Origin of the sequence: Arthrobacter sp. ISL-69 (genome assembly GCF_018613775.1) — a bacterium.
Lineage (GTDB): Bacteria > Actinomycetota > Actinomycetes > Actinomycetales > Micrococcaceae > Arthrobacter.
Window position 1 is genome coordinate 172457 of record NZ_JAGGPO010000007.1, and the last position, 54593, is coordinate 227049.

Here is a 54593-nt window from a genome sequence, read left to right on the forward strand (position 1 = left end):
CCGCCGAACCGGGTCCCGTGGCCGAGCCGGGTCCCGTGGCCGGAGCCGCAAGCGAGCGCCGGAACGCGTACACGTGCTCGTCGTCGGGGAGCAGCATGGTGAAGTCACCCTCCGCCACCACCGGCTCGGCATGCCGCAGGGCGATAACCTGGCGGTAGAAGCTGAACACCGAGTCCGGGTTGTCCTCCTGCTCCGCGGCGTTGATGTGGCTGGTGTTCGGGTTGACGGCGATCCACGGAGCGCCGGTGGTGAAGCCGCCATGCCTGCTGGCGTCCCACTGCACCGGCGTGCGGGCATTGTCCCGGTTCAGGGGTGCCAGCGCGGCCAGGACATCGGCGTCGGTGTGGCCCAGGTGGGTGGTGGCCTCGCGGTGGTGGTTGAGCACCTCGATGTCGCGGTAGTCGCTGATCGTCCCGAAGCTCATGTTGGTCATGCCCAGTTCCTCGCCCTGGTACACGTAGGGCGTGCCCCGGTGCAGATGCAGGATGCCGGCCAGCATCTTGGCGGAGAGCTCGCGGTACGGCCCGTCATCGCCGAAGCGGGACACAGCCCGGGCCTGGTCGTGGTTGCCCCAGTAGAGGCTGTTCCAGCCGCGCTCCGCAAGCGCCTCCTGCCACCGGCCCAGGGATTGCTTCAGGTCCGTAAGCCGCAGCTTCCTGGGCCGCCATTTGTTGCCGTCCTCCTGGTCCAGCGCCACGTGCTCGAACTGGAACACCATGTCCACTTCGCGCCGCGCGGGGTCTGTGAACAGGACGGCATCCTCCACCGTGACACCGGGCATCTCGCCCACGGTCAGCAGCGGCTTGTCCCTCCCTGCGAAGACTTCCAGGTGCATCTCGTGCAGGAACTCGTGGATCCGCGGCCCGGACATAAAATGCGGGCTGCCGTCCCCGAACAGCATCCCGTCGGCCCGGGGTCCGTCGGGCAGGCCGGTGTCCTTGGAAATGAAGTTGATGACGTCCATCCGGAAACCGTCCACTCCGCGGTCCAGCCACCAGTTCATCATCTCGTAGACGGCGGCGCGGACCTCCGGGTTTTCCCAGTTCAGGTCCGGCTGCTTCCGGGAGAACAGGTGGAGGTAGTACTCGCCGGTGACCTGGTCGAACTCCCAGGCCGGGCCGGAAAACGCGGAGCCCCAGTTGTTCGGTTCCCCGCCGGTTCCCGGTTCGGCGCCGTTTTCCGCAACCTCCCTGGGCGGCCGCCACCAGTACCAGTCACGCTTGGGATTGTCCTTGGAGGAGCGGGATTCGACGAACCACGGGTGCTCGTCCGACGTGTGGTTCACCACGAGGTCCATCACCAGCTTCATGCCCCGCGAGTGCAGCCCGTCGGTCAGCTTCTTCAGGTCGGCCAGGGTGCCGAAGATGGGGTCCACATCGCGGTAGTTGCTGATGTCGTAGCCGTTGTCATCCTGCGGTGACGTGTAGATGGGGGAGAGCCAGACGACGTCGACCCCCAGTTTCTGCAGGTAGTCCAGCTTGCTGATGATGCCGGGCAGGTCGCCTATGCCGTCGCCGTCGGAGTCCGCGAAGCTGCGCGGATAGATCTGGTAGACCACCGCCTTCCTGAACCAGCCGGGATCCGTGCTCACCTCGTCATCGGTGTCCACCTCATCTCTGACAGGGGGTTCCGTTGCGGGGTCCGCGTGCGTGGTCATGGCCTGGTCTCCTCAGTTGCTTTCGGCTGGTCTGATGATTGGGCTCGGTTCGATTATTGTTCAGATCCTACGGGCAGGAAAGGGCTGCAGGGACGCACGACGGCGGCGCGGCTCCTTCCCGGGGCCGGCAGCCGGAGTGCGGGTCGCTCTGCCAATAACATCTGGACATCGATTGGATTTATTGCTGGAGCGTGCGTTGGCGGAGGTTCACAATTGAGGAACTATTCGCGGTCTCATGAGATTCAGGAGAACAGATGCACCGCTCAGCACCCTCGGCCATCGCAGTCTCAGGGGCCCTAGGCCTCGCCTTTCTGCTCGTAGCCTGCGGCCCGCCGGCATCGTCACCGTCGACGAACTCCCCGGACACCACTTCCACCGCTTCGGCAACCCCCACCCCCGCCTCAACTTCCCCGAGCGCCACAGCCTCCACCTCAGCGCCCTCGGATCCCGAAGCCGGCTGGAAGTCCCACACAACCGCGGACGGCCTGATCTTCGACTACCCGGCCGAGTGGAAGATCACCGATCCTGCCGGCGAAGCTGCTCCCGGGGGCGTGTTCGTGAACATCACCAACGCCAACGGCAAGAACCTCGCGACGCTCAGGACGAACATGGTCACCGGCTCCGAATGCACCGAGAAGCAGCCGTTCGGAGTGTACGAATCCGAGCCCGTTCCGGCACTGGAGCAGGACGGCAGGGTGCCCCGGTACACCTTCGAGACGCGGACGGACACCACCGCCACGGATCCGAAGCTGATGACCCTGTTCGCGTACGGCATCACCACGGCCCCCGAACCCAGCGGTACCGAAGCGTGCCCCATCTTCCACTTCTTCACATGGCCGCCCAGCGGCGCCATGTTCGGCGGCGTCTACGACCCCTTCGACACCACTCCCGGCAACGAGATGCATGTGGACACCCCTGAGGCCTACACGGGCACCCAGGAGTACAAGAACATCAAGAAGATGATCACCTCGCTGCGGCCCGCCGCCTAGGCGGACCCGGCCACGCCGGAACCTTTGCGCACGCAGGAACCGTTGCGCACCGCGGAGCAACCCGCGGCGCGCAACGTTTTGGCGGCAAATTGCCCCCGTCCCGGTCCACCCGCGAACGGCAGGGCCACAATTAACCCCTCAGCTTGCTTGAGGAGGATTGCATGCGCCGATCAATGAAGCCCGGCTATGGATCACCTGGACCGGCACGTTCAGGGGCCGCAACTGCTGCCGGGGCTTGCCTCGCGGTGCTCCTGGCAGCCTGCGGACCCCCTGCCGCCCCGCCTGACACGGGGGCCGCGACGGCCACCCCACCCAGCGCGTCGCCAAGCGGGACCACAAACGGAACTACCAGCGGAACAGCCACGGGCGCGCCCACCGGGTCGGCCGTCCCGCCAAGTGCGACGGCCGGCGTAACACCGACTGAACCGGCGCCTTCGGCAACGTCCCCGAGCCGGTTGCCGTCACCGACGGCGTCCGGCTGGAAGACGTTTACGACGTCGGACCGTGACCTGACGTTCGACTATCCGGGCGACTGGACCGTCAAGGATCCCGCCGGAACATCACCGCTCGGCGGGATGTTCGTGGAGGTTTTGAATGCCGCAGGGAAGCCGATGGCTGTCCTGCAGACCAAGGTGGTCACCGGTTTGGAGTGCGTGCAGCAGTACCCGTTTACGGTGCTGGATTCTGAATCGATGACGGTGCTCGCTGAGAAGGGCGTGCCGAACGAAAACGTGCCCCGGTTCATGTTTGAAACCAGGGGAGATGCCTCCGCTCCGGCCAGGACGGCTGAAACCATTGCGGCCTACGGCATCACCATGATTCCGGAGAAAATTGGGACGCTGGAGTGTCCCATCTTCCTGCTGTTCAGGTGGCCGCCCAGCGGCGCCATGTTCGGCGCGGTCTACGACACCGCAAACAACGCCACCCCCGTGGATCCGGCGCTCCCGTACTTGGAAAAGGCGAAGCTGTACGCGGACACCGGCGAGTACCGGAATATCCGGCGGATGATCACCTCGTTGCGGCCCGCAGGATAGCTGCGGCGCTCCTTGACTCGCCCAATGCGCCCGCGCAGACTCGAATCAGGACGCAGTCCGATAAGTCGGAGTTCTGATGTACGCACTGGGGAAGCAGCGGCTCGTGAGCGGTGCGAAGGCAATTGCATCCGCCCTGGTAGCCCTGTGCATCGCCGCGGGCCTGGCCGCGTGCACGCCGGTGCCGAACGCCGGACCGTCGCCGTCGGCCTCAGCCACGCGACCCACGCCCGGCGACGGCGGCCCTTCCGACACGGAGCCCGGTGCGGGACCATTCCCTACAACGCGCCCCACCGCGACGGTCACCGGGCCCTTGCCCGAAGAGACAGCAAGTCGTCCGCCGGGTCCCACCTCTACTGCCTTCGAACGGGCCCGGCGGGCCAAGGAAATCCTGGACACGTGCTTGGAGGGCGAGCTGACGTTCAGGCCGCCGTCGCCCATGCGTCAGGGAGAGACCCGGGAGTTCGTCCTGCACGTCACCATGGGCGATCCCGGGGCCGGCCATGAAGAGAAGATCCCCGGCAACAACCCGGTGCAAACGCGTGCGCCCATTGTCTGCGAAGAGATGCGGGCGGACCTGTCCGGCCCGGGAATGGACATTGAGCGGGCCGGAAATCCAGGTGGCGAGATGCTGGTTCCCGTGGAGGGCGTCGCGGAATGGCGCTGGTGGATCACGCCCAAGGAGTCGGGCCGGAAAACCATGACCCTGCAGCTGTTCGCCACGGCGGAGGACGGTCCGGACCTGAGCCTGGAGACGTTCCGGGAAAACATCCAGGTGGAGATTGAACTCGGCTATGTGCTGAATGCGCTCGTGAAGGACTGGGCCCAGCCACTGGGCGTGACCGTCCCGGTGCTCATCGGAGCCATTGGTGCCCTCCTCGTCTGGTCGCGCTCGAGGCGCCGCAAGGCCAAGCATGCCGCCAACATCAACCCGGAAGCCTGAGGGAGCGAAACCCCCGGTCCCGGCATTACATTGGAACCATGGCTCATGCTGCAGATCAGGACTCTGGCACGGACGTCCGCTTGCAGGCCCGCGTGGAGGGCATCGTCCAGGCGGTCGGATTCCGTTACTGGACCGTGCGGAAGGCGGAGGAACTCTCGCTGACCGGAACGGTGAGGAACGACGACGACGGTACGGTCGCCGTCGTCGTCGAAGGTCCCCAGGCGGTGGTTCTGGAGTTCCGCCGCTGGCTGAGGTCCGAGGATGCGCCGGGGCGCGTGGACCACGTGGCCGAGTCGGTATCGGCGGCAACGGGGGAGTTCAGCAGCTTCGACGTTGTGTACTGAGCACGTGTACTGATCGAACGCCGTCACTCGCGCGCCGCTGCGAAGCGACGGACGAACTCGAGAACGGCGGGATGCGCCGGGTTGATCAGGTGGCCGCCGCTGACCAGCACGCTCTCGGAGTGGGGAAGTGCCTCCGCCAGACGCGAGTTGACCAGGCGCAAGACCCCCGGAGAATCTTCGGCGGAAACGAGCAGCGTCGGCTGGCGCAGTTGTCCGAGTTCCTCGGCACCCAGTTCTGCCTGCTTCTCGCTGAGGTCCAGGCCTTCACCCCTGATCTCCGCGAGGACGGCCGGGCTGGTGGCGGCGAACATGTCCCTGAAAGTGGCCGGCAAAGCCTCCCAGGCCTGGTCGCCAAGGGCAAAACGAACGACGCTTTCCGCGGCCCGCCACGGATCCTTGGCGGCGGCGTGGAGCACTGACTTCCGCAGTTCCATTGCCCACGCGAAGGCCTTGGGGTCCATCCAGAAGACCGCCGGCTCAAGCAGCACAAGTGCCTGTACGAGTTCGGGAAAACGGTGGGCGAGGTAGAGGGCGATTTCACCGCCGGTGCTGCGTCCGATGACCACCGCCGGCGCAGCATGGAGGATTTCCAGGAGGGCGGCGGCGTCGTCCACGTGCTCTGTCAGGCCAACGGCGTCGAACGGCTCGGGGCGGCCGCTGCGGTAGAAGCCCCTGCGGTCGTAGATGATGCACCGGCCGATCCTGCCCAGTTCCACGGCGGCGTCTTCCCACAGGAGAGCGGAGCTGGGTGTCCCGTGTATGCCCAGGACGGGTACGCCTTCGCCGTGCTCTTCGTAGTAGAGGTCAATGCCGTTGACGCTTAAGCGGGGCATGCTTCGAGCGTAGAACAGGGGACTCCGCCGGTCGAGATCCGGCGGGTTGCGTCGGGCTGGCTGACCCGGTGCTACGCGCGTCCTTCCCGGTGCAGGGCTTCGTCGTGCTCGGCGTGGGCTTGCTTGATCAGGTCCATGAACTCGGTCTGGTTCCTGATGAGCCGCTTGTACTTCTCAGGCAGCTTCCTGAGTTCTTGCTCTTCGTGGACCATCTTGTTGAAGATCGCCTCGCGCTCGGCAATGTCCGTCTCGTAATTGAGGTCCACGTAATCGGTGGCGTGCCGTTTAGCGCGGGAGACCATGTTCTTGGCTTTGCCCTTGGGGCTGTAGATCGAGGCCAGGACCGTGATCACCAGCACGCCGATAATGATGATCAGCGAGAGGCCGGTGCTGATCTCCAGGACATTCACGTGCTGCCCGTCGTTGATGAACGGCAGGTTGTTCTCGTGGAGCGCGTGCAGGATGAGCTTGACGCCGATGAAGCCGAGGATCGCGGCGAGACCGTACGACAGGTAAATGAGGCGGTCCAGCAGTTCGTCGATGAGGAAGAACAGCTGCCGCAGGCCCATGAGTGAGAAGGCCGTGGCCGTGAACACGACGAAGACGTTCTGCGTGAGGCCGAAGATGGCGGGGATGGAATCCAGCGCGAAGAGGATGTCCGTTCCGCCGATGGCCACCATGACCAGGAGCATGGGGGTGAGGACGCGTTTGCCGTTTTCCACGGTAAAGAGCTTGTCGCCGTCGTAGTGCTCCGAGGCCGGGAGCAACTTCCGGGCGAGCCGGACCACGAAGCCCTCACTTTCCTCCTCGTGCGAATCGGGCTTGAGCAGGTTGCCGGCGGTGATCAGCAGGATGAGGCCGAAGATGTAGAACACCCAGGCGAAGCTGTTGATGAGGGCCGCGCCGAGGAAGATGAAGCCGGTGCGGGCGATCAGCGAGAACACGATGCCGAACAGGAGCACTTTCTGCTGGTCCGCCCGAGGGACCCTGAAGCTGGACATGATGATGAGGAAGACGAAAAGGTTGTCCACGGACAGGGCCTTTTCGGTGACATAGCCGGCGAAGTATTCGGTGCCCATGGTGGTGCCGCCGAACATCAGGACGCCAAGGCCGAAGAGGAGGGCAAGGCCCACGTAAATGGCGGACCACGTGGCCGACTCCTTGAGCTTGGGGGAGTGCGCCTTACGCACGTGGAAGAAAAAGTCGAAGGCCAGCAGGCCCAAAATGCCGACAAGGGTCAGAATCCATACATAGAGGGGGACCTGCATACTGGGTGCCTTCCTGTCGGTGCGGTGTTATCACCCTACCGGCCGGGTGTTACTGGGCGGTGTCGGCCCAGCCGCTGCTGGCCGGACCGCCGTCGGCTCCGTGCTCGCACAGCTGCAGGGCCACCCCCGCTGCTTGCGCGACCGCCGCGGCTGACGATTCCTTGGAGCCGGCACTGCCAGTGCCGGCGGCGAGCCCGGCCGCGTAGCCCACCATCAGCGCGGTGATTGGCGCGGCTGCGTGGGTCACCGAGCGCGCGGACTCCCCGGCCAGGTCCAGGATGAGTTCCCGGTCAAAGTCGAGGTCCAGGAGCTGAAGCGCCTGGGCCAGCCGGTGGCTCCATTGGTCCAGGATCTGCGCTTCGTTGTCGTTGACGGCCATCGTTGCTCCTCAGTCAGAAATAGCAGCTGTCAGAAATAACAGCAGCTCCCCTGAGGTTAGGCTGTAGCAGAAGCCCCGATCAAGGAGATCCCGTGACTGAAGCCACCATCCGCCACAACCCGGACCGCGAGCGCTTTGAAGTGCTTGTTGCCGGAAACGTGATCGGCAAGGCCGTGTACAAAACGTACGACGCCGGTGACTTACCGCAGCGGATTTTCTACCACACCGTGATTAATGAGGAATACGGGGGTCAGGGGCTGGCCAGCCAGCTGGCCACCGTGGCCTTGGACGAGACGGTAGCGGCCGGAATCAGCATTGTGCCGGTGTGCCCGTACATCAAGAAGTTCCTCACCAAGCACCCGGAGTACGCCGCCAGCACCACCGCTCCAAAGCCGGCGCACCTCGAGTTCCTCAGCGAGGCCCTGGCCCCGCACGCCCGGGCGTAAGTTGCCCGGCGGCGATGCCAACCACGAGTTGCTGGCCACGAGTTGCTGATACCGGTGGCGTTGCTGCGGGCTGAGCTTTCTGCCGGGTGGGCCTTTCCGCCGGGCGGGCCTCCCGAGGGCTGACCCGGGCTACGGCAGAATGGAGGCGTGACTTTGCCGAACGCGCCTCTGAACCGCAAATCGAAACCGGTGCTCTCGCGGCTGGTGAATCTAGTTGTTACGGTGCTGGTGCTGTGTCTCGGACCGGTGCTTATCGGCGTCGGCACCCACCTGATCAACGCCGACGAAGAGCTTGTGCGGACCGGAGAACGTGCCGCTGGAACGATAGTTGAATTTAATGACGTAACGAAGGCGTCCAACCGCAAGATCACGGTGGAGTTCCGGTCGGCCGATGGATTGGTCCATGTCACCAGAGCCGCCGTTGACCATGACCAGCACCCTGTTGTGGGCGAGGAAGTCACGGTGGTGTACCGGGCACCCGACCCTGGCGAGGCAAGGGTGGTGGGCTTTGAAAGCGACGGCGTGTTTCTTAGGGGAGTAGGCACGATCCTGACTTTGATTTTCGGAGGGATCGCGGTTTTCGTGACCATTGGCTCCCTCCGCCGAGCGTGGCGCGACCGACGGAAGCGCATCGGCCACACCTAGGTTTCCGAGCAACCGCATCCGAAGGCAGCCGCGCTGTCCAAGTCACGGCGCAGTGCGGTGTGTGAGGCTCCGAGGGTTGAGGCGAGGCGCAGCCTGGCTGCGATGCCACTAGGCTGCGATCCACGTCTCCCATTCCGGCAACGGGTCAACGGGCAATAGGTTAACGGGCAGGTCTGCGCCGGTGGCGTGGTGCGTCCCTTGGTGGAGGTCTGCATCCGTGAGGTAGTCCGGACCATCGGCAGGGTGAGCCATGCCCGGTGGCCCTGTTATGGGGTAGGGCATCCAGGGTGGTTCCCAGTCGTATCTTTCGCTGGCGTAGCGGCGCCCTGACGGTGCCACCCAGCCGGGCGGTGCGTCGCGGCTGGCGCCAATGGGTGTCCAACCGGTGGTGTGTTTGAGCCGGTGATGCTTCCGGCACGGCTGGCCGAGGTTGGAGATCCCCGTGGCGCCACCGTCGTGCCAAGCCAGGACGTGGTCCGCCTCCGTATCGAGGGACTGGTTATTGCACCCGGGGAAGGGGCATTTTCCGTCCCTGAGGCGTAGCCATTGGCGCATGGCCGCCGGAATCCGGTAGCTGGCGCGTCCTATTTCCAGCGGTGCGCCGACGCGAGGGTCGGTCAGAACGCGGTGGAACGAGGTGGCGCCGTCTGCGACCAGCCGGCGGGCCATACTGGGCGGAATCGGTCCGTAACCATCCAGGACGGCGGTTTCTTCGGTGGCGCCCAGGAGCGAAAGTACAGGTACGGTGACCAGGACCTGCGCCTTCGGCGACGGAACACCTTCAGCGACACCGGCGAGCAGCCAAGTGGCGGCGGTGTCTGCACGGAGTTGGGAGAGGTTTCGCGGCTCGGACGGGTTTTGGAGGGCCCTGGCGGCGTCAGTGGCACGGTTCCAGATGGAGGCGGCGGCGTCGGCGGGCAGGTACGCGGAGAGCCACGCCATTCCGTCGCGGTCCGGGGCGAATTCCAGTCGCCGGTCCTGGACGCTGGTCCGGTGGCGCTGTTCGATGCTGACAGGGTGGTGGCGCTCCCGCCAACTTCTGGCTTTTGCCCGGAACCGGGAGGGCACCAGATCCCCGACCGGACAGCCCCGCGCAGCGTTCACGGCGTCAGGATCCAGGAAGTGCGCTTCCAATGCGGCGGCAGCGGCCGGGGGGACATCAGTGGTTTCCTCAACCATGATCCGGGCGTGCTGCCATGAAATGGTCCCGGCCTGCAGGGCTGCGAGTGTCAGTGGCAGGGCTGTGGTGAGCTGCCGGGTTTCCTGCAGGAATGCTCCCGCGGCTCTTTCGCTGACAGTCAGGACGCAGGCCAATTCGGCGACAAGGCCCATATCAGCCTCGGACTGCTCATGGGGCGACACCGCCGGGGACGCCATGGCCCTGGTTGCCTCGACAAACGTGTCAGTCAGCCGGACCTTGAGGGCCGCACTCCGGGCATCCATGCGGGCCAGCTCAGCCAGCCCGTCCAGGCAGTCGTCGGCCAGCTGCCGCAAAGGATCCGAGCAGGACTCTTCGCTGGGGCGTCTACTGTCGACAACGCGATACAGCGCAGCAACGGACGTCGTGATGGCGTCCAAGGCGTCAGTTGCTGCGGTGCTTCCCATACCCACAAGTTTGGCTCGAGGGTCTGACATTTTAGCGGTCACCACCAATGCTTCATCTGATGCCGGATGCTCTCGGGGGATGGTCGCCAGTCAGCAGGCAGATAGAAGGGCGTGAGGCTAGGGGTGCTCAGGACCTTGCGAGCTGTTGAATTATTCGGGGTAGCGACCGCTTGCTACCTCGTAGCCAAGGTCGAGGTCGCCCACGTCGGGGTGGTGGAAGAGCTTGTTGCCGGCGAGGTGAATCCGCACATCGTGGGCCTCCCAGAGCGCTGCGAACTCGCTGCTGCCGTTGGAGAGTTCCTCGATGAGGCCGCGGAGGGCGCGATCTGCGGGCACGCGCCCTGATTCAGCGCGGAGCAGGGCGACGATTTGTTCGGCCGAGTCGTTCCAGTGGCGGTATGCGGTCTTGCCGCGGGGGTCCAGGAAGAGGAAACGGGCGAAGTTCACGGGCTCATGAGGCTGCACGCCAGACGATGACCTTGCCGTCCTCGGTCAGGTGCGTGTCCAGCTCCAGCGTCGTCACACCCAGCCTGAGCGAGTTGCCGAACGCCGCCAGGGATTCCTCGGTCCACTCACCGCGGCCGCCGCGGTGGGACCGCGGGTCGAAGGAGCCGTTGCGCTCGTTGGTCTTGAGTGCGGCGCCCGGCGACTGCGGGACTCGCCAGCGAGGTGATGAGGGCGGCAGCGGCCGCGGCAGTCAGGATTGTGCGTATGTGGTTCCTCCTGGATGACGGGTCCCCGGCCGTGCGCCGGCGACCCCGTCCACCCTAGGCACGCTACGTGGACTGCCGCCTGCCGGGAGCTGGACGAGAGGTAAACACCCTGGCGAGTAGCACAGTTCGGGGGAGCGGCCAGACGATGGCCAACAAGAGCACCGGCACCAGCGAGATGCCGACGTCGGGGAACTGGCGGACGATGACAGCCAGATTGGTCTCGAACCTGCTGGGCGCGTAGATGAGGCACAGCCACAGCGCAAACGCGTCGAGGGCGAGAGCCGTGACAGCATATGCCAGCAGGAACCACCGCTTTCGGGTCGGGGCGCGTTTTCGGAACAGGCCGGTTCTGACCAGGACGGTGAGAGCCAGGGCCAGGCTCAGCAGTTCGGCCAACAGCAGTGCCAACGAGACCACCCAGCTGTAGCGTTGCAGCCAGTCCTCCTGGACCACAGTCGGCGCCGGTGGCTGCCCATGGAGAATCCGCAGGACGTTGCTGTCGAGGGCCTTAAGTCGTGAGGGAGCCGAGGTGTCGTTGGCGTTGACCACCAAGGCGACGCCCAGGCCGGAAGCCGGAACCATGGCCTTGAACGTATGCGAGTTTCCCCATTCCCCCTGATGCTCAAGGACCCGTGGTACGTCACCGTCGACTTCGGCTGACTCCGAGAGCGGCCGGGTGAACCACCCCATGGCATACTCCTTGGACCCGTCCACGCGGGCCCGTGGCGTGAGCAGGGCATCCACGCTTTCCGGCTGGAGGAGGGGTCGATCGCCGTACCGTCCCTCGCCCAGGAGAGCCACCAGTTCATGGCCCAAGTCCTCGGCCGAGGCGTACATGGTGGTGGAGGGCATTCCGGTGGAGGGCGCGGGAACGTCGGTCGGGCGCCAGAATGCGCCGAACCACAGCGAATAGCCTGACGCCATGTTGTCTTCACGGGCAGCCGCCCGGGTGGGATGGCTGTGAGCCATGCCCAGGGGCCCGAAAACGTGCTGCTCCATGTAGTCCCCGAACGGCTGGCCGGAGACCGTCTGGACCAGGAGGCCCAGGACATTGAAGTTGGCACTGGCGTACCGGAAAGCTTCGCCCGGTTCTCCGGCCAGCGGGGAACCCGACAGGGCGCGGACACCTTCCTCGATGGCTTCCGGGCCCTGTGCGTCGGAAGCCTCGAAGGCGGTGTCCCCCGAGGCCATGCCGCTGGATTGATGGAGCAAATGACGGACCGTGATTGAGGCCGACCGGTTGTCCTTCAAGGTAAACCACGGCAGGTAGGTCCGCACCGGCTCATCCAACTGCAGCCGGCCGGCCTCAACCTGCTGCATCACGGCAAGGGCAGTGAGCGACTTGCTTGTGGACGCCAGCAGCACGGGCGTCTGCGCGGTCATGGCGCGGCCGGAGTCATCGGCCCGGCCAAACGCCGCGGAGTGCACCTGCACGCCGTTCCTGACGACGGCAAGGGCCGCGCCCGGAATTCCGAGGACGTCTATCTGCTCGCGGAGGAAGGCATCCACCGTTTCATACGCCTGGTCCGGAACTGCAGGTGCGGTTGCCGGCGCCCGGGCCGGGACAGCCACCGGGCTGGACCCGCCCGGAACACCGGCAGGAGTGCCGGCAGCCATGCCGGCAAGAATGCCGCCCGCCACGAGGCACGACAGGAACAAGCGCGCTGCCCACGAAGTACTTCCCATGCCCGCACCTGCAACTCGGCTACCGTCCCTTCACGGTATGGCCTGGCCCGGTGGAAGACAACGCGTCGTGGACGACATGCACTGTGGAAGACAACGCGTCCGCTTAGAGCCCGTTGCGGACTATGGCTCCCTGGGCAATGACGACGCTGACTTTCTCCAGGGCGGAGGCGTCCGCCAGGGGATCGGCGTCCACCACGATGGCGTCGGCGAAGGAACCGCGCACCAGCCGGCCCGCCGTTTCGCTCCAGCCGAGCAGCCGGGCGGCGTGGACCGTCGCGGACCGCAATGCCTCCAGCGGGGAGAGCCCGGCCTCGGCGAGGAGGCGCGCTTCCGTGCCGATCGGCGTCACGTCGGTCCCGAAGGAATCGGTGCCGGCCACAATCGTCACGCCGGCGTCCTGCGCGGCACGGACGGCAGCCTGGAGAATCGGCGTGTACTCCTTGCCGCGGGCGGCGAGGATCGGGTTGGCGGACGCCGCCATGCTGGTGATGGCATCCATGGTGGGCGTGAAGTAAGTCCCGCGGCGGGCCATCTCGGCGATGGTCTGCTCGGTGACGAAGACGCCATGTTCGATGCTGCGCACTCCGGCGCGGACGGCACCGTCGATCCCCTCGGCGCTGTAGGCGTGGCACAGGACTCCGGCGCCCTTGGCGGCCTTGACCACAGCCGAAAGCTGCTCGTAGTTGTAGACCAGTTCGCGGGGATCCTGCTCAGGCAGCCCGGCGCGGGGATTGGCGCGGGTCTTGATGACTTCGGCGCCGCGCTTGAGGTTGACCCGGGTCAGGTAGGCGAGGTCGGTTGCGTCCTTGACGCCCCCGGAGAGGGTGGCCAGCGGCGCGAGGTCGGGGTCCGCGAGGAGGGAGTCGCCCAGCTCCGGGGAGATGAACAGTCCTGCGGGCAGCATGCGCGGCGAGACGCCCGGCGCCCAGTCGGGGAGTGCCGCCAGCGCGACGTCCTGGTAGTAGCTGCTCGAACCGCTCCGGACGCTGGTGGCACCGCCCTGCAGGATGGCGCGGGCATCGGCGAACGCGTTTGCGTGGACATGCACGTCGATGAGACCGGGGAGCACCCAGCGGCCCGAGGCGTTAAGGACTTGGGCGCGGCCGGCGACGGCGGCGACTGCTTTCCGTGTGGCGTCCCGGCTTCCGACGGCGGCGACCTTGCCGCCGTCGAGCACCAGCACGCCGTCTTCGACGGCGTCACCGGTCTTGGGATCCACGATGGTGCCGCCCTCGATGATCAGGGGCGGGTGTGCGATGGGGCTGCCCGGGTAGTTGGGCCCGGACGGGCGCTCCGCGGCGCGTGCTGCCGGGGCCCCGCCGAGCTGGGCGGCGATGCTCGCGACGGAGATCCCGGCGAGGGCGGCCGCACCGGCCAGGATGCCGCGGCGCGGGACGTCGGCCGGCAGCTGCGGGGCGGAAGTGTGGTCGTGAAGGCACATCGTTGTCTCCTTGGGGAAAGCCGCCCTTGGGGCGAAGGCGGATACCTAAACGTTACTTGGTATTCCAAAATGAGGCCAGAGGGGCAGTGGAGGTTCCGGCGCTGACACCTAATCTGTCTGAAACACCCTTCAGCATCAACGGTTTCGGCTCAATCGACCCTCGACCGAGGCGGCACGCACTTCCGCTGCTTGGTATTCCAAAGCTTGTTCCGCCCCGTGCGTCCGAAAAGCCGCCATCACGCCTGCCGCCAGTCTGGGCCAGCTCGGTGGCATGCTTAAGACCTCCACGTTTACCTCACACCGAGGGATGAAGCCATGGCTGAAAGTGCTGACGCCGTCCAGCACGATGGATCGACCATCGCCGTCTCCATCCACGGAGAAGGACCGCCACTCCTATTGCCGGTTAGCCTCGCGGCGCACACGCCGGCGGAAGCCGAAACGCTGCGGCAGTGGGGCGGCGACCCGGACCTCGGCCCCAACCTGGTGAAGGGGCTGGCAAGCTCAAACCGGGTGATCGTGGCGGACTACGAAGGCCACCGGATGGCACACCCGGCACCGGACACTCTCACCCCGGAGCATGTGGCTGCCGATTTCCTGGCCATTGCTGATGCCGCTAGTGCCGAAGGCTTCGCGTACTACGGCTATTCCTGGCTGGCATTGAGTGGCCTGCAGCTCGCGATCCGCACCGACCGTGTCCGGGCGCTCGCCATGGGCGGATTCCCGCCCCTCGACGGGCCGTACCAGAGCATGCTGGCGGTGACCCGGGCGGCGCATGCCGCGTCAGCCCGGCCTGCAGATCCTGACACGCCGGCGCCTGTAGCCGAGCCGGGCGACTGGGATTCGGCGGCCATCCAGACCAGTGAGGCGCAAACCCGCCAATTCATGACCCTCTACGAAGCCCTCCAGGACTTCGACGACTTCGCCGCCGTGCTGCCGCCTGGCCTGGCGCGGCTCGCCTTCGCCGGCGCCGAGGACCGGATCGACTACGGACCCAAGTGGGGTGGCGTGCAGGTGCGGATCGGTGACCCCCTCGCCGCGCACCGGGAGGCACTCATCAAGGCCGGATGGGACGTCGAGATACTTCCGGGCCTGGACCACCTGGGGGCGATGAACAGTGCAGTGGTGCTGCCCATCCTGGCAGGCTGGCTCCGGAAGGTGGGGTGGGCGAAGTAGGTGAACTAGCGGGCGGAGCGCCGGTTGCGGGCCTGCTTCACCAGCCGGGTGAAGGCGTAGAGGAAAACGGCCTCGATCAGCACCATCAGCGCGAGCATCAGCCACTCGCCCTGGCTGACGAAAAAGACGGCGCCCACGAGGACCAGCACGGTTCCGAGAACCAGGGTGTACACGGCGAAGCCGAGGGCCACCCTTGCGCTGCGGACTCCCGTTCGGAAGCCAAAGCCCAAAGGCTCACCTCCGGGGTAGCCCCCGACGCGGTCGGGGGCTCCGGGCTTGAGACTGTCGAACTCGTCCCAGAGGTCCCTGTCCTGATCCTGGTCGGCCATAACTCAATTATCTCGCGAATCGGGCTTCTGTTCGTCGTCCACGGTCAGGGACGTCAGGTCCTCCGCATCTCCGGGTTCCCACCGCAGCAGGTCCCCCGGGCTGGCACCCGAGCACCTCGCACAGAGCCTCGAGCGTGGTGAAGCGCACCGCTTTGGCCCGGCCGTTCTTGAGCACCGCCAGGTTGGCGGGGGTGATTCCCACGCGGTCCGCGAGCGTGCCCACGGGCATCTTGCGTTTTGCCAGCATCACGTCAATGTCCACGATGATCGGCATCAGATCACCTCGTCCAGTTCGTCCTGCAGGTGTTTGGCTTCGGCGTCGCGGGCCACTGGGAAGCCGCCGCGACGGCGCCGGTCACCACGTCCACGTAGCGGAAGGCAGCGTGGGAGAACACGGTGCCGCGCCGCACCATCGTCAGCAGGCGCCAGACGCAGACCAGGGGGAAAGGGCGGCAAAGGGGCAAAGGAAGGCGCAGCCGCGGAGCAGCGCTACAGGGCAGCGCTATGGATGTAAGCCTTCGATCTTGCGGTTACTCGTCCGGATTCGGATTCCGCACGTCCTTTTCGCCGATATCTGCCGCCCCGAGGACGTCTGCGGCCGGCGAATGGGTGGTCTCGTGTTCACGCACCCGAAGCTCTGGATGGTGGAGGTCCAGGGCCGGGCGCTCCGAGCGGATGCGCGGCAGCGACGTGAAGTTGTGGCGCGGCGGCGGGCAGGACGTGGCCCACTCCAGCGATGCTCCAAAGCCCCAGGGATCGTCCACCTCGACCTTTTCGCGGCTGCGCCAGGTGATGTACACGTTCCAGAAGAACGGGATCATCGAGGCACCGAGAAGGTAAGAGCTGATGGTGGAGAACTGGTTCATCCAGGCGAAGTTGTCCTGCGGCATGTAGTCGGCGTAGCGGCGGGGCATGCCCTCGACTCCCAGCCAGTGCTGGATCAGGAAGGTTCCGTGGAAGCCGAGGAACAGCATCCAGAAGTGGATCTTGCCGAGGCGCTCGTTGAGCATCTTGCCGGTCCACTTCGGCCACCAGAAGTAGAAGCCGGCGAACATAGCGAACACCACGGTACCAAACACCACGTAGTGGAAGTGGGCCACCACGAAGTAGGAGTCCGAGACGTGGAAGTCCAGCGGCGGCGAGGACAGGATGATGCCGGTCAGGCCGCCGAAGAGGAAGGTCGCGAGGAAGCCGATGCTCCACAGCATGGGCGTCTCAAAGGTGAGCGAGCCGCCCCACATGGTGCCGATCCAGTTGAAGAACTTCACACCGGTCGGTACCGCGATCAGCATTGTCATAAAGGCGAAGAACGGCAGCATGACCGAGCCGGTGACGTACATGTGGTGTGCCCATACGGTCACGGACAGCGCCGCGATCGCAATGGTTGCGTAGACCAGGCCCTTGTAGCCGAAGATCGGCTTGCGGCTGAAGACCGGGAAGATCTCGGACACGATGCCGAAGAACGGCAGGGCGATGATGTATACCTCGGGGTGGCCGAAGAACCAGAACAGGTGCTGCCAGAGGACGGCACCGCCGTTCTCGGGATCGTAGATGTGGGCACCAAACTTGCGGTCGGCGCCAAGGGCGAACAGCGCTGCGGCCAGCGGCGGGAAGGCCATGATCACCAGGATGGACGTGGCCAGGGCGTTCCACGTGAAGATGGGCATGCGCCACATGGTCATGCCCGGGGCGCGCATGCAGACGATGGTGGTGATGAAGTTGACGGCGCCGAGGATAGTGCCGAAGCCGGACAGCGCGAGGCCGAAGACCCACAGGTCACCGCCCACGCCGGGGGTGAATGTGGTGTTATTCAGCGGGGCGTACGCAAACCAGCCGAACGACGCGGCACCCTGCGGGGTGATGAAGCCGGAGACGGCGATCGTGGAGCCGAACAGGAAGAACCAGAAAGCCAGTGCGTTCAGTCGGGGGAAGGCGACATCCGGGGCACCGATCTGCAGCGGCATGATGACGTTGGTGAAGCCCGCGAACAGCGGCGTTGCAAACATGAGGAGCATGACCGTGCCGTGCATGGTGAACAGCTGGTTGTACTGTTCCTTGGTCTGCAGGATCTGCATGCCCGGTTCAAACAGTTCGGCGCGGATCAGCAGGGCCATCACGCCGCCGAAGCAGAAGAATACGAAGGACGCGATCAGGTACAAGTACCCGATGGTCTTGTGGTCTGTGGTGGTGATCCAGTTGACCACCATGCGTCCCTTGCGCCGCGGTACCACCTGGGGGTACGCGGTGGGCGCCGCAGTTCCGGAGGCGTAATCATAAGTGGCCATGACCGGCTCTTTCCCGTCGTGCATCCAGTGGGATCTATTCTTTGAATTTACTGACGGCGGGACGTGCTGTCCAGAGGTTGTGCTGGCCCGGCCGCAGCCGACGGGGTATACGTTTTTTCGCGCGCTTCTGCCTGGCAGGTCCACCGGCCTATATCGCCGGAAGGCCCGTTTGAGTACCGTGGCCTCATGCAGAAAATTTCGATCGACGCCCTGGCCCGGCAGCAGCTTGCCGCGGCCCTTGCAGCGAGCAACGGGCGGGCTGCCGACACCGTCTACGGCGGGCATGAGAAGGTGCTTCGCCAGACGGTCATGGCGCTCAAGGCCGGCACGCAGTTGAGCGAGCACCAGAATCCTGGTGACGCCACAGTCTTTGTCCTTCAAGGGAGTATCCGGCTGCGGGCCGGCGACGACTCCTGGGACGGCAAACCCGGTGACCTGCTGATCGTTCCGGAGGGACTGCACAGCCTGGAAGCGGAAGAGGACTCGACGTTCCTGTTCACCGTGGCAAAGGCTACGAAGTAGAGCCGCACCTGCCTGTTGCCCAGGCAGATGCGGCTCCGGCGAAATACCGGACTACCGCCTGACGTCCGGGTCGGGTGCGAATTCCTGCAGAACAGGAAGCGCCCGGCCGTCGAAGTCGAACATGGCCTGGTTCTCCCACGCGTTGCCCGTGGTGGGATCGGCGGGATCCCAGCCATTGCCCGGAACCGCCGTCCAGGCGGGCTCCCAGGAGACCACCCCGATGCCCCGGCCGCCGGGTGCGGAGGCCACTACGTCCTGGACGGCCCGGAAGTTGGCGGCCTGTCCTTCCGGGGTTGCCGGGTAGCCGGGAACCAGTTGGCTCAGGCTTCTAATCACGTTTTCCCAGGGGTCAACCGTGTCGTCGTCGAGGGTGAACGGGTAGGAGTTTTCGACGACGATAACGTCGCGGTCGTAGCGGGCTGACAGCGTGGTGATGGCATTCTGCAGATCGGCCATGGAACCGTGCCAATAGCCGTAGTAGGACAGGCCGATGGTGTCGAACCGGACGCCCCTCTTTGTCACCTCGTCGAACCACCAAGTGAGGCCGCCGATGCCGTTGTTGATGTTGGTCAGGTGCAGGATGACATCCGTCCCGGCGCTGACGTCCTTTGCAGCGCGTGAGCCTGCCGAGAGGAACAGTGCGAGGTTGTCCCACTGCGCTCCCGTGACGTTATCCGCGGGGTTCACGTCCCAGGTCTGGCCAAGGGGCCACAGCATGCCCGGGTTGATCTCGTTGCCCACCTGGACGGAGTCCGCCGTCGCGCCGGCGTCCTTCAGCGCGGTCAGCACCTCGAAGGTATGGGCATAGACGGCATCCGCCGTTTCCTGCGGGCTCAGGCCGGCCCAGGCTGCCGGTGTTCCCTGGGCGCCGGGGTCGGTCCAGCGGTCGCTGTAGTGGAAGTCAACAAGGACCTTCATGCCGGCGGCCTTTGCGCGCTTGGCCGTGGCCACCACTTCGTTGGTGGTGTTGTAGCCATCAGCCGGGTTGACCCACACCTTGAGCCGCACCATGTTGGCGCCGCCATCGGCGAAGGCCTCGACGGCGTCCACCGGCTTGCCCCGGGCGTCGAAGTAGACAGCGCCCTTGTCCTCATTCTTGGCCAGGTTGGAAAGGTCGGCGCCGCGGACGGCTCGCTGGACCGAGCCCGGCGTGAGCGTGACGTCGTCGACGATGGCCCAGTCTCCGGCCGTGCCGCGGGTTTCGATCACGATCTCGCAAGCGCCCTTCGAGACGTAGGCGTCGGCCGAGATCTGTAGCCAGGCGCCGTCCTGCGCGGTGGACGGCAGGACGGTTTCGCCGTCGACGCCGCAGTTCTTGAGGCCGATCCGTGAGGCGCCGAGGGTTCCTTCGGCCTTTACGCGGGCGAAAACCGTCCACCACCCCTCGGCCAGGCTTCCGGTTTTCTGGCGTGCGGTTACGGTGCCGTCGGCGTCGAGACGCTGGCTGAGTTGGGCATTTCCGGCAATTGCCTCTGTCGTAGTGGAGGCCGGCTTCCCGGTGACTTTCCAGCCGGTCAGCCCACTAGCGAAGCCGCCGTTGATGATGGTGTCATCGCCCGGTGCAGCCGGGTTCTCCGCAGTGGCCGGCGCCATCCCGGCGGGCAGCGCCAGCACCGTAAGGAGCGACGCCGCCAGCACCGCTGGTTGTCGGTGCCGCTTCGCCTGGGGGTGAAGTTCCCTGTGGTGTTTTTTCATGTCGTCCTCCCTGACGGTATGAATTGAATCAGCTCTTATCTGTGTGCGCTCCCAGTTCTAGCACATGACTATTGATTGATAATAGAGCGATTCAAGATCATGACAGTTGCTTGTTCTCATGGAATACTGGGAGCGTTCACGGAGAACTTTCTGCGCTCACCCTACGGGGCGGGCTTCCCGACGCAGCACCGGATCACGGTCAGCGTCGGGCCCTACCGGGATGACGCTGGAAGGCCTATCTTTGAGCTGACACAGAACGAGGGAAAGGAACTAGGATGTTCACCCTGCAGATCAGCTATCCGGTCCGGGACTTTGAGGCTTTCAAGAAAGTATTCGACAGCGATCCCGCTGGCCGCGCCGCCTCGGGCGCCCGGTCTGTGCGCCTGTTTCGGGACACAGACGACCAGAACAGCGTGGCCGTGCTCCTTGACTTCGACACCAAGGACGCTGCGTCCGCCTTTCTGGGAAGGCTCCGCAGCGACGTGTGGGATAAACCGGAGGTCATAGGGCAACTGATGACGGCGTCGCCGACAGCCAGGATTCTGGAGGAGGTTGCCCGCGAGGGTCAGGCCGCGGGCTGACCGCTTCGAATCCGGTGGCCACCACCGCTGGTGGCGACGCGGCCGGTGCCACTCAGGCGCGGCCGTAACCAAGTTCGGCCTCCCGCGCAAATGTGGGACAGACTGTTTCCGTGAGCAACAAACCCCGGACAGCCCTCGCCGTGGCCGGCCTCAGCCTGGGCACTTCGCTGAACCCGCTGAACTCGTCCATGATCGCCGTCGCCCTCGTGGTGCTGCGTGCGGATTTCGGGCTCGACGTCGCCACGGTCACCTGGGTGATTACCGCCTTCTACCTCACCTCCGCGGCGGGCCAGCCGCTGATGGGCCGGCTGGCGGACCGCTTCGGTCCGCGGCGCCTGTTCACTTTCGGGATGGTGCTGGTGGCGGTGACCTGCGCGCTTGCTCCGTTCGCGCCAAACTTCGCCCTGCTCTGCGTCGCTCGGGCATTTATGGCGCTGGGCACAGCCACCGCGTATCCAAGCGCAGTAGTCATCGTCGGCGCTCTGGCCAAGACGGCGAACGTGAAGTCCACCCGGCCGCTCGGCCGGATCCAGATGGCCAACACTTCGGCTGCGGCGGTCGGCCCGGTGGTGGGCGGTCTGCTGGTGAGCCTGGTCGGCTGGCAGGCGCTGTTCCTGATCAACGTGCCGCTGTGCCTGGCAGCACTGCTTGTTGTCTGGAAGTTCGCCCCGGTGGACGCGGCCCGCGAGCGCGGAAGTGCCGCGGAGCTGCTGCGCGATTCGGATATCCCCGGCATCCTGGGCTTCGTCGGGTCCCTGATGCTGGTCATGATGGCGCTGCTGAATGTGCTGCCGGACATGCGCTGGTGGCTGCTCGCCGGTGGAACGGCGCTGGCGGCCCTGTTCGTCTGGCGTGAGCTGAAGTTCAGCCCGCCGTTCCTGGACCTGCGGCTGCTCGGCAGGAACCGGCCGCTGCTGCTGGTCTACCTAGGCTTCGCCGTGTTCAACGGCATCTACTACCTTGCGTTCTTTGGGCTGCCGCAGCTGCTGCAGGAAGCGGCCGGCTACGATCCCGGCGTCGTGGGTCTCCTGATGCTGCCGCTGGCGGCGATGTCCGTGATCGCAACGCCGTTCGCGGTCCGCGCGATCGAACGCTACGGTGTGCGGCGGGTGTTGATTGCCGGCGTGCTGTCGCTGGTGGCCGCTGCGGGGATCACGTGGCTGCTGACCGCCTCGTTCGCCATTCCGCTGGTGCTGGCGGTCACCGCGCTGATGGGTATTCCGTGGAGCGTGGTGAGCATCGCCTCGAGCCAGGGCATGTATGTGTCGACCCAGCCGGAAGAGCGAGGGGTGGCGGCCGGCATCTTCCAGACGTGCCGGTATCTGGGCGCCATCACGGCGACGGTGTTGATCGGCATCTTCTACGGCAGTGGCGTGAACCAGGCCAACTGGGGCCTGATCGTGCTCACTATGCTAGTGCTGGGTGCCGTCGCGTTCGGCGTGACACTGCTGTGGCGCGAGCGGAAATGAGCTGTCCGGAGGGGGGCAATAAAGGCACCCTTTCGTCGCCCGATTTCCTTGTCTACACGGCATATTGACACCCGGATTCCACGGGAATACTGTCGGCCTTAACGGGGCCATCCGCCCCGTTCCTGAGTATTTTCGGCGCTGGAGTCTGGGCCGCTTCTGCTAGGCGATGGCGCCAGCAAGGAGTCCTAATGTCTTGGGAAATTTCCGGAAAGTATGTCGCCAACTGCAATTGCCAGTTAATTTGTCCGTGCCCGGTGGATGGTACGCCTACGGGACCGAACGGAGAGTGCCGCGGCGTGGCTGTGTTCAACATCGCTAGTGGAAAACTCGATGATACCGATCTGTCGGGCATCGCGTTCGCCTTCTGCAACTGGTTCCCGTCGAACCTCTCGGCGGGCGGCTGGAAGGTGGGAGTCGTCCTCGACGACGGCGCATCGGACGCGCAGGCCACTGCCTTGGAAAGCATCCTTCATGGGGAGGCCGGCGGCCCGTTCGCAGATTTTGCGGCGTTGTACGGAGAATGGTTAGGAGTCGAGCGTGCGAGCGTCACGTTCTCCGATGGCGACAGGCCGTCGGGTTCGGTGGCCGGGCGCGCTGACTTCACATTCGAGCCGTTGCTGGGGCCGGACGGCGGTTTCACCACTGAGAAGAACGCGATGTTCGGCTTCGCCCCGGAGTTCCGGATCGGCAAGGCGCCGGGACACTCGGACCTCTTTGGCCTGGACTTCGACGGCGTCTACGGCGAGTCCGCGGACTTCACTTTCGCAAGTGAGATGGCAGAGGGTGCCCCGAAGGGCCGCGGCTAAGCGCGGCCGGCCGATGTATCACAGGAGGCTTTTTAAGAGAGGCCGCGGGCGCATCTTTGCGCGCGCCGCCATTTCGGGTGCTGCCGTCTCCGGGCTCGCTGCGCAGGGACAGGCAAGAGCGCACACCGCCCCCCGCATTGACCCGCGGGAAGCCAGCCTGATCGCTGTCCTGCTCCTGTTGGCAGCGATGAGCTGGATCTTCACGTCCACCCAGCTGAGTGGGATGGACATGGGCCGCTGGACGGATCCGGGTCCGCTGGGATTCTTCGTCACCACGTGGGTGGTAATGCTGGCGGCCATGATGTTCCCCTCCGTGGCCCCCATGGTGGTGGCCTATGACAGGATCCAGCACCACCGGCGCACGACGGGGCGGTATGCGCCCGGCGGATCCACCGCCGTGTTCGTTGCCGGCTACCTGATTTCCTGGACGGTGTTCGGGCTGGTGGCCTATTCGCTGTACATGTCGGTAGCGCAGGTGGCTCCCGGGCTCTTCGGCTCGGATCAGGGCGGCCGCTACCTGGCGGCGGGAGTGATCATGCTGGCTGCGGTTTATCAGCTGACGCCCGCCAAGAACGTCAGCCTGATGAAATGCCGAAACCCCATGGACTTCATCCTGCACCGCATGCGGCCCGGGTATCGGGGCGCCCTGGTGATGGGCGTGGAGCACGGTGCCTGGTGCGTCGCCTGCTGTTGGGCTCTGATGGTGGCCCTGTTTGCGCTTGGGGTGATGAGCCTCGGCTGGATGGCGCTGATCGGGGCGTTCATTGCCGGGGAGAAGATGCTGCCCTGGAAACGGCTGGCCAACCGCTCCGTTGCGGTGGCGCTCGCCGTGATTGCACTCGGTGTGGCCCTCATACCCGCGGCGACGGGCGGCATGGGGATGTAACCGGCCGTTCCGCACGGCGTGCGGCGGCCGTGGACCGGGGGAATTCTGACAGGTCTCATCCAACGAAGGAGCTGACAATGGCTGAAGGGACTGGACTGATACGGCGGTTTTACGAAGAGGTTCTGGTGGGTGGCAATCTCGACCTGATCGATGAATCCGTGCTGGAGGGCATGCAGGATCACGAGGACCCCATGCCGGGGCAGCCTCCGGGAAGGGACGGCGTCAAGTTCTACGTCAACGCCATCCGCGCGGCGTTTCCAGACCTCACCGTCAAGCTGGATCCGGTGCTGGCCGACGGTGACCTGGAGGCTGCCCATGGTGTGCTGTCAGGTACGCACAAGGGGGAGTTCCTGGGTATTCCGGCCAGCGGCAAGAGCGTGGAATTCAGCAGCGTGGACATCATCCGCATCGAGGACGGCAAGGTGGCGGAACACTGGGGCGCCTCCGACACACTGAGCCTGATGCAGCAGATCGGGGCGGTCGCGGCCTAGATGAGGATGGAACCGGCTCAGTCAAGAGGTGTGAAGAAAACCGGCCGAAATATATCGGCCAATAGAGTTTCCCGCCGCCGCTCCTAGCACGACGGCGGGAGGCACCACGTGCGGCACCGTCCCGTGGCGGTGCCGCACCCCTATGCCCTACGCGTATCTTCCTACGCTCCGGCGGACACGTCCGCCGGAGTTGCAGCCTGGGCGTCCGGTGTGTGCGCCTGAGCTGTTTTCTGTTCCGCTGCCACATAGCCCGCCTCTTTCGGCCCCGGCGGATAGGCGTGCCTGCGCCCGGTCACCATAATCACGAGGGCGACGACGATAGGTACCGCAGCGGCGACCGGCACCAGCAGCGGGCCCGCTGTAGTGAGGGCGGCCGCGCCGTATAGCGCGCCGATGGTAATCCCCAGCTGGATGGTCAGCACGGTGAGGCCGTTGGCGGCTTCCCGGTATTCCTTGCCGGCGCGGAGGATGGCGGACTGGTTGTAGATGCCGATCGCGCCGAAGGCCGCTCCCCAGACCGCCATCAGCACCAGGGCGCCGGGGACGGTTGTGCCGCCCAGCGGCAGGAGGAGGAACGCGGCGGCGATTACCGCCGTCGTGATCAGCAGTGAACGGCGCGGCCGCATGTCCACGGTGATGCCGGCGATCCAGATGCCCACCAGCCCGGCGAATCCCAGGACCGTGAGCGAAAGGGTGATGCTGTAGTCGGGCAGGCCGGCCTCGCGGAGGAACGGGGCGATGAAGGTGAACAGCGCGAAGTGCGCCATCAGCATCAGCGGCCAGGCGATGGCCACCTGCTTCACTCCGGGCTGGCCGATCGCCTTGCGCAGCGACGGCCGCGGGGCGTCCGGGATCCTCCGCACGGCGGGCAGCAGCCACATGGCCAGCGCCGCGAGCACGACGCCGGCGCCCGCTAGCAGGAGGAATGACGCCCGCCAGCCGACCGCCGCGCCCAGGGCGGTTCCCAGCGGGGCGCCGATGGCCAGGCCAAGGCTGTTGCCGCTGAACACGATGGCCATCGCCTTGCCCACCTTGTGGGCCGGAACAATGCGCGCCACGAAGGGGGCCATGGCGGTCCAGAGCAGGCCGTGGGCGATGCCGCCCACGAGCCTGGCGGCGAGGGCGGCGCCGAAGTCGGACACCAGGCCCACCAGGGCGTTGCTGATGGCGAAGGTCAGGACCAGCGCCACCAGGAGGATGTGCCGGGGGATGCGGGACAGCAGCATGGCGGCCGGGATCACAGTGGCCACGATGACGGCGGCGTACCCGGCGGTGAGGTAGCCGGCCACGGGCTCGGACACGTTGAGGCCGGCGCTGATCTGGGGGAGCAGGCCGGAAGGCAGCAGTTCGGTGGTGATGGCGGTGAAGCCGATCATCGACAGCACCAACAGCGCGCCGAAGGGCATACGGTCGCGTGCGGAAACGGAGGTCGCGGGAGGCACGGGTGAAGAGTCCTTTTAGGGAGTGGGGAAGGAGCGCGGCGCCGGTTGCCGGTGTCCTTCACTCAAGTTACCTGATTTATTCGGCCCGAGGCAGGGTCTGTCAGACCCACCCTCACAGACTCGCCCTGATGCTACCGGCTCACGGACTCCAAGGGGTGACGAAGCCGCCGCGCGACTGGCCGGACGTGCCGGAATCGCCCGTCGGCTCCGGTCCGGGCGCGGCGGTTTCCGCGGAGTCAAGCCGGCCGATTCGAGCAGGGCCACCGGGTCAGGCGGATCGGCCCGCGCCAGCAGTTCGCTCATGGAAAGCCCCGTCTGGAGGCTGAAATCGCGCAGCTTTGCCTCCTGGTCGTCAGTCTTGGGCAAGGCCACCGCCCGCTCGATCACCACCCGGGATCCCGACGCCGACAATGCCGCCATCTCCTCCAGCACCGCCAGCTGGGCGGCGGCATCGAGGTACGGCAGCAGGCCTTCGAGGACCCACGTGGTGGGCTGCTTCGGATCAAAGCCGGCCGCCAGGAGCGGCTCGCGCCACGGCCGGGACAGGTCCGTAGCCACAGTGATCAGCTCGCAGGCCGGGGCGGCGGACAGGCCCGTCATTACGGACGCCTTGAACGCCAGGACGTTGGCGTGGTCGATCTCGATGACCCGGGCGCCGTCCGGCCACGGGAGCCGGTAGGCGCGGGTGTCCAGCCCTGCGCCCAGGATCACGGTCTGGGCGGTCTGCGGGCCGGCCGTCAGGAAGTCGTCGATGAACCGGGTCCGCATCCCGAGGTAGATCGACGCGAGCAGGAGCGGCTGCTGAAACGGAGGGGCGTCTTCCGGGCTGGCGGGCCATGCCGTGGGCAGGTCCACGTGGGAGTGGGCGGCCTCCACCAGGGCGGCAGCGAACGGATCCGCGATTAGCTGGTCGGGCCGGGAGGTCTCGACGGCACGGCCTGCTGCCACGGCAAGGGCGGTCAACGGCAGCCCGTGGTCCTCAAGTTCCGTCATGAGATCTCGACTGCTTCACCGCTTACCGCAATCCCGCCGGACGGAGGAGTGTCGACTGTGAGCACGCTCGGGCGGCCCACATGGCTGCCTTGGTGGACAACTACGCGGCTTGGCGGCTCCACGAGTGAAAGCAAGCGGAGGTATCCGCCGAAGGCAGCGGCTGCCGAACCGGTCGCTGGATCTTCAGTCATGGTGCCAACCGGGAAGAGGTTGCGCGAGTCGTACACGCCCGGTCCAATCTCGCAGAGCGTCGTGACGGTGCCGGCCCAGTTCTGGGCATCCATCAGCGTGCGCATGGAGTCCGGGTCGAAAAGGAATGAGTCAAAGGTCCTTCGTTCCGCGAAGACGAGAATGGGATGCCAGTTTCCGGCAAAAGCGATCATCGGAGGGTACCCAGGGTGCAGATCGCCCCGGTCCGCGCCGAGCAACCCGAGCAGGGTGGCCAGAACACCGTGGGGGAACTCTGCCACCCGCGGCTCAACGCTTGTGAAGCACGCCGTCACCGCTGCACCCTGGCCTGCAGTCTCGATGGCGACAGGTCCCACGGCCGTGTCGAAGACAAAGGTCCCCGTACCATCACGCCCTGACAGTGCGACGGCCAAAGCAATCGTGGCATGGCCGCAAAACGGCACCTCGGCAATCGGGGAGAAGTACCGGACACGGTTTCGGCGGAAGTCGCCGTCAACCCTCGTTTCGGTGACGAAGACCGTTTCGGCATATCCGATGTCGGCTGCGATGGCCTGCATCCGGGCGTCGTCGAGCCGGGTTGCGTCCAGGACTACGCCCGCCGGATTTCCCCCCTCGGGGGTGGCGGTAAAGGCGGCATAACGCAGTACTTCGGAGGTCAATTCCATTCCGGTATCCTCGCACGGCGTCCCGCTCCGGCCCGTCAACTTTGCCCGAGCGCGGCCGGCCCGGTCAGAGGGGTTGTTCCCCGAAGCCCGGGGCGGGACGATGATTCCATGCTTCCCGAGGAGCGTTTCAACGCGCTGGCGGACGAATTCAGGGCCAGTCCAGGGGTCGCGGTTCCGGGTGAACCGGGACGCCGCGGGTTCGGTTCGTCCGCGCTGAAGGTCAACGGCTCGATTTTTGCGATGCTCGCCGGAGGCAGGCTTGTTGTGAAGCTGCCGCGTGATCGCGTTACCGCGCTGATCGGGTCCGGGGCCGGTGCACCGTACGACGCCGGCAAGGGCCGTGCGATGAAGGAGTGGCTCACCGTCACTGATGACGATGACGAGTCGTGGCTGGCCCTGGCCCGTGAAGCCCTGGACTTCGTGGGGTCGGCGCACCATTCCAGCCGTGGATAACCGACCGGTGTCTGGTCAGTACTCGCCCTTGATCACGAAGTAGGAGCCGCGAATAACGCCCGCCAGCTTCGATTTTTGCCGGGCGAACTTGAAGCGCGGCGCCAGTTCCTCCGGAATTGCCATACCGTCGGCGAGTTTGAACCCGACCGCCCGCTTCCCGCCGTCATCGATGCTGTACATGACGTTGACCGACAGCCCCGACTCATAGAAAACGTAGGCCATCCGCAAACCGTCGACTTCGAAGGCGGTGGCTTCCAGCGGACGGGATCCGATGACGATGTCACGCTCATCCCGGAGGATCCGGGTCACCCGGTCCACCACCTCCGGAACCTCGCTTGCGGGGCTCACTGAGAACACGTGGCCGTACTTGTTCCGGTAATAGCGGGCCTCGTTGGCCCGCAACCCGGCGAGGGTTTCGGCGACCGGAGACGATTCCAAGCCGACAGTGGAAACGTTCTCGAAGTCAACGGTGTACGGCATGTAGCCTCCTGGTAGGGACGTGTTGGGACCATGCTAACGCGACGACGTGCCCCCGGCTTGGTCCTGGACGACTGACCGCCGGTACGTGCTCGGCGTGAACCCCAGGGTCTTTTGGAAGTCGTTCGTCAGATGGGCATGATCGGTGTAGCCGAGCTCGGCAGCTATCGCCGCGAGGTCAGCTGCCGGGTCGGTCCGGGACCGGTCAGCGGCCTCCTGCAGGCGGCGCCTTCGGATGAGCGCGGACGGGCTCAGGCCGATGTACTTCTTCGCCACCCGTTGAAGGGTTCGAGGCGAAACGAACAGACGCGCCGCGACGTCTTCAAGGCGGGTCACGTCGGTGCATGTTCCGACCAGATCCATCATCGCGTTGGCAAGAAGGCCCTCCTCCGACACCTCCGGACCCTCCGTCACCAGCCAGCCAGTGAAGGCCTCCACCGCGCGTTGCCGGCGTTCCAGTGGATCGGTTCCGCTCATCGCCGCCGACACGGAGGCCTGCAGATCCGCGAGTGGCAGCGGCAGCTGGGCATCCCGCAGGCTCCCCGGATCAACCGTGAAACGCGGCACCAGCGCGGGACGCAGGAGGGCCCCGACGGCCCAGCCCCGGCCCGTGAGGTCGCGGTGTGACCGGCGGGTTGTTGGGCCGGCGAACTCCACGAGATCCTTCTGGACCACCAGATTGGACGCCGGGAACGCGATGAGGTGCTGGCGTGACGTGTGCCCCGGCTCAATGTCCCATTCGGGGATCCAAAACCACTGCACCAGGTTCGTTACGGACTCAGGCGCGGGCACGCGGTGAAACGTGGGAAGCCGGGCCGGGTAGAGGATTCCCTTGAACGAATCCACCATCGGCGGGCACTCCTAATTTAGGCTGTCGCAATTCTCCAAGCCGCGGGGCGGACCGCTGCGTACCGTGAGATTTATGACTGATACTACAAGCACCGAACTGACCGCTGCCGCCGACGGCAAGCACACAACATCCGGTATCCCGCACGGCTTCACGAGCATCACGCCGTTCCTGGCGATCACCTCCGCCAAGGAGGCCATCACCTTCTACCAGGACGTTTTCGGCGCGCGCACCGTGAATGCCACCGAGATCGGCGGAATCGTGGTCCACGCCGAACTGGACTTCGGTCAGGGGCGGCTCCAAATTGGCGAGCCCAACCCCGACTATCACCTTGTCCCGGCGCCGAACGGCGATGATGACTGCTATTCCGTCGGCTTCTACTGCGCCGATGTGGACGCCTTCGTTGCGCGCGCCGAGGGAGCGGGTGCAACCGTTCGGGAGCCGCTGTCCACCTTTGTTTCAGGAGACCGGTTCGCCAGCATCCGGGACCCGTACGGTGTGCGCTGGTCCATCATGACCCGCGTCGAAGACCTCTCCGAGGAGGAAAGCACTCAGCGCGTCGTCGACTGGGCCGCCAAGCAAGGCTGAACCCACGCACGTCACGGCGTGGTCGCAACACCTTAGTCCCGCGGAACCACAGTCCCGCAACACCCAGACTGCCGCCTTCGTCCGCGGTGAACACGCCGTGTTGCCACAACTTCCGGCGGAGTACGACGGCGGCAGTCACGAGTGCGAGCGTGGAACCGGGGTCCTCCTGCTGGGTTTCGATCCCGTGCCGGCACCAGCCCTCGGGCTGCGGCAGCCATGGCTCTATGCGTCCGAGACTCCCATGCCACGGGTCCGTTTCCCGGGGAACGCGGTTCGCAGCTGTCCCCGGAAGGTCAGCGGGCTGCGCCGGCTGACGGCGATGACGGAGAGCAGGCCTGTCAGCAATACGATGAGGCCGCCGGCGGCCACTGACCAGCGCGCGCCGAATTCCGTGCCGATCCACCCCATCAGCGTCGCCCCGACGGCGGTGCCGCCCTGGAGCACGGCCAGGTAGAGGGCCAGCACCCGCCCCCGGAACTGCGGCTCCACGGAGAGCTGGATGCTGGTGTTGCAGCTGTTCAGGAAGGTGATTGAGGCCAGGCCCACCGGTATCAGCACCGCGGCGTAGAGCCAGAACGACGGCGACACGCTGCCCACCAGCGTGAAGAACCCGAGTCCGAGCGCCCCGCCGAGCAGGAAACGCAGCCGGGGGCCGGACCGGCGGGCGGCGAGCAGGGCACCGGCCAGGGTCCCGACGGCCATGATGGAGCCCAGCAGCCCGAATTCACCCGGTCCAACCCCGAACTCCGCGGTGGACATCAGCGCGTTGGTGATGGGGAAATTCATCCCGAAGGCGCCAAGGATCCCCACCATGACCAGGATGAGCACCAGGTCCGGCCGGCCCCGCACGTACCGCAGGCCCTCGGCCACCTGGTGCTTGCCACGGACTGCCAGCGTGGACGGGGCCAGTTCCGAGGTGCGGATCCGGAACAGCGAGATGATGACGGCGGCGAAGCTGGCTGCGTTGAGCAGGAAGACCGGCCCGGTGCCCACCCATGCAATCAGCACACCGGCGATGGCCGGGCCGGTGAGCCTTGCCGTGTTGAAGGAGGCGGAGTTCAGGGCCACCGCGTTGGCCACCTTGTCCTGCCCCACCAGTTCTGAGACGAAGGACTGGCGGGCCGGTGCGTCAATGGCGCTGGCCAGTCCAAGGCACAGGGCGGCCAGGTAGGCGTGCCACAGCTGGGCGGTGCCGGTCACCACCAGGAGTCCGATGGCCAGCCCGCACAAGCCCATCGCCAGCTGCGTCCAGAGCAGGATCACACGTTTGCGGTGCCGGTCCGCGAGCACGCCCCCGTAGGGGCCAAGCAACAGCATCGGCAGGAACTGCAGGCCGGTGGTGATGCCGACGGCCGTGCCGGAGTGGTCGGTGAGGACGGTCAGTACCAGCCAGTCCTGAGCCACACGCTGCATCCACGTGCCGATATTGGAGACGAGCGCCCCGCCCGCCCACACGCGGTAATTGGGGTTGTCCAGGGCCTGGAACATGGCGCTCATTTGGCGCTCAGCTGCTGCATGATGCGGGCCGCCCGGCTCAGGATCCGGCGGTCCTCGTCACTCAGTCCGGCGACACGGTGGGCCAGCCAGGCGGTCCGTTGCTCACGCGCCTCGGCCAGGATGGCCTCGCCGGCAGGGGTGATTCCCACCTGGACCTGGCGCCCGTCCAGCGGATGGGCTGTCCGGGTAACAAAGCCCAGCTCAGTGAGGGCATTCACGATCCGGGTCATGGAGGGCGCCTGCACGTGCTCGCGTTCTGCCAGCTCGCGGAGGGTCTGCGGGCCGCCACCGTTGAGTTGGGCCAGGACCGTGTACTGGCCCGGCGTGATGACATCACCGGTTGCCTCCACGCGGAGCCTGCGGGAAGTGCGCATCACCGCCGTCCGAAGGTCGATGGCCAGAATATCCGGATTGATGCTGTCCTGGGGCTCCCGGTCCGTTGCCGTCACTGTGTGTTGCGCCTCCCGCGAATTTACTTAGCAATGCTAATTAGCCCTGCTAACCATTATGCTCCGACGGGGTGCTGGCGGCAAGTGGGGGCTGCGGCTGCGGCCTTAGCCGGTGGTGATCTGCTCGCGGAGGATGTCGGCGTGACCGCAGTGCTGGGCGAGCTCCCGCAGCATGTGCAGGTACACCCAGCGCAGCGGCAGCGGTCCGCGGCGGTTGCCGCGGAGCACGTCGTCGAGCTCCAGGACTGACGTGGCGCTGCGGGAGGCCTCGCAGGCGTCAAGGTGGGCCTGCTGGACCGTGGCGATGGTGTCCGCATCGTCGAGGATGAACGACTCATCCGGTGTGGCCGGGATGCCGATCTCGGCGCGCGACCGGCACGTGATCGCTTCGTCGAACCAGACCTTTTCCACGAAGGTGGCATGCTTCACCAGGCCGAGCAGCGTGGTCCGAGACGGGACCAGGGACCTCCGGGCCTGCTCTTCGGTCAGCCCGTCCAGGCAGGAGCTGAGCATGCTCCGGTGTTCATTGAGGAAGGCCTCGAACTGGACGCGCGCAGGCTGGTGGAGGACGTCTTCGGCAACGGTGGCGGGGAAGGGAGGCATGGCTGAAGTATTGCAAGGGCGGCAGGCCAGGGCAAGACCGGGGAGTCGCACAGGAGCCGCTACTTTGCGGTGAGCTCAATGCGGACAAGCCAGTTGTCGTCCAGATCCGGGGCGGGGTCGATGCAAACCCTTGCCATGCCTCCGTCCTCCATTTCAGACTTGAGGCAACCGGTGTACCTGCCCAGTGGTGGGCCGCTGATGTCCACTCCCAGCCGGCCGGCGGTGTCTTCAAGGCCCACTTCATGGTTCACCGACCACGTTGCGCTCAGCCGGACGCAGGCGATATCTGTTGAAAGGCAGCCGGTGTCCGGATCTGAACGTTCCACGAGTTGCCAGTCACTCTGTGGCAGGTCGTCGGCTTTGGAGATCATCGCCTGGGCTTTCTCCTCATTGCTGCCGCCGTTCTTGACGGCGTCAGCCAAGGCGGCGCAACCGGCGAAGAGGAGGACCACGATCAGTGCGGTTGCAGCGGCGGCGCCACCGAGAATCCATCCGAGCCTGTTCTTCTTCTGCGGAACCTGAGGCCGCTGCGAGGGTTCCGGCTGCGCGTCGTGGCCCTGCGGTGGTTGCATATCTTCCATTCCTATTTTGCCCTCAGGTCAATGGCGACCTTCCACATGCCTGGCGCATCCTCGGCCGGATAGATACGAAGGTCTGCAGTGATGCCATCTGTCGAGTTTTTCCGGGGGCAGCCCTTGTAGGTCCTTGCGGCATCACTGCAATCCAGTCCCAGACGGGAGGCAGCGTCTTCCACAGTCACCTCATGGGGCACCGACCATGAGGCGTTCAGTCGCACGCACTCGATGTCGATCGAGAGGCAGCCCTGCTCCACTTTTGGATCGACTCGTACCTTGAGCTGCCAATCCTCTTCCGGCAGGGTGTCCGCCATGGCCATATCGTGCGGGCCTTTTCCTGATGGTTGCCTCCTTCGTTGAGGCCATTGACCAAGGCGGAGCATCCGGCGAAGAGGAGGAGAACAAACAGGACGGTCACAACACCAACCGCACCCAGAATCCAGCCGAGTTTGCTCTTCTTCGGTGGTGGCTGAAAGCTCTGCTGCGGTGGCCCATACTGCGGATACGAAGGTCCCTGAGGCTGCTGCGCAGGCATTGGCGGTGGGCCGTAGCCCTGAGGTGGTTGCATCCGTTGTCCCCCTGATTTCGTCTGACAGCCGAGCCTGACTCTAGTCGTTGGCAGCCCGTGCGCAATGGGGAGAACTGTCCGGCTTCCACACCCCGCCACTCGTCGCCGTCGCAGACCGCGGATGTGGTACGCGGAATAGACTGAGCGACATGGGCACCGTTGACGATTCCTTGGCCGCGTTGCCCGAGCCCGAACGCGGTTGTCATCAACGGGTCATAGACATTGCCAGGGCCGTCGTTCCCGAAGCCGTTGAAGGGGTGGGCTACGGGATGCCCGCTTGAAATTTGAGGGGAAGCCCCTCCTTGGTGTCGTGGCAGCGGCGAAGCACCTCTCCATTTTCCCGTTCCCCCCGGCGGTGGTTGACGCCGTCGCCAACCGGCTGGAGGGATATTCGTTGTCAAAGGGGACCATCCGCTTTACCCCGGACCATCCCGTCCCGGAGGATGTGCTGGAGGAAATAGTGCGCCTGCGCCGCGCGGAGATCCTGAAGTAGATTGTCCCGGAGCGATCACATGGAAATGCAAAGGGGACCTGATGAAATCCAACGAACTGTTGCTGGACGCCTTTGGCCGGATCCGGGAGACCGTGGAGGCCGCTCTTGAGGGGGTCGACGGCGGGGTCCTGGTCCGGCGGCCAGCGGGCACCGGAAACTCGATGGCGTGGCTGATCTGGCACCTTGGCCGGGTGGAGGATGCGCAGGTCGCCTCCGCCGCTGGCCTGGAACAGGTCTGGGCCTCGCAGGGGTTTGTGGGCCGCTTCGACCTGCCGTTGCAGAAGCGTGACACCGGCTACGGCCATTCGAGCGTGCAGGTCGATTCGGTGAAAGCCCCGCCGGCGCTGCTGCTCGAATACTACGACGCCGTTCACCGGCAGACCGTGGGCTTTCTGCAGAACCTCAGCGACGAGGACCTGGACCGCATCGTCGACACCCGCTGGGACCCGCCAGTTACCCTCGGCGTGCGGCTGGTCAGCACGATTGCCGACTGCCTCCAGCACGTGGGGCAGGCCGCGTACGCCAAGGGCCTGAAACCCTGACTGACACTGCTGCCCTCTTGGTGTGAGATCCGCCGTCGACGGCCTGACAGCACCCCGGGACCCCATGGATGAGGGAGCCCCCAAACGGGGGCTCCCTCGGGGAACGTCAGCCGTTAAGGGGTCACACTGATGCGTGCGACTTCCTGCAGGATCGGGTTGGTGATGATGACGGTAGACGTGCCCGACTTGATGTCAAAGGCAACCTTGCCTCGTGCCTTGTCGCCGGCCGGGATCTCGCCGGATCCCAACTGGTCATCCATGATGAGTTCAACGCTGGCGGAGCGGCCGTCAGCGTCCTTGGCCTTGAAGTACAGCGGGTTGCTGGTGGTCTCGCCCTTCTCCGTCTCCCAAAGCACATCGAGGGTCAGGTAGCCGCCGTTCTTCGCCGGGCTGTCGAACGGACCGGTCGTGATCGAGGGGCCGTAGGTGGCGGAAAGGATGGTGATCTTGGCGGTGTTCCCGTTGCCCATGTCAGCAGTGAATGCCTCGCCGACCTTCTTTTCCGAGGACGCAGCCGGAGCTTCAGCCGCCGGGGCTTTAGCTGCAGGCTCTGCATCGGGGGCTTCCGCTGCCTGGTTAGCCGCAGGTGCGGAAACAGGAGCTGAAGGCCCCCGGGTGGAGTTGAAGATGATGCTGAGGAGAATGACCACTCCGGTCACGATGAGGGCGACCTTCTTGTGCTGGTCATAGCCCTCCAGCGGGAGGCCCTGCTTGTCGCGCTGCTTGTTCGTCAGAACGAGAATGAGGTCAACGAGTGCCCAGATACCCATGCCTCCGAAGGTGAACAGCTTGAGCAGTCCGGTACCGACCTTGCCCAGGTAAAAACGGTCGACGCCGAATACTCCGACGAGCAGGGAGAGCAGCCAGGTCACAAGGAAGGACTTGTTGCTCACTCCGTAGCCACCCAGCATTGGGCCGCCGGGATAGGGTGCCGGGGCCCCCGGGTATTGGCCAGGGGCGCCGGGCTAAGGCTGTGTGGCCACGGGTGCTTGCCCGAAGGCGGGGGTCTGCCCATAAGTGGGGGCTTGCCCGTAGGCGGGCCCCTGGCCGTAGGGGGCCTGCTGCGGCTGCGGCTGCTGCGGTGCGCCGTAGGGGTCTTTTGAGCTCATTGGGTTCCTTTCAAAGGGCGCCCTGGTGCCGGGCGCCCGGAGTGCGTGATGGATGCGAGATATGCCGTCAGCTGGACGGGGTTCGCCGGCGATTCGCTCTCGGGCGGTGAGGAAGGATGGTTTGGCGCGCTATGGCATGCTCATGTGACGTTCGCTTCCCCCCAGAAGTGCGTCTACGGTGTAGCCGCCCGGGTTACAGCATGCCTCAGCGAGGGTGCCGGTTTATGAAGTATTGGCGCAGGACTGGAACAGGTTTTGCACAGCAATACCGCAGCCACCTGTTCCGGCCGCACGGCTGAAGCCGCGCAGCCTCCAGCACGATTGCCGACTGCCTCCAGCACGTGGGGCAGGCCGCGTACGCCAAGGGCCTGTACCGCCGCGGCTAGCCCTCCTGGTCGACGGCCGACATGTCGCCGACGCCGGGTGTGCCGTCGGCGAGCGCGTAGCGCTGCAGCACCGCACCCTTCGGTGAGGCGACCACCGGCTCGATGAGTGTGAGGTTCGTCGGAACCACCCCGTTGGCGAAGACCTTTTTGCCGCCGCCGAGGAGGATCGGATACACCCAGAGCGTGAGCCGGTCGAAGAGCTTCTCGGCGAACAGGGTCTGCACGAAGTCGAGGCTGCCGATGACGTGGATGTTCTCGTGCTTTTCGCGCAGTTCGCGCACTGCGGCGGGGACATCAGGGCCGAGCAGTGTGGAGCCGGCCCACTCGAGGGTGGGCGTCTGGCGCGATGCCACGTATTTCGGGAGGCGGTTTAACAGCCGCGCGATGTCCCCGTTCGCCTGCGGCCAGTACGAGGCGAAAATGTCGTAGGTCCGGCGCCCAAGCAGCAGCGCGTCCATCCCCGCCATCCCGGAGTCAATCTGGTCGCCGACCACCTCGTCGATGAGGGGCGCCTGCCAGCCGCCAAACGCGAAACCGCCTTCAGCGTCCTCCTCCGGCCCTCCGGGCGCCTGCGCGACGCCGTCGAGCGTGGTGAACAGGTCGATATGGATAAGTCCCATGCCGTGCTCCTTCTGCAGCCCGCCGTCGCCCCGGCGGCGGGATCACTTCGAGGTTGCCACACGAAATGACCGGTAGCAACGGCTCGGCGGCACCCGGTGGTCCCACCCGGCGGGGTGCACTGGCCTTCCTAGTCCGTTCGGGTGCTTGTATGCTTTGGATCGGAGAGCCGGGAAGCCTGGTCGGCCCGTGGGCAATGCCTGCGGAACGCCCCGGCGACCGCCTCGGGTGTTCGCGTGATGACCTGAGGAGCGGACGGCTCATGAATGCAGCAACACAACCTGTCATCGAAACCCTGGGTCTAGTCAAGGATTTCGGCAGGACACGGGCACTGGACGGCCTGAACCTGAGCGTCGCCGCCGGTGAAATCCACGGTTTTCTGGGCCCCAACGGTGCCGGCAAATCCACGACGCTGAGGATTCTCCTGGGGCTGATCCGCCCCACCGCCGGCACGGCCCGGGTCTTCGGTCTGAATCCCTGGGCCGAACCTGTCAACACGCATCGGGACATCGCTTACGTCCCGGGTGATGTGAGTCTGTGGCCGAACCTCTCCGGCGGGGAAGTCATCGATCTGCTCACCGGCCTGCGCGGCGGCGCCAACGGGAATCTGCGCCGTGAGCTCATCGAGGAGTTTGAGTTCGACCCGCGGAAAAAGGCCCGCACCTACTCGAAAGGTAACCGGCAGAAAGTCGCCCTGATCGCCGCGTTCGCCCGCCCGGCCCGGCTGTATCTGCTTGATGAGCCCAGCGCCGGCCTGGACCCCGTGATGGATGCCGTGTTTCGCCGCCAGATCGAACGTGTCAGCAGGGACGGGGCAACCGTCCTGCTGTCCAGCCACATTCTCAGCGAGGTCGAACAGCTCTGCGACCGGATCACCATCATCCGGTTCGGAACCGCGGTAGAGACCGGAACCCTGGGCGAACTCCGGCACCTGAAACGCACCCATTTCCGGGTCACCGGACTGGCCGAGCCGGCGCGCTTGGCTGCGCTGCCCGGCACGCACGGGATCAGCATCGACGGCGCCGCCGCCGAGTTCGACGCTGACACCGCCGACCTCGGTGCTGTCCTGGCCGGCATCGCCGAGCCAGGGATCAGCGGACTCACAGTCGCCCCGCCATCCCTGGAGTCCTTGTTCCTGCGCCACTACCGTGACCGCAGCGACAGCGGAGTCCAGTGATGGCTGGCGTGGTGCAGCTGGCATTGTTCCAGGCGCGCCGGGATCGGGTGACGCTGCCGGTCTGGATTCTGGGCATCGCCCTGCTCGGCTTCGCGACCTCCAGCGCGGTCGTCACGCAATTCGCTGACGAGTCCGCGCAGGCGGCGCTCTTGACCCTGGCAGCATCGAATCCGGCGTTCCTCTTCGTCCGCGGCCTGCCTGACGGCACCGGCGTCGGGGCTGTCGTGTTCTTCCAGGGCTACGCGTTCACGGCTGTCCTGGCAGGACTGATGAGCACTTTCCTGGTGGTGCGGCACACCCGCACCGATGAGGAGCTCGGACGGGCCGAACTCCTCGGCTCGGTCCCGCTCCCGCGGGCAGCCTCCGTTGCGGCGACCCTTCTGCTGGGCGCGGTCGCGAACCTGCTCCTGGCCGTGTGCGTTGCCGCCGGTTTCGTCGCGGCCGGGCTGCCGGTTCCCGGCGCAGTGTGGGCCGGGGCGGCTGTCGGTGCTGTGGGTGTCTTCTTTGTGGGCCTCGCCGCGGTCGCTGCCCAGCTCCTCCCCTCGGGCAGGAGCACGAACGGTGCCGCCGCAGGCCTGGTAGGGGCTGCGTATCTGCTCCGGGGTGTCGGGGATGCCCTGGGGACCCCGGCGGCGGATCTGCTGCACGTGGCCAGTGCGTGGCCGTCGCGGCTGTCGCCCATCGGCTGGGGCCAGCGGTCACGGCCCTTCACAGGCCCGGACCTGTTCGCGCTGCTGGTCCTTCTTGCTGCCGCGCTGGGGCTGGCAGCCACTGCCGTGCTGATCCGGCGGCGGCGGGATATGGGCGCCAGCCTTCTGCCCCAGCGCGATGGCAGGGAGCGCGCCGGAGTCGGGGGCACGTCATTCGTTGGTTTGGCCTGGCGCCTGCAACGCTCCACCTTGGCCGGATGGTGCGTCGGGGCCGCGGCCCTGGGTGCCGTGGCCGGCGCCCTTGGCCCCCTGGTTTCCGAGACCGTGTCCAGTGTCGCGCCGCTGCGGGACCTGATTTCCCGGCTCGTGCCGGGCGGCCAGGCCGGCCTGATTGACGTGTTCGTGACGGCCCTGCTTGGTGTCGCAGGGGTGTTCGCCGCGGCTGCAGGAATTCAGGCGGTGCTGCGAATGCGCGCAGAAGAGGCAGAGGGCAGGGCCGAGCTCCTTCTCGCCACGCCCGTGTCCCGGGCCCGGTGGCTCGGCGCGAACCTGTCTATCGCCGCCGTGTCCGCGGTCGTTGTCTCCGGAACGGCCGGCACTGCTGCCGCCATCGGCCTGGGACTCTCGGGCACGGCCAACGGACCCGCCGGGTCCGTGGTGCCGGCCGCGCTGGCGCATGTTCCCGCATCCCTGGTGTTCCTGGCCGCGGCCTCCGTGGTCTTCGCCGCCGCACCGCGGCTCAGCATCCCGCTGGGTTGGGGGATGCTGGCCGCCGGACTTGTCCTGGGCGAATTCGGGGAACTGTTCGGCCTGCCGGTGTGGCTGCAGGACATGAGCCCGTTCCGTCACTCCTCGGCCATGCCAGTGGAATCCTTCGACCAGGCCGGGGCGCTGGGTTTGGCCGTGGTTGCGGCCGCCCTGTCGGGCCTGGCTGCCTACTCCATCCAGCGGCGGGATCTCACCGCATGAAATTTATCGTGTATGTAATTTCCCGCTGCCGGATCACAGAGGGCCGGCTGGTGCTCCGGACCGCCCCGTAATGGACGGTATCAAGGGAAACAATGGAAGGAGGCACCGCAAAATGAAGATCTTGCTGCTGACCGCGGGGACGCGCGGTGACGTCGAGCCTTTTGTTGCTCTGGCACGATCTGCCGGGGCCAAAGGACATCAGGTTCGGCTGGGCGTGCCGGACCATTCCGGGGTGGATACGGCGGGCCTCGATGCCGTCACTCTGCACATGGATTTCGCGCAGCTCATCAGCGATCAGGGCGTTTCCCCAGGGCGTGTGTCCACCACGTTCAGGACGGTGATTCGACCAGGCGTCGGCCGGCTGCTGACCGCCGCCGTCGAGCACATCATTTCCTTCGCTCCCGATGTGGTGGTCTATCACCCAAAGGTTCTCAGTGCGCCGATCGCCGCCGACAGGGTCGGCATCCCGTCGGTCATTGTGGAGACCGTTCCCTCCCTGACCAGGACCCGGGAGTTTCCCGCACCGTACATCACCTCGGTAAACCTGGGACCCTTGAACCGTGCCACCTATCAGGCGGCACGCCTCGCCACGCTCATGTTCCGCCGCGAGCTGGAGGCAGCCTTGAAGATGCTCCCGGCCGGCCCGAAGCGGCGGGCAGGAACACAGGTATCAATGGTCCCGGTCAGTCCCCAGCTGCTGCCCCGGCCACGGGACTGGCCTCCCAGTGTCCATCTCACCGGCCACTGGGCCGGGAAGCCCGTGACGGCCGATGCGGATGCGGAGCTGGAGGACTTCATTCACAGCGGGAACTATGTCTACGCGGGCTTCGGCTCCATGAAGGCCGGTGACGCCAGAGGACGCGGCGAAATAATCATCAACGCAGCCCGCCGAAGCGGCTTGAAGGTTCTGGTCACGACCGGGTGGGGCGGTCTGGACATCTCCGGGACAGCCGGCGACGACGTTCTGATCAGGGACTCAGTGGCCCACGACCATGTCCTGCCTCGGGCAACGGCGGCGATCCACCACGGCGGGGCAGGCACGGTCCACGCAGTCGCCGGGGCGGGCATTCCCTCCATCGTGGTGCCCTTCATCGGCGACCAGCCGTTCTGGGGAAATGTGCTTCACCGCCGCGGCCTTGCACCGGAACCGATCCCGTACCGGAAGCTCACCGTGGACCGGCTCACGGACGCCCTCGGCCAGACGGAGAACTGCCGCGATGATGCTATGCGGGCAGGAGAGCTCATACGGAAGGAGGACGGTGCCGCCGTCGCGGTTGAGGTCCTGGAGAACCTGGCCGGCTGACCATGAGGGCCGCACTCGGCGCAGCATGGGCTGTTGTGGGGAAGAGTCTTACCGAGGCCCGGGGCCGTCCTCCGAGGGGCAAGCGCGCCACCAACTTCGCTTTGAGCCACCCAGCGGCATCGCAAGCCAACAACTCAGGAAGACTCCGGGCAGTAAGAAGTGCGCCGCCCGGTCAGCCTGTCGCGCTCAGTCTCTCGATGAGCTCATCGGCCTGCGCCAGGTTACGTGCCATTTTCGCCCGTTGAATGACGGCCTTTTCCAGGAAGCCAGAGAGTTTGGCCTGCGCTTTCGCGCTGGCTCGCGTCTCCTCTTCGGGGGAGAGGATAGCGAGAATCTCGGCCATTTCCTCCAGTGAGAACCCCAAGGGTTTCATCTGCTTGATCACCATGAGACGTTCGAAGTCGTCCTCTGAATAGACCCTGAACCCGCCGTCGGTCCGTGCTGTGGCAGGCAGCAAACCCACTTCGTCGTAGTGCCGGATGGTGCGCAGGGACAGGCCCGTCCGTTCTGCCAGTTCACCGATGTGCATGGTCGTGCTGCTGGTTTTGGCTGTCATCAGGGACCTCCCTTCCTTATCCGGCTTAAACTCTACCATCACGTTAGGGTAGAGTTTTTGGTGAGCGGTGAGACCTTCAAGGGTAGTTCCCCTCATCCTGGCGCGGTGCTGCGCCCCTTCATTCTTCGAAAAAGCGAAGGCGCTGCTCTGCGTCTTCCTGACCATGAACGGAGCCAGCAATGGCCGTCAAAACCGCCGGGGAAGCCCCGGCCTACACGCCCGAACAGCTCCAATCGGTCCGGGAAACCCTGAAGTCCCCGCGCCGGCTCAAGACCGAAGTCCTCGGCGGACTGGTCGTGGCCTTGGCTTTGATCCCGGAAGCGATCGCTTTCTCGATCATCGCCGGGGTCGATCCGCGACTGGGGCTGTTCGCCTCCTTCACGATGGCCGTCACCATAGCCTTCGTCGGAGGCAGGCCGGCGATGATCTCCGCCGCCACCGGCGCGGTCGCGCTGGTCATTGCCCCGCTGGTGAAGTCCCACGGGATGGATTACTTCATCGCCGCGGTCATTCTTGCGGGGATCTTCCAGGTCATCCTGGGCGTCTCCGGGGTGGCCAAGCTGATGCGCTTCATCCCGCGTTCGGTGATGGTGGGCTTCGTCAACGCCCTGGCCATTCTGATCTTCATGTCACAGGTTCCCGAGCTGCTCGGCGTCCCGTGGCTGGTCTACCCGCTGGTAGCGCTGGCCCTGGTCATTGTGTTCGGCCTGCCCAAACTCACGAGAGTGGTTCCCGCCCCTCTCGTGGCGATCGTGGTGCTAACCCTCATTACCGTTCTCGCTTCCGTCGCCGTTCCGACTGTGGGTGACAAGGGCGAGCTGCCGGACTCGCTGCCGTCGTTGTTTATTCCGAACGTTCCGTTCAGCCTCGATACCCTGCAGATTATCTTCCCCTTCGCGCTGGCCATGGCCTTCGTCGGACTCCTCGAATCCCTCATGACCGCGAAGCTGGTCGATGACATCACGGACACCCGGTCCCACAAGACCCGTGAAGCCTGGGGGCAGGGCGTGGCGAACATCGTCACCGGATTCACCGGCGGCATGGGCGGCTGCGCGATGATCGGCCAGACCATGATCAACGTCAAAGCCTCCGGCGCCCGCACCCGCATCTCCACCTTCCTCGCCGGCGTCTTCCTGCTCATCCTCGTCGTTGCCCTTGGCGGCGTTGTTTCGGTGATCCCGATGGCCGCCCTCGTCGCGGTGATGATCTTCGTTTCCTGGGCCACGTTCGATTGGCACAGCATCCACCCCCGCACCCTGAAGATGATGCCCAAGAGCGAAACCATGGTCATGGTCGCCACCGTCATCGTCACCGTCGCCACCCACAACCTGGCCATCGGCGTCGGCGTCGGAGTCCTGGTGGCGATGGTTCTCTTCGCCCGGCGCGTGGCCCACTTCGTCACCGTCGAACGCACGGTCATCGCCGTTGACGGCCACGAGACCGCGACGTACGTCGTGGACGGCGAGCTGTTCTTCGCTTCCTCCAACGATCTCTACACGCAGTTCGAATACGCGCTGGATCCGGATCATGTTGTCATCGACATGCACGCCTCCCACCTCTGGGACGCGTCCACCATCGCCGCACTTGATGCGATCACCGAGAAGTACCGCCATCACGGCAAAGACGTGAAGATTATCGGCCTCAACGAGGCCAGCACCACGATGCGCGAACGCCTCGGCGGGAAACTCGGCGGAGGTCACTAGTAACGGGCCGGATAAATTCACTACATAAGGCACGCGATCGAAAGAACCTGATCGCGTGCCTTATGCGTTCACCCCTACTGCTAACGTCAAAAACAAGCCCGTTGCGACGATGGTTGGAAACCGCCCAGTATTGGCGCAGGACTTGAACAGGTTTTGCACAGCAATACCGCAGCCGCCCGTCCCGGCCGCACGGCTGAAGCCGCGCAGCCTCCAGCACGATTGCCGACTGCCTCCAGCACGTGGGGCAGACCGCGTACGCCAAGGGCCTGTACCGCCGCGGCTAGCCCTCCTGGTCGACGGCCGACATGTCGCCGACGCCGGGTGTGCCGTCGGCGAGCGCGTAGCGCTGCAGCACCGCACCCTTCGGTGAGGCGACCACCGGCTCGATGAGTGTGAGGTTCGTCGGAACCACCCCGTTGGCGAAGACCTTTTTGCCGCCGCCGAGGAGGATCGGATACACCCAGAGCGTGAGCCGGTCGAAGAGCTTCTCGGCGAACAGGGTCTGCACGAAGTCGAGGCTGCCGATGACGTGGATGTTCTCGTGCTTTCGCGCAGTTCGCGCACTGCCGCGGGGACATCAGGGCCGAGCAGTGTGGAGCCGGCCCACTCGAGGGTGGGCGTCTGGCGCGATGCCACGTATTTCGGGAGGCGGTTGAACAGCCGCGCGATGTCCCCGTTCGCGTGCGGCCAGTACGAGGCGAAAACGTCGTAGGTCCGGCGCCCAAGCAGCAGCGCGTCCATCCCCGCCATCCCGGAGTCAATCTGGTCGCCGACCCCCTCGTCAATGAGGGGCGCCTGCCAGCCGCCAAACGCGAAACCGCCTTCAGCGTCCTCCTCCGGCCCTCCGGGCGCCTGCGCGACGCCGTCGAGCGTGGTGAACAGGTCGATATGGATAAGTCCCATGCCGTGCTCCTTCTGCAGCCCGCCGTCGCCCCGGCGGCGGGATCACTTCGAGGTTGCCACACGAAATGACCGGTAGCATCGGCTCGGCGGCACCCGGTGGTCCCGCCCGGCGGGGGAGTACGACGGCGGCGCCCGGGTTACGTCCGGCGGTTGCCTTAGGTGAACCCGCCTCAGGTGTACATGAGGGAGCCGGGCGTGGTGAGGAGCTCGCCGGTTTCCAGCCAGGTCTTCAGGCCCGAGAGGATCATTGGCCAGCCGCCGTAGAGCTGGTCGTTGGCGCCTTCGCGGAGCTGGTCGTGCGTGACGGTGAGGTGGCAGGAATCGTCGCCCACCGGCTCGATCTCCCACGTGATGCGCGACGTTCCTTCGGCCTTGACGTCCTCGCCCCAGAGCGCCCGCATGGTCTGGACGAGCTTCCGGGGCGGGTCCACTTCGATGTTTTCGCCCTCGCCCAGCGGGTCCCCGCCGTCGGGTGCCATCTCGAACCGGGATCCGGGCGTCCAGTCCGAGCTGATGTTCATCCCGAACTGGTACTTGCTGCGGATTTCGCTGTCCGTGATGGCTTCCCAGAGCCGCTCCGGGGTGGTCTTGATATAGATTTCGAAGATCTTTTCCATGGGACTTTCCAATCGGGTTTTGAGGTCGCTGAGGGCAGCGGCCCATGGTTCGGCATATTTGCTGACCCAGCGGTCGTGGACCAGCCGGATGGGCACCGGATTCAGGAAGTGGAGTTTCTCGCGGCCCCGACGGCGGGTGACCACCAGGCCGGCTTCCTCCAGCAGCTTGAGGTGCTTCATGACGCCGTAGCGGGTCATGTCGAAGCGTGCCTCGAGCGCGTGCAGGGTCTGCCCGTCCTCCCGGAACAGTTCGTCCAGGAGATCACGGCGGGTGGGGTCGGCGAGGGCCTTGAATACGGCGTCCACAGCTCCAGAATAGGTGACTAATTGGTCACATGTCTAGGGGTTTTTGAGGCTCTGGGGGAGCGCGATCGAATCGGACCGCAATAGTTGGGCGTGGGTTTGTGTCGACGCAGCAGGCTTGATGCGGAAGGAGGAAACCGTGATCGCAGTTCTGAATCGAGTCGTCGGTTTTATAGAGGAGCACCTCACCGAGGAGATCGACGTCGCCGGCCTGACGAGCGACCTCGGCACGACGGAATATCACGTTCGCCGGATGTTCTCGTCCCTGGCTGGCATGCCGTTGTCCGAGTACATCCGGCGACGGCGCATGACCGTCGCCGCGGCCGATGTCATAGGAGATCGCGACCTGTTTGAGGACTGCAGTGCGCTTCGGCTATGGCTCCACCGAAGCATTCAGCCGGGCCTTCCGCGCGGTGCATGGCGTCAGCCCCAGCGATGCGCGCCGAGACGGTGGCCCCCTTCGCACACAACCACAGCTCAGGTTCCGCCTGACCATAGAAGGGAATACCACGATGGATACTCGCATCGCAGATCAACCGGCCTTCCGGCTCGTCGGCCACACGGCCCGCGTCCCGCTCATTCACCACGGCCCCAACCCGCACATCCAAGCGCATATCGCCTCGCTGCCCGAGGCGGAGCACCTTCGCCTCAAGGCACTGAGCAACACCGAACCGGCAGGACTGCTTCAGGTGAGCACCGACGTTGACCCCGACTACACCGAGGGCAGCGAGCTGACTTACCTGCACGGCGTCGCCGTCAGCGAAGGAACGCCGGTGCCCGAAGACCTCGACACGATCGAGGTCCCAGCCGGTGCCTGGGCGGTGTTCCGCACCACCGGACCCTACCCGGCGGCCCTCCAGTCCACGTGGGCGGTGACGGCCTCTGACTGGTTCCCGTCCAACCCCTGGCGGCTGAGGCCCGGCCCGTCGGTCGTGGCCATTCTCCACCGCGCCGCCGACTTCAGCACCGCAACCTCCGACTTGTGGCTGCCGGTGGAACGGGCCTAACGACGAGAGAAGCGCCGTATTTCATTGATGTGCCCGGGCGGCGGTGCGAAAATGGTCGGAGCACCGTGAGTCCAACGCCCAAGATGGCGCCATTTGGGGATGACGCGTGACCTCCCGTGGAGGAATGAAAATGCTTCAGAGCCAGTGCCAAGGACAGATGAACGTCGACGCGGGAGGGCCGCGGCCATGACCGTTCAGCCTCCGAAGATCCGCCGCCTGCGCGTGCCGGACATCAATGTCGTTGACCACCGGACGCTGAGGAAAGCGCTTGGCGGCACCATCGTCGGCAACACCATGGAGTGGTACGACGTCGGTGTGTTCGGTTACCTGATCACCACCATGGGCCCGGTGTTCCTGCCCGAGGCCGACAAAGCGGTGCAGAACCTGTTCCTGCTGGGAACCTTCGGTGCCACGTTCATCGCCCGCCCCGTGGGCGGCGTCTTCTTCGGCTGGCTGGGTGACAAGATCGGCCGCCAGAAGGTGCTGGCCATGACCCTGATGCTCATGGCCGCGGCGACTTTCGCCGTCGGGCTGCTCCCCGGCTACGCCGTGCTGGGAATCTGGGCCGCCATACTTCTCGTGGTCACCAAACTGGTGCAGGGGTTTTCCACCGGCGGTGAGTACGCCGGCGCAACCACGTTCGTCTGCGAGCATTCGCCGGACAGGCGCCGGGGCTTCTTCGTCAGTTTCCTGGACATGGGCAGCTACCTGGGCTTCGCCCTTGGCGCTGGCCTGGTTTCCGCCCTTCAGCTGACGCTGGGCCAGGAGCAAATGGAGGCGTGGGGCTGGCGCATCCCGTTCCTCATCGCCGGTCCGCTCGGCATTATCGCCATCTATTTCCGGATGAAGATCGAGGAATCACCGGTGTTCCGGGCAACCTTGGAAGCGGAAGAGGAATCGGCCCGGCATCCCGAAACCGGTGAGGTGCTCGGACCTGTGGGCCCGGTGGGCATTTTCAAGGCCCACTGGCGCAGGATCGTGCTGGCCATGATTCTTGTGGCTGCCGCCAACACGGTGGGCTACGCCCTGACGTCCTACATGCCGACATACCTGACCAGCAACAAGGGATACGACGAGATCCATGGGACGCTGCTGACCATCCCCGTCCTGGTGGTCATGTCGTTGTGCATCCCCTTCACCGGGCACCTTTCGGACAAGATCGGGCGGCGCCCCGTGCTCTGGATCGGTGCCGTGAGCACGGTGGTGCTAGCCATCCCAGCGTTCACTCTGATCTCGATAGGAACGGTTCCGGCCACCCTTGCCGGCCTCGCCCTGGTCGCCTTCCCGGTCACGTTCTTCGTGGCCAATCTCGCCTCGGCGCTGCCGGCGCTGTTTCCCACGGCCCACCGTTACGGTGCCATGGGCATCGCCTACAACTTCGCCGTGGCGATCTTCGGCGGCACCACCCCGTTCATCATCGCCTCCCTCATCCAGGCGACAGGCAACGACATGATGCCCGCGTACTACCTGATGGCCACTTCGGCGATTGCTGCAGTCACCATCTACTTCCTGCCTGAATCCGCCCGGCGGCACCTGCCCGGGTCGATGCCCAGCGTGGACTCGGATGAAGCGGCCCGCGAACTGGTGGCGACGCAGGACGAGAACCCGCTGCTGGACATGGACACGCTGCCGTTCGACAGCAGCTATGAGACCGCGAGGGCGGCGCACGTGGGACATTCGGGGACGACGTCGGGTAGCTGAGGGAGCCGGCTCTACTGGTTGTGTCTCGCCCACAACTGCAACCACACGAGCAGGCGCGTTTCGGGGTCGTCCAGGTCGATGCCGAAGAGGGCCTCCACCCGGGATAAGCGGTAGCGGACCGTGTTGACGTGCACGTCCAGGGACTTGGCGGCCTCGATCGCGTTGCCGCCGCAGCGCAGGTAGGCGTGGATGGTCTTTTCAAAGGATTTCTTATGGTGTTCGTCGTACTCGGCGATCCTGAGCGCATGGGTCCCCGGCAGCTGACCGGACGCCGTCAGCGACGAGACGATCTGGCGCAGCTGCAGCCGCGAGCCGAGGGAGTCGTCGTCGGCCACCACGTCATCGGAGTCGGCAGGTATGCGCCCCTCGACGACGTTGCGGACCAGTTCGGACAGGACCAGTTCCGCGTTGACCCGGGACTCTGCAAGCCGGTCGATGGCGGCCGCCACACCCAGGGCGGCCAGGACCGGGCGTGACAGAAGCCGGCGCGCGTTCTGGACAATTTTGAGAATCGCGCCGCGTTGAAATTGCACGGATGCTTCAGTGCTCTGCGGCAGGACGATGTACACGATGCCGTCCGAGAGCCCACAGACGGCGGAGGGCAGCCGGATGGCGCAGGCGGTCCGGATGGTGTCGAAGAGCCTGAGGCGTGATTGCAGTGTTTCGGCGGCTATGGCGTCCGCCGGCCAGACGCTGAGGGCGGCCACACGGATCGAAGATGCCGATATTCCCAGCCGCATGGCGGCCAGCTCGGCGCGCTCCGGTTCGAACAGCAGCGGCCGGACTAAGTCCATCTGGCGGGTGAGGTTCGAAACGTACGTTGTGCGTTTGTGCAGGATATGGAGCGCGGCAACGTTGGCGGCTTCACGCAGGATCCGGTTCGCGTCCTCGCTGTGGTGTTCGGAGCGTTCGAGGAGCCAGAGCGATCCCAGAACGGCCCCGCCGGCCCGGATGGCGATGGCCGTGCGGCGGAGCAGGGGGTCCTCCGTCGCCACATTCAGCGCATCGCTGGCGGCATGGACGCGCCGGTAGTCCTTGTCGGTCTGAACGGAGTGCGGAACGTGCAGACGCAGGATCGAGCTCCGCCGGGTCTCGTCAATGGGCTGGTCCGGGAGGGTCGAATAGGCCAGGATCGTCTGGTCGGGATCGGCGATCGCGATGGCGCCGCCGGCCTGGGCCGCGACGGTGTTGGCCAGGTCGAACAGGTCCCCGGGGCGGATGTCCACCAAGGTGCGGCCTGACTGCCGGTGCGGGACCACCGCCGCGTCCATGATCTCCGCCAGCTGGTTCCACGGAACGGAGTCGGAGGCGCGGAAGAGGGCCATTGCCGTTTCCCGGGCGGCTGCCCGGAGGGCGGCGTCCGGGCTGCCGTTGGATTTGTAGACGATCGCCACGTAGCCGGCGTCGTGGAGCTCCTGGACTTTCACGCGCAGACGCTTTCCGGACAGCGACAGGCCGATGGCCAGGGCAACAGCGCCGGGGAACGTGGCGGGCCGGGCCGTCGAGTCGTACAGCACGGAACCCGCCACAAGCTGCTGGTCATCAGCCGGCATTTCGACGAGGCTGACAATTTCCGATCCCGCCGAACGCGCGACATCCGCCAGAGTGGGCAGGCCCTGATTCTGCGCCGCGGGGAGCACCCTCACGGTGTCACCGATGCACTCTTTGGTAGGTAGTCGTAATTCTGTGCCCCTTAATTTGTCGCAAGCTCCATAGTGGCACGGGGTTCCGCTTCCTACGCTGAACGGTAACGCACGCACGAACTGGAAGGCCGCAATTGAAACTCAGCGAAGCCAAGCAGCTCATCCAGGTCAAAGCCCCCGTCCTATCCCGGCGACGCCGTGTGCTGGCCAACGCTTTCAATGTGGAGGAATACCGAAAGTCGGCGCAGAAAGTCCTGCCGGCGGGGATTTTCGATTATCTCGACGGCGGCTCTGAGGACGAAGTGACGCTCCGCCGCAACCGCGCGGTCTTCGATTCCTGGGCGCTTATGCCCAGCTGGGGCCCGGTCTCCGGACCTGACACCGGCACAACGTTGCTCGGGAAAAACAGTGCCCTGCCCCTGACGTTGACGCCAACCGGCGCAACCCGCCTGTTCCATCCAGAGGGCGAGTCGGCCGTCGCGGCCGCCGCCGACCGGGCCCGCATCCCCTATGGGCTGGCCGGGCTGAGCACCGTGGCCATGGAGACCATTGCCGAGGGCTACCCGGCACTCGACCGCTGGTTCAACATCGGGCTCACCTCCGACGCCAAGGCGCTGAAGGACAAACTGGCGCGCTGCGAAGCCGCCGGATTCAGCACGCTGATTGTCGGCGTCGACACGCGGGCGCTGGGCGCCAGGGAACGGGACCTCCACAACGGCTTCACCGCGCCGCCGGCGCTGACGCTGTCAACCATGGCGGACATCGCCCGCCGGCCTTCCTGGTGGATCAACTTCCTGAAGGCGGACGGCATCAGTTTTCCGAACCTGGATCCGCGCAGTCCCGCGGCCACCTCCGTAGTCACCCCGTCGATGTGGCAGCACATCCTTGGCCACTCGGATGCCACCAGCGGATGGAAGGAACTGGACGCCTTGCGTGAAGCGTGGCACGGAAAGATCGTGCTCAAGGGCTGCGTGAATCCGGCCGACGTCGAAAAGGCCGCAAGGATCGGCCTGGATGCCGTCCAGCTGAGCAACCACGGCGGCCGCCAACTGGACCACATGCTGAGTCCGATGGATGTGCTGCAGGAGTCCCGCCAGCGGGTGGGAGATTCGATGGAGATTTATGTGGACTCGGGCATCCGGCGGGGGAGCGACATCCTCAAGGCGCTGGCGCTGGGCGCCGATGCCTGCTCGATCGGCAGGGCCTACCTGTACGGATTGGTGGCGGCCGGTTCACCGGGTGTCGGGCGCATCATCGACATCTTCGCGGACGAGCTGCGGCGTACCATGACGTTGGTAGGCGTTTCCAGCATCTCCGAGTTGAAGGCTCGAGGCGGGGAAATTCTTCGGGACATCCGTCATTCCGGAGAAATCCTCGAAACAACGGCGTCAGGCAACACGCACTAACGAGTTCTGAACTTGCAGGCACACAGTGCCCTCCTCCCGCAGACTTGCGGGAACCCGGAGAATCCCTGAACAGCTAAGGAAACCATGCGCACCCGATACCTACTTCCCGTCCTCACCATAGCCACGGCGCTCGCGCTCTCCGGCTGCGTCGACAACAGCGCACCGGCCGCCACCGGCGGTGCATCCGGCACCCCTGACGCCGTCGACGTGAAAAAGAATGAGTCCATTGCCGCCATGCTCCCGGAGAAAATCAAGAGCGCGGGCGTGCTCAACGTCGGCATGGCAAACAACTACCCGCCCAACGAATTCAAGGACGACAACGGTGCGCCGGCAGGCTGGTCCGTGGACCTGACCAACGCCCTGGGCAAGGTGATGGGCCTGAAGGTCAACTTCGACATCGGCACCTTCGACAACATCCTCCCCGCCGTGCGCGCAGGGAAGGACGACATGGGCATGTCCTCCTTCACGGACACGCTGGAACGCGAAAAGCAGGTGGATTTCGTGAACTACTACTCTGCCGGGATCCAGTGGGCCGCCCCCAAGGGCAAGACCGTGGACCCCGACAATGCCTGCGGGCTCAAGGTGGCCGTCCAGGCAACCACGTATGAGGACACCCACGAAGTCCCCGCCAAGTCGAAGGCCTGCACCGACGCCGGCAGATCGGCCATCACCATCTTCAAGTACGACGCGCAGGACCAGGCCACCAACGCCCTCGTGGTGGGCCAGGTCGACGCCATGAGCGCCGATTCGCCCGTTACCCTCTACGCGATTTCCAAGACCAAGGACAAGCTGCAGACCGCCGGCGATGCCTTCGAAGTGGCGCCGTACGGGATCCCGGTGGCCCAGGGCAGCGAATTTACGCCGGTCCTCCAGAAGGCCCTCCAGGCGCTGATCGACGACGGTACCTACACCAAGATCCTGTCCAAGTGGGGAGTGGAAGCCGGCGGAGTCAAGACGGCGGAGCTCAACGTGGCAGCCAAGGGGTGAGCGCGCATGAGCGAGCCGGAACCCGGCCGGATGATTGAGGCGGAACCCGGCAAGAGGCCGGAATCCGGCAGGAGGTCCCGGGCTGGCAGCGGAGGGGGCGCGGACAACGCCCCGCCGGAAGCGATCGTCGCGATCCCGCTCCGCCACCCCTGGCGTATCCTGGTTGCCGTTCTCCTCATCATCGGCTTGGCGGTCTTTGTGCTGGACGCCGCCCAGCGGCCGGACTACGGCTGGCCGGATGTGGGCAAGTACATCTTCGACCGACGGATCAGCCAGGCCGCGTGGGTGACGTTGTCGCTGACCATCTATGCGATGGTCGGGGCGATCGTCATCGGCCTGCTGCTGGCCATCATGCGCCTTTCGCCGAACCCGGTGCTGAAAAGCGTTGCGTGGCTCTACATCTGGATTTTCCGGGGCACTCCGGTCTATGTGCAGCTGGTTTTCTGGGGCATCGTGGCGCTCATCTATCCGGTGTTCACGCTGGGCATTCCGTTCATGGACCCGTGGGTCACCATCCCCAATGAGGTCTTCACCAACCTCTTCATCACCGCCGTGATCGGGCTGGCCCTCAATGAAGCCGCCTACATGTCCGAGATCGTGCGTGCCGGGCTCCTGTCCGTCGACGAGGGCCAGGAGGAAGCCTCGACGGCGCTGGCCATGTCCTGGGGGCAGACCATGCGGTACGTGGTGGTCCCGCAGGCCATGAAGATCATCATTCCGCCCACGGGCAATGAGGTGATCTCGATGCTCAAAACCACCTCACTGGTGGCCGCCATTCCCTTGAGCGTTGACCTTTACGGTGTGTCCCGCGGTATTTCCGCGGTGACGTTCACTCCGGTGCCGCTGCTCATCGTGGCCTCGCTCTGGTACCTGCTTTTCACCTCAGTGCTGATGGTGGGGCAGCACTTCATTGAAAAGCGGTTCTCGCGGGGCACCGGACGGGCCAAGACGGGCAAGGGAAGCACGACGCCGGAACCGGCACCTACCGCCGTACCCGGCGGGCCTGGCGTTCCCGGCGGACCGCTCGGCAATGACTTTGGAGGAAAAGGATGACGGACGCGCCGATGGTGCTCGCAGAGCGGGTCTCCAAGAATTTCGGTACTAACAAGGTCCTACGGGGGATCAGCCTGGAGGTGGACCCCGGGGAGGTTCTCTGCATCGTGGGACCCAGCGGTTCGGGTAAGTCGACGTTCCTGCGCTGCATCAACCACCTGGAACGGGTTGACGGCGGCCGGCTTTCGGTGGACGGCCAGCTGGTTGGCTACCGCCAAAGGGGGGACAAGCTTTACGAGCTGAAGCTCAAGGAAGCAGCCCTCCAACGCCAGGAAATCGGGATGGTGTTCCAACGGTTCAACCTGTTTCCGCACCTGACCGCGGTGGAGAACATCATCCTGGCTCCGATGCGGGTGAAGGGTCTTTCCAAGTCCAAAGCCATCGGGCGGGCCAAGGAACTGCTGGAGCGCGTGGGCCTGGGGGACAAGGGGGATGCCTACCCGGCGCACCTGTCGGGCGGGCAGCAGCAGCGCGTGGCCATCGCCCGTGCCCTGGCCATGGACCCGAAGCTGATGCTCTTCGATGAGCCCACCAGCGCCTTGGACCCGGAACTGGTGGGCGAGGTGCTGGACGTCATGAAGGAACTGGCCAAGAGCGGCATGACCATGATCGTGGTCACCCACGAGATGGGATTCGCCCGCGAAGTGGCGGACACGCTGGTGTTCATGGATGAGGGCGTGGTGGTGGAGGCCGGACCGCCCCGGCAGGTCCTCAGCTATCCGCAGCACCGCCGGACCAAGGCGTTCCTGTCCAAGGTCCTCTGACCGCTGCATCCGCCGGTCCCGTCGCGAGGGTCAGCACCGATGGCACGTTGCCAGCGGGATGCACTATTTCCCTAGCCAAGAATCAGTTCCATAATGGCCCCATAAGCTTCGGGGACCCTCGCGCCGATGATGCCTGGCGGGGCGTAGCAGAGTCCCAGGTGGCCGCCCCGGTACTTGGCGGAACGGGCGGCCACGCGGTCACGGGACGAGACACTCCGGAACCGCTATAGGGGGAGGGCATCGCCATCAACGCGAGAACAATGCACAGAGGAAATCATCATGCTCACGGATTCAGACATCATGGCTGTCCTTCCCGCGAAGGACATCAAGAGGGCGAAGGATTTCTACCGGGACAAGCTGGGCCTGGAACCTTCTGAGTCTGCGGAGGAGGACAGCCTGATCTACCGCGGGGGCCACGGAACGGGCTTCCTCGTTTATCAGACAGAGAACGCAGGGACGGCGAAGAACACGCAGATGGGCTGGGCCACGGACAACCTCGAACGCGAAGTGGAGGAGCTGAGGGGCCGCGGCGTCGTCTTTGAAGAGTACGACATGCCCGGGCTGAAGACGGAGAACGGCATTGCCACGAATGAGTGGGGGAAGGCCGCCTGGTTCCTGGACAGCGAAGGGAACATTCTCAACATCTCCCAGCGCCCGTAACAACTACCGCCCGAGCGGAGCAATGCGGCGGGCACCACAGGAAACGGCGTCGCGCCATAATGCTGAAAGAGAACGACGTCGGCGCTCGCCGCCGCGGTCCCGTCATAGCTATACAGTCCTTACGTCGATGCTTCCGGGGCGCTCTCAATACCGAAGTGCCACAGCGCAGCGTCCAGGTCTTCAGCGCGCAACCCTCGTGAGCCTGCAGCATCGCGGATCACGGCCGACATGTTGGCGTAAGAGACGTCCTCGATGCCGGCCGCCCCGGCAACTCTCCGTATCCGCACATCAATAGCATCCCCCGTGGAGAGTCCACTCAGGGTGTCGATGTAATCCAGCGTCTTAGGACTCACATGGCGTACAGCTGCGAGGGCATCACGAAGTACCGGCCTTGTTGCTGGGTCAGTGAGTCTGGCTCGGAGTTCCTCTACGGTTTCGATGCCCTGATCCTCAAACACGCATGTTAGGTCGTCTATCTGC

General features: G+C 65.5%; 57 protein-coding genes and 4 pseudogenes (2 of these 61 running past the window's edge). 29 read left to right on the plus strand and 32 right to left on the minus strand.

Annotated elements, in window-relative coordinates; all coding sequences use genetic code 11:
• Positions 1-1657, minus strand: partial view of an alpha-glucosidase gene (locus tag J7I79_RS04185; protein WP_251042354.1) — the 5' portion only. 236 nt of this gene lie to the left of the window's left edge; only the first 1657 of its 1893 coding nucleotides appear in the window; it begins with the start codon at positions 1655-1657; its stop codon lies off the left edge, out of view.
• A gap of 254 nt (positions 1658-1911) precedes the next feature.
• On the opposite strand from J7I79_RS04185, the gene J7I79_RS04190 reads away from it, so the two are divergent.
• From J7I79_RS04190 to J7I79_RS04205, 4 genes are all read left to right on the plus strand, one after another.
• On the plus strand, positions 1912-2646 hold the full coding sequence (locus J7I79_RS04190) for a hypothetical protein (protein ID WP_214950673.1): 735 nt from the start codon (positions 1912-1914) through the stop codon (positions 2644-2646).
• Between the two features lie 455 nt (positions 2647-3101).
• On the plus strand, positions 3102-3680 hold the full coding sequence (locus J7I79_RS04195; protein WP_251042355.1) for a hypothetical protein: 579 nt from the start codon (positions 3102-3104) through the stop codon (positions 3678-3680).
• 76 nt (positions 3681-3756) lie between these two features.
• A complete protein-coding gene (locus tag J7I79_RS04200; RefSeq protein WP_214950677.1) occupies positions 3757-4620 on the plus strand; it encodes a hypothetical protein in 864 nt (287 codons plus the stop codon).
• A 38-nt stretch (positions 4621-4658) separates the two neighbouring features.
• Entirely contained in the window at positions 4659-4964 is a 306-nt protein-coding gene (locus J7I79_RS04205; protein ID WP_214950679.1) for an acylphosphatase, read from the plus strand.
• A 23-nt stretch (positions 4965-4987) separates the two neighbouring features.
• On the opposite strand, the gene J7I79_RS04210 is transcribed toward J7I79_RS04205, so the two are convergent.
• The 3 genes from J7I79_RS04210 to J7I79_RS04220 form a co-directional block, all read right to left on the minus strand.
• The gene (locus tag J7I79_RS04210; protein ID WP_214950681.1) at positions 4988-5797 is read right to left on the minus strand and encodes an alpha/beta fold hydrolase; all 810 of its coding nucleotides are present in this window, start codon (positions 5795-5797) and stop codon (positions 4988-4990) included.
• A gap of 71 nt (positions 5798-5868) precedes the next feature.
• Positions 5869-7065: a TerC family protein gene (locus J7I79_RS04215; RefSeq protein WP_214950683.1), complete on the minus strand. Its 1197-nt coding sequence runs from the start codon at positions 7063-7065 to the stop codon at positions 5869-5871.
• 49 nt (positions 7066-7114) lie between these two features.
• Positions 7115-7444 (minus strand): DUF6457 domain-containing protein, encoded by a 330-nt coding sequence (locus tag J7I79_RS04220; protein ID WP_214950685.1) that lies wholly within the window; start codon positions 7442-7444, stop codon positions 7115-7117.
• Between the two features lie 92 nt (positions 7445-7536).
• On the opposite strand from J7I79_RS04220, the gene J7I79_RS04225 reads away from it, so the two are divergent.
• On the plus strand, positions 7537-7890 hold the full coding sequence (locus J7I79_RS04225) for a GNAT family N-acetyltransferase (protein ID WP_214950687.1): 354 nt from the start codon (positions 7537-7539) through the stop codon (positions 7888-7890).
• Between the two features lie 147 nt (positions 7891-8037).
• Complete coding sequence (locus J7I79_RS04230) at positions 8038-8535, plus strand: DUF3592 domain-containing protein (protein WP_214950689.1); 498 nt, start codon at positions 8038-8040, stop codon at positions 8533-8535.
• Positions 8536-8643: 108 nt separating this feature from the next.
• On the opposite strand, the gene J7I79_RS04235 is transcribed toward J7I79_RS04230, so the two are convergent.
• The 5 genes from J7I79_RS04235 to J7I79_RS04255 form a co-directional block, all read right to left on the minus strand.
• On the minus strand, positions 8644-10140 hold the full coding sequence (locus J7I79_RS04235; RefSeq protein WP_214950691.1) for an HNH endonuclease signature motif containing protein: 1497 nt from the start codon (positions 10138-10140) through the stop codon (positions 8644-8646).
• A 150-nt stretch (positions 10141-10290) separates the two neighbouring features.
• Positions 10291-10605, minus strand: a complete 315-nt coding sequence (locus J7I79_RS04240; protein WP_214950693.1) for a hypothetical protein — start codon at positions 10603-10605, stop codon at positions 10291-10293.
• Complete coding sequence (locus J7I79_RS24885) at positions 10592-10837, minus strand: glycerophosphodiester phosphodiesterase family protein (protein ID WP_396020163.1); 246 nt, start codon at positions 10835-10837, stop codon at positions 10592-10594. Before J7I79_RS24885 ends, J7I79_RS04240 begins: the two co-directional genes overlap by 14 nt.
• Before the next feature lie 79 nt (positions 10838-10916).
• Positions 10917-12539, minus strand: coding sequence for a serine hydrolase (locus J7I79_RS04250; RefSeq protein ID WP_214950695.1), 1623 nt, complete (start codon positions 12537-12539; stop codon positions 10917-10919).
• A gap of 103 nt (positions 12540-12642) precedes the next feature.
• Positions 12643-13980, minus strand: coding sequence for an amidohydrolase family protein (locus J7I79_RS04255; RefSeq protein ID WP_214950703.1), 1338 nt, complete (start codon positions 13978-13980; stop codon positions 12643-12645).
• A gap of 315 nt (positions 13981-14295) precedes the next feature.
• On the opposite strand from J7I79_RS04255, the gene J7I79_RS04260 reads away from it, so the two are divergent.
• Complete coding sequence (locus tag J7I79_RS04260) at positions 14296-15153, plus strand: alpha/beta fold hydrolase (protein ID WP_214950705.1); 858 nt, start codon at positions 14296-14298, stop codon at positions 15151-15153.
• A 5-nt stretch (positions 15154-15158) separates the two neighbouring features.
• On the opposite strand, the gene J7I79_RS04265 is transcribed toward J7I79_RS04260, so the two are convergent.
• The 4 genes and pseudogenes from J7I79_RS04265 to ctaD all read right to left on the minus strand — a co-directional run bounded on the left by J7I79_RS04265 (position 15159) and on the right by ctaD (position 17767).
• Entirely contained in the window at positions 15159-15482 is a 324-nt protein-coding gene (locus tag J7I79_RS04265) for a hypothetical protein (protein ID WP_214950707.1), read from the minus strand.
• A 3-nt stretch (positions 15483-15485) separates the two neighbouring features.
• Positions 15486-15756, minus strand: a pseudogene (locus J7I79_RS04270) (helix-turn-helix domain-containing protein).
• A 58-nt stretch (positions 15757-15814) separates the two neighbouring features.
• A pseudogene (locus J7I79_RS24890) lies at positions 15815-15922 on the minus strand (DUF2975 domain-containing protein); the annotation flags it as partial.
• A gap of 90 nt (positions 15923-16012) precedes the next feature.
• Complete coding sequence (gene ctaD / locus J7I79_RS04280; protein WP_214950708.1) at positions 16013-17767, minus strand: cytochrome c oxidase subunit I; 1755 nt, start codon at positions 17765-17767, stop codon at positions 16013-16015.
• A 186-nt stretch (positions 17768-17953) separates the two neighbouring features.
• Here ctaD and J7I79_RS04285 point away from each other — a divergent pair, with 186 nt between their 5' ends.
• The gene (locus J7I79_RS04285; protein ID WP_214950710.1) at positions 17954-18289 is read left to right on the plus strand and encodes a cupin domain-containing protein; all 336 of its coding nucleotides are present in this window, start codon (positions 17954-17956) and stop codon (positions 18287-18289) included.
• Between the two features lie 51 nt (positions 18290-18340).
• On the opposite strand, the gene J7I79_RS04290 is transcribed toward J7I79_RS04285, so the two are convergent.
• Positions 18341-19984, minus strand: coding sequence for a glycosyl hydrolase 53 family protein (locus J7I79_RS04290; protein ID WP_214950712.1), 1644 nt, complete (start codon positions 19982-19984; stop codon positions 18341-18343).
• A gap of 275 nt (positions 19985-20259) precedes the next feature.
• Here J7I79_RS04290 and J7I79_RS04295 point away from each other — a divergent pair, with 275 nt between their 5' ends.
• The 5 genes from J7I79_RS04295 (at position 20260) to J7I79_RS04315 (ending at position 24217) form a co-directional block, all read left to right on the plus strand.
• Positions 20260-20565, plus strand: a complete 306-nt coding sequence (locus J7I79_RS04295) for a hypothetical protein (RefSeq protein ID WP_214950713.1) — start codon at positions 20260-20262, stop codon at positions 20563-20565.
• A 110-nt stretch (positions 20566-20675) separates the two neighbouring features.
• Positions 20676-22034: an MFS transporter gene (locus J7I79_RS04300; RefSeq protein ID WP_214950715.1), complete on the plus strand. Its 1359-nt coding sequence runs from the start codon at positions 20676-20678 to the stop codon at positions 22032-22034.
• A gap of 188 nt (positions 22035-22222) precedes the next feature.
• Positions 22223-22840: a DUF1326 domain-containing protein gene (locus J7I79_RS04305; RefSeq protein WP_214950716.1), complete on the plus strand. Its 618-nt coding sequence runs from the start codon at positions 22223-22225 to the stop codon at positions 22838-22840.
• A gap of 187 nt (positions 22841-23027) precedes the next feature.
• Complete coding sequence (locus J7I79_RS04310; protein WP_251042391.1) at positions 23028-23726, plus strand: DUF2182 domain-containing protein; 699 nt, start codon at positions 23028-23030, stop codon at positions 23724-23726.
• A 77-nt stretch (positions 23727-23803) separates the two neighbouring features.
• A complete protein-coding gene (locus tag J7I79_RS04315; RefSeq protein WP_214950720.1) occupies positions 23804-24217 on the plus strand; it encodes an ester cyclase in 414 nt (137 codons plus the stop codon).
• Positions 24218-24378: 161 nt separating this feature from the next.
• Here J7I79_RS04315 and J7I79_RS04320 read toward each other — a convergent pair whose 3' ends face one another.
• Genes J7I79_RS04320 through J7I79_RS04330 form a run of 3 tightly spaced genes read right to left on the minus strand, consistent with a single transcriptional unit; the run spans position 24379 to position 27506 of the window.
• Positions 24379-25659 carry an MFS transporter gene (locus J7I79_RS04320; RefSeq protein ID WP_396020161.1) on the minus strand — a complete coding sequence of 427 codons (1281 nt, stop codon included), beginning with the start codon at positions 25657-25659 and terminating at the stop codon, positions 24379-24381.
• 15 nt (positions 25660-25674) lie between these two features.
• Positions 25675-26652: an SAM-dependent methyltransferase gene (locus J7I79_RS04325; RefSeq protein ID WP_214950722.1), complete on the minus strand. Its 978-nt coding sequence runs from the start codon at positions 26650-26652 to the stop codon at positions 25675-25677.
• A complete protein-coding gene (locus tag J7I79_RS04330) occupies positions 26649-27506 on the minus strand; it encodes a PhzF family phenazine biosynthesis protein (protein ID WP_214950723.1) in 858 nt (285 codons plus the stop codon). Before J7I79_RS04330 ends, J7I79_RS04325 begins: the two co-directional genes overlap by 4 nt.
• A 108-nt stretch (positions 27507-27614) precedes the next feature.
• Here J7I79_RS04330 and J7I79_RS04335 point away from each other — a divergent pair, with 108 nt between their 5' ends.
• A complete protein-coding gene (locus J7I79_RS04335; protein WP_214950725.1) occupies positions 27615-27959 on the plus strand; it encodes a TfoX/Sxy family protein in 345 nt (114 codons plus the stop codon).
• Between the two features lie 15 nt (positions 27960-27974).
• Here the strand turns inward: J7I79_RS04335 and J7I79_RS04340 are convergent, their stop codons facing one another.
• On the minus strand, positions 27975-28439 hold the full coding sequence (locus J7I79_RS04340; RefSeq protein ID WP_214950727.1) for a phage tail protein: 465 nt from the start codon (positions 28437-28439) through the stop codon (positions 27975-27977).
• A gap of 33 nt (positions 28440-28472) precedes the next feature.
• Complete coding sequence (locus tag J7I79_RS04345) at positions 28473-29285, minus strand: AraC family transcriptional regulator (protein ID WP_214950729.1); 813 nt, start codon at positions 29283-29285, stop codon at positions 28473-28475.
• Between the two features lie 73 nt (positions 29286-29358).
• Here J7I79_RS04345 and J7I79_RS04350 point away from each other — a divergent pair, with 73 nt between their 5' ends.
• Positions 29359-29871, plus strand: a complete 513-nt coding sequence (locus J7I79_RS04350) for a glyoxalase/bleomycin resistance/extradiol dioxygenase family protein (protein WP_214950735.1) — start codon at positions 29359-29361, stop codon at positions 29869-29871.
• A 222-nt stretch (positions 29872-30093) separates the two neighbouring features.
• On the opposite strand, the gene J7I79_RS04355 is transcribed toward J7I79_RS04350, so the two are convergent.
• The 5 genes from J7I79_RS04355 to J7I79_RS04375 form a co-directional block, all read right to left on the minus strand.
• Positions 30094-31368: an MFS transporter gene (locus J7I79_RS04355; protein ID WP_214950737.1), complete on the minus strand. Its 1275-nt coding sequence runs from the start codon at positions 31366-31368 to the stop codon at positions 30094-30096.
• Complete coding sequence (locus J7I79_RS04360) at positions 31365-31742, minus strand: MarR family winged helix-turn-helix transcriptional regulator (RefSeq protein WP_214950871.1); 378 nt, start codon at positions 31740-31742, stop codon at positions 31365-31367. Before J7I79_RS04360 ends, J7I79_RS04355 begins: the two co-directional genes overlap by 4 nt.
• 180 nt (positions 31743-31922) lie before the next feature.
• Positions 31923-32420 (minus strand): DinB family protein, encoded by a 498-nt coding sequence (locus J7I79_RS04365; RefSeq protein ID WP_214950739.1) that lies wholly within the window; start codon positions 32418-32420, stop codon positions 31923-31925.
• A gap of 59 nt (positions 32421-32479) precedes the next feature.
• Positions 32480-32992 carry a hypothetical protein gene (locus J7I79_RS04370; protein WP_214950741.1) on the minus strand — a complete coding sequence of 171 codons (513 nt, stop codon included), beginning with the start codon at positions 32990-32992 and terminating at the stop codon, positions 32480-32482.
• Positions 32993-33003: 11 nt separating this feature from the next.
• Entirely contained in the window at positions 33004-33309 is a 306-nt protein-coding gene (locus J7I79_RS04375; protein WP_214950743.1) for a hypothetical protein, read from the minus strand.
• A 403-nt stretch (positions 33310-33712) separates the two neighbouring features.
• Here J7I79_RS04375 and J7I79_RS24710 point away from each other — a divergent pair, with 403 nt between their 5' ends.
• The 3 genes from J7I79_RS24710 to J7I79_RS04385 are packed head-to-tail and all read left to right on the plus strand — an operon-like array spanning position 33713 to position 34598.
• Positions 33713-33844, plus strand: a complete 132-nt coding sequence (locus J7I79_RS24710) for a hypothetical protein (RefSeq protein WP_311380513.1) — start codon at positions 33713-33715, stop codon at positions 33842-33844.
• A complete protein-coding gene (locus tag J7I79_RS24715) occupies positions 33841-34056 on the plus strand; it encodes a hypothetical protein (protein ID WP_311380514.1) in 216 nt (71 codons plus the stop codon). The genes J7I79_RS24710 and J7I79_RS24715 overlap by 4 nt, the downstream gene beginning before the upstream one ends.
• A gap of 41 nt (positions 34057-34097) precedes the next feature.
• The gene (locus J7I79_RS04385) at positions 34098-34598 is read left to right on the plus strand and encodes a mycothiol transferase (RefSeq protein ID WP_214950745.1); all 501 of its coding nucleotides are present in this window, start codon (positions 34098-34100) and stop codon (positions 34596-34598) included.
• 113 nt (positions 34599-34711) lie between these two features.
• Here the strand turns inward: J7I79_RS04385 and J7I79_RS04390 are convergent, their stop codons facing one another.
• The 3 genes from J7I79_RS04390 to J7I79_RS04400 form a co-directional block, all read right to left on the minus strand.
• Positions 34712-35491, minus strand: coding sequence for a TM2 domain-containing protein (locus J7I79_RS04390; protein ID WP_311380515.1), 780 nt, complete (start codon positions 35489-35491; stop codon positions 34712-34714).
• Between the two features lie 72 nt (positions 35492-35563).
• Entirely contained in the window at positions 35564-35707 is a 144-nt protein-coding gene (locus J7I79_RS04395) for a hypothetical protein (protein ID WP_214950748.1), read from the minus strand.
• Positions 35708-36089: 382 nt separating this feature from the next.
• The gene (locus tag J7I79_RS04400; RefSeq protein WP_214950750.1) at positions 36090-36713 is read right to left on the minus strand and encodes a dihydrofolate reductase family protein; all 624 of its coding nucleotides are present in this window, start codon (positions 36711-36713) and stop codon (positions 36090-36092) included.
• Between the two features lie 260 nt (positions 36714-36973).
• On the opposite strand from J7I79_RS04400, the gene J7I79_RS04405 reads away from it, so the two are divergent.
• From J7I79_RS04405 to J7I79_RS04415, 3 genes are all read left to right on the plus strand, one after another.
• Positions 36974-37888, plus strand: coding sequence for an ABC transporter ATP-binding protein (locus J7I79_RS04405; RefSeq protein ID WP_214950751.1), 915 nt, complete (start codon positions 36974-36976; stop codon positions 37886-37888).
• Complete coding sequence (locus tag J7I79_RS04410; RefSeq protein ID WP_214950752.1) at positions 37888-39507, plus strand: ABC transporter permease; 1620 nt, start codon at positions 37888-37890, stop codon at positions 39505-39507. Before J7I79_RS04405 ends, J7I79_RS04410 begins: the two co-directional genes overlap by 1 nt.
• 112 nt (positions 39508-39619) lie before the next feature.
• Positions 39620-40810 carry a glycosyltransferase gene (locus J7I79_RS04415; protein WP_251042356.1) on the plus strand — a complete coding sequence of 397 codons (1191 nt, stop codon included), beginning with the start codon at positions 39620-39622 and terminating at the stop codon, positions 40808-40810.
• A gap of 172 nt (positions 40811-40982) precedes the next feature.
• Here J7I79_RS04415 and J7I79_RS04420 read toward each other — a convergent pair whose 3' ends face one another.
• A complete protein-coding gene (locus J7I79_RS04420) occupies positions 40983-41366 on the minus strand; it encodes a MerR family transcriptional regulator (RefSeq protein WP_214950754.1) in 384 nt (127 codons plus the stop codon).
• 179 nt (positions 41367-41545) lie between these two features.
• On the opposite strand from J7I79_RS04420, the gene J7I79_RS04425 reads away from it, so the two are divergent.
• A complete protein-coding gene (locus J7I79_RS04425) occupies positions 41546-43069 on the plus strand; it encodes a SulP family inorganic anion transporter (RefSeq protein WP_214950755.1) in 1524 nt (507 codons plus the stop codon).
• 280 nt (positions 43070-43349) lie between these two features.
• Here the strand turns inward: J7I79_RS04425 and J7I79_RS04430 are convergent.
• Both J7I79_RS04430 and J7I79_RS04435 read right to left on the minus strand, forming a co-directional pair.
• Positions 43350-43972, minus strand: a pseudogene (locus J7I79_RS04430) (dihydrofolate reductase family protein).
• Between the two features lie 170 nt (positions 43973-44142).
• Positions 44143-44895, minus strand: a complete 753-nt coding sequence (locus tag J7I79_RS04435; RefSeq protein WP_214950760.1) for a metalloregulator ArsR/SmtB family transcription factor — start codon at positions 44893-44895, stop codon at positions 44143-44145.
• A 118-nt stretch (positions 44896-45013) separates the two neighbouring features.
• Here J7I79_RS04435 and J7I79_RS04440 point away from each other — a divergent pair.
• Together J7I79_RS04440 and J7I79_RS04445 are read left to right on the plus strand one after the other, a co-directional pair.
• Positions 45014-45899: pseudogene (locus J7I79_RS04440) on the plus strand (GyrI-like domain-containing protein).
• A 186-nt stretch (positions 45900-46085) separates the two neighbouring features.
• Complete coding sequence (locus tag J7I79_RS04445) at positions 46086-47600, plus strand: MFS transporter (RefSeq protein ID WP_214950763.1); 1515 nt, start codon at positions 46086-46088, stop codon at positions 47598-47600.
• Positions 47601-47611: 11 nt separating this feature from the next.
• Here the strand turns inward: J7I79_RS04445 and J7I79_RS24720 are convergent, their stop codons facing one another.
• Entirely contained in the window at positions 47612-49246 is a 1635-nt protein-coding gene (locus tag J7I79_RS24720) for a CdaR family transcriptional regulator (RefSeq protein WP_214950765.1), read from the minus strand.
• A gap of 131 nt (positions 49247-49377) precedes the next feature.
• Between J7I79_RS24720 and J7I79_RS04455 the strand changes: the two genes are divergently transcribed.
• From J7I79_RS04455 to J7I79_RS04475, 5 genes are all read left to right on the plus strand, one after another.
• The gene (locus J7I79_RS04455; protein ID WP_214950767.1) at positions 49378-50649 is read left to right on the plus strand and encodes an alpha-hydroxy acid oxidase; all 1272 of its coding nucleotides are present in this window, start codon (positions 49378-49380) and stop codon (positions 50647-50649) included.
• Between the two features lie 84 nt (positions 50650-50733).
• Positions 50734-51636 carry an ABC transporter substrate-binding protein gene (locus tag J7I79_RS04460; protein ID WP_214950769.1) on the plus strand — a complete coding sequence of 301 codons (903 nt, stop codon included), beginning with the start codon at positions 50734-50736 and terminating at the stop codon, positions 51634-51636.
• A gap of 6 nt (positions 51637-51642) precedes the next feature.
• Positions 51643-52689 (plus strand): amino acid ABC transporter permease, encoded by a 1047-nt coding sequence (locus J7I79_RS04465; RefSeq protein WP_214950771.1) that lies wholly within the window; start codon positions 51643-51645, stop codon positions 52687-52689.
• Positions 52686-53453, plus strand: coding sequence for an amino acid ABC transporter ATP-binding protein (locus J7I79_RS04470; protein WP_285291286.1), 768 nt, complete (start codon positions 52686-52688; stop codon positions 53451-53453). Before J7I79_RS04465 ends, J7I79_RS04470 begins: the two co-directional genes overlap by 4 nt.
• Positions 53454-53732: 279 nt before the next feature.
• Positions 53733-54113 carry a VOC family protein gene (locus J7I79_RS04475; protein ID WP_214950773.1) on the plus strand — a complete coding sequence of 127 codons (381 nt, stop codon included), beginning with the start codon at positions 53733-53735 and terminating at the stop codon, positions 54111-54113.
• Positions 54114-54232: 119 nt separating this feature from the next.
• Here the strand turns inward: J7I79_RS04475 and J7I79_RS04480 are convergent, their stop codons facing one another.
• On the minus strand, positions 54233-54593 hold the 3' portion of the coding sequence (locus tag J7I79_RS04480; RefSeq protein ID WP_214950780.1) for a hypothetical protein. Its footprint extends 278 nt past the window's final position; 361 of the gene's 639 nt are visible here — the last part of the coding sequence; the start codon falls outside the window, past its right edge; its stop codon occupies positions 54233-54235.

What these genes read in the sequence shown, in the direction of transcription:
- J7I79_RS04345 (WP_214950729.1), bottom strand. Translation starts at nt 29,285, where the DNA reads ATGGTGGATTCGTTCAAGGGAATCCTCTACCCGGCCCGGCTTCCCACG.
- J7I79_RS04420 (WP_214950754.1), bottom strand. Translation starts at nt 41,366, where the DNA reads ATGACAGCCAAAACCAGCAGCACGACCATGCACATCGGTGAACTGGCA.
- J7I79_RS04460 (WP_214950769.1), top strand. Translation starts at nt 50,734, where the DNA reads ATGCGCACCCGATACCTACTTCCCGTCCTCACCATAGCCACGGCGCTC.
- J7I79_RS04355 (WP_214950737.1), bottom strand. Translation starts at nt 31,368, where the DNA reads ATGAGCGCCATGTTCCAGGCCCTGGACAACCCCAATTACCGCGTGTGG.
- J7I79_RS04215 (WP_214950683.1), bottom strand. Translation starts at nt 7,065, where the DNA reads ATGCAGGTCCCCCTCTATGTATGGATTCTGACCCTTGTCGGCATTTTG.
- J7I79_RS04260 (WP_214950705.1), top strand. Translation starts at nt 14,296, where the DNA reads ATGGCTGAAAGTGCTGACGCCGTCCAGCACGATGGATCGACCATCGCC.
- J7I79_RS04220 (WP_214950685.1), bottom strand. Translation starts at nt 7,444, where the DNA reads ATGGCCGTCAACGACAACGAAGCGCAGATCCTGGACCAATGGAGCCAC.
- J7I79_RS04415 (WP_251042356.1), top strand. Translation starts at nt 39,620, where the DNA reads ATGAAGATCTTGCTGCTGACCGCGGGGACGCGCGGTGACGTCGAGCCT.
- J7I79_RS04385 (WP_214950745.1), top strand. Translation starts at nt 34,098, where the DNA reads ATGAAATCCAACGAACTGTTGCTGGACGCCTTTGGCCGGATCCGGGAG.
- J7I79_RS04210 (WP_214950681.1), bottom strand. Translation starts at nt 5,797, where the DNA reads ATGCCCCGCTTAAGCGTCAACGGCATTGACCTCTACTACGAAGAGCAC.
- J7I79_RS04470 (WP_285291286.1), top strand. Translation starts at nt 52,686, where the DNA reads ATGACGGACGCGCCGATGGTGCTCGCAGAGCGGGTCTCCAAGAATTTC.
- J7I79_RS04265 (WP_214950707.1), bottom strand. Translation starts at nt 15,482, where the DNA reads ATGGCCGACCAGGATCAGGACAGGGACCTCTGGGACGAGTTCGACAGT.
- J7I79_RS04315 (WP_214950720.1), top strand. Translation starts at nt 23,804, where the DNA reads ATGGCTGAAGGGACTGGACTGATACGGCGGTTTTACGAAGAGGTTCTG.
- J7I79_RS04405 (WP_214950751.1), top strand. Translation starts at nt 36,974, where the DNA reads ATGAATGCAGCAACACAACCTGTCATCGAAACCCTGGGTCTAGTCAAG.
- J7I79_RS04410 (WP_214950752.1), top strand. Translation starts at nt 37,888, where the DNA reads ATGGCTGGCGTGGTGCAGCTGGCATTGTTCCAGGCGCGCCGGGATCGG.
- J7I79_RS04330 (WP_214950723.1), bottom strand. Translation starts at nt 27,506, where the DNA reads ATGGAATTGACCTCCGAAGTACTGCGTTATGCCGCCTTTACCGCCACC.
- J7I79_RS04285 (WP_214950710.1), top strand. Translation starts at nt 17,954, where the DNA reads ATGCAGAAAATTTCGATCGACGCCCTGGCCCGGCAGCAGCTTGCCGCG.
- J7I79_RS04205 (WP_214950679.1), top strand. Translation starts at nt 4,659, where the DNA reads ATGGCTCATGCTGCAGATCAGGACTCTGGCACGGACGTCCGCTTGCAG.
- J7I79_RS04305 (WP_214950716.1), top strand. Translation starts at nt 22,223, where the DNA reads ATGTCTTGGGAAATTTCCGGAAAGTATGTCGCCAACTGCAATTGCCAG.
- J7I79_RS04365 (WP_214950739.1), bottom strand. Translation starts at nt 32,420, where the DNA reads ATGCCTCCCTTCCCCGCCACCGTTGCCGAAGACGTCCTCCACCAGCCT.
- J7I79_RS04475 (WP_214950773.1), top strand. Translation starts at nt 53,733, where the DNA reads ATGCTCACGGATTCAGACATCATGGCTGTCCTTCCCGCGAAGGACATC.
- J7I79_RS04360 (WP_214950871.1), bottom strand. Translation starts at nt 31,742, where the DNA reads ATGCGCACTTCCCGCAGGCTCCGCGTGGAGGCAACCGGTGATGTCATC.
- J7I79_RS04425 (WP_214950755.1), top strand. Translation starts at nt 41,546, where the DNA reads ATGGCCGTCAAAACCGCCGGGGAAGCCCCGGCCTACACGCCCGAACAG.
- J7I79_RS04465 (WP_214950771.1), top strand. Translation starts at nt 51,643, where the DNA reads ATGAGCGAGCCGGAACCCGGCCGGATGATTGAGGCGGAACCCGGCAAG.
- J7I79_RS04310 (WP_251042391.1), top strand. Translation starts at nt 23,028, where the DNA reads ATGAGCTGGATCTTCACGTCCACCCAGCTGAGTGGGATGGACATGGGC.
- J7I79_RS04325 (WP_214950722.1), bottom strand. Translation starts at nt 26,652, where the DNA reads ATGACGGAACTTGAGGACCACGGGCTGCCGTTGACCGCCCTTGCCGTG.
- J7I79_RS04445 (WP_214950763.1), top strand. Translation starts at nt 46,086, where the DNA reads ATGACCGTTCAGCCTCCGAAGATCCGCCGCCTGCGCGTGCCGGACATC.
- J7I79_RS04370 (WP_214950741.1), bottom strand. Translation starts at nt 32,992, where the DNA reads ATGCAACCACCGCAGGGCCACGACGCGCAGCCGGAACCCTCGCAGCGG.
- J7I79_RS04340 (WP_214950727.1), bottom strand. Translation starts at nt 28,439, where the DNA reads ATGCCGTACACCGTTGACTTCGAGAACGTTTCCACTGTCGGCTTGGAA.
- J7I79_RS04375 (WP_214950743.1), bottom strand. Translation starts at nt 33,309, where the DNA reads ATGGCGGACACCCTGCCGGAAGAGGATTGGCAGCTCAAGGTACGAGTC.
- J7I79_RS24710 (WP_311380513.1), top strand. Translation starts at nt 33,713, where the DNA reads ATGGGCACCGTTGACGATTCCTTGGCCGCGTTGCCCGAGCCCGAACGC.
- J7I79_RS04250 (WP_214950695.1), bottom strand. Translation starts at nt 12,539, where the DNA reads ATGGGAAGTACTTCGTGGGCAGCGCGCTTGTTCCTGTCGTGCCTCGTG.
- J7I79_RS04395 (WP_214950748.1), bottom strand. Translation starts at nt 35,707, where the DNA reads ATGAGCTCAAAAGACCCCTACGGCGCACCGCAGCAGCCGCAGCCGCAG.
- J7I79_RS04190 (WP_214950673.1), top strand. Translation starts at nt 1,912, where the DNA reads ATGCACCGCTCAGCACCCTCGGCCATCGCAGTCTCAGGGGCCCTAGGC.
- J7I79_RS04350 (WP_214950735.1), top strand. Translation starts at nt 29,359, where the DNA reads ATGACTGATACTACAAGCACCGAACTGACCGCTGCCGCCGACGGCAAG.
- J7I79_RS04290 (WP_214950712.1), bottom strand. Translation starts at nt 19,984, where the DNA reads ATGAAAAAACACCACAGGGAACTTCACCCCCAGGCGAAGCGGCACCGA.
- J7I79_RS04235 (WP_214950691.1), bottom strand. Translation starts at nt 10,140, where the DNA reads ATGGGAAGCACCGCAGCAACTGACGCCTTGGACGCCATCACGACGTCC.
- J7I79_RS04200 (WP_214950677.1), top strand. Translation starts at nt 3,757, where the DNA reads ATGTACGCACTGGGGAAGCAGCGGCTCGTGAGCGGTGCGAAGGCAATT.
- J7I79_RS04400 (WP_214950750.1), bottom strand. Translation starts at nt 36,713, where the DNA reads ATGGGACTTATCCATATCGACCTGTTCACCACGCTCGACGGCGTCGCG.
- J7I79_RS04255 (WP_214950703.1), bottom strand. Translation starts at nt 13,980, where the DNA reads ATGTGCCTTCACGACCACACTTCCGCCCCGCAGCTGCCGGCCGACGTC.
- J7I79_RS04295 (WP_214950713.1), top strand. Translation starts at nt 20,260, where the DNA reads ATGTTCACCCTGCAGATCAGCTATCCGGTCCGGGACTTTGAGGCTTTC.
- ctaD (WP_214950708.1), bottom strand. Translation starts at nt 17,767, where the DNA reads ATGGCCACTTATGATTACGCCTCCGGAACTGCGGCGCCCACCGCGTAC.
- J7I79_RS04335 (WP_214950725.1), top strand. Translation starts at nt 27,615, where the DNA reads ATGCTTCCCGAGGAGCGTTTCAACGCGCTGGCGGACGAATTCAGGGCC.